The following is a 57,671-nucleotide window of genomic DNA, read 5'->3' as shown; positions in this document are numbered from 1 at the left end:
ATAAGCGGGGTGAGCAGGTTGTTCCACATGCCGACAAAAAGGAAGGTTGCCACGGTGGCGAGCGGCGCTTTAACCAGCGGCAGGATAATCTCCCACCAGATTTGGATGTGGTTTGCGCCGTCTACGAACGCGGATTCGTCCAATTCTTTGGGGATTTGCGCCATTGCCTGACGCAATAAGAAGACCATCGCCGCGCCGCCGGCGAAGTAGCCCGGAATAATAAGCGGGTTGAAGGTGCCGATCCAGTCCAGTTTATTGAAGAACACGTACTGCGGCACGATAAGCGCTTGCGGCGGAATCATCATGGTGGAGAGCATGAGGAAGAATACGATGTTTCGCCCGGGCCATTCCACGCGGCTGAAGGCATATGCCACGGCGGCGATCGAAATCAATGTGCCTGCCAATGCCAGCGTTACGTAGAACACGGAGTTGAAATAGGAGCGCACAAAATTTTCATTCTGAAAAATATCGATGTAGGCTTCGAGAGTTGGGCGGTCTGGAATCCAGACGATGCCCGGAGAGTTCGTTTCTTCCACGGTTTTAAGCGAGGATGAGATCATCCAAAACAAGGGGAAGCTCATTAGGATGGTTGCGCCGGTGAGCAAGGCGTACAGCAAAATGCCTTTGAGGATGGGGAAGTATCTTTTCATTTTGCCTGCCTAGTACACATCGTAGGTTACCCAGCGGTCTTGAAGCTTGAACTGGATAAGCGTAAAAATGAGGATGATGACAAGAATGACCCACGAAATGGCAGAGCCATACCCGATCTCAAAATGGCTGAAACTCGTTTCCCATAGATAGTAGACCATTGAGATCGTCGAAGAGACAATCGGCTCGTTATCACGGTAAAGGACAAAGATCGGCTCGAAGATCTGCAGGGAGCCGATCAACCCAACGACCAGGTTATAGAAAATATACGGGGTGAGCAGGGGGAAGGAAATTCTCCAGAATTTTTGCCAGGCGGTCGCGCCATCCACTTCGGCGGCTTCGTGCAATTCTTTGGGGATGTTGTTCAAACCGGCGAGGAAGATCAGCATCATTGTGCCGCATCCCCAGACCATGAGTAAAATTACGGACATTTTCGTCCACAATGGACTCTGGACCCAAAGCGGAACGCGGTTGTCGGCAGGGAAACCCGCTTCAAGCACTTTTGTCAGCAGGTTGTATTTCCCCGTATTCATCCCTAAAAAGAACGCGGTGACAACTTCCTGGACGAGGATCAGCGCGCGACTGAATACTCCAAAGGGCGGAACGGAAGTGGATATCGCGCGAATGATCTGGTTAACAATACCCGTGCCGGTATTCAACATCAAACGCCAGCACAGCAATACGGCGGTGTTAAAGCCGAGGATCACCGGCAAGTAAAACGCCATTCGGAAAACGCGCTCGCCTTTCATCTTTTGGTTCAACAGCACGGCAAGGAATAACGCCACTCCCATCTGTAATGGCAAGCCGATCAAGGTCAGATACAAGGTGTTGACAAGCGAGGCGCGGAAACCAGTATCATGGAGGAGGATGTCGCGGTAATTTTCGATCCCTTTCCAGGTTGCCGGCGCGCCGGAGGCGATGCGATAATCGGTGAAACTCCAGTATAAAGAAAAAGACAGGGGTACAACGACAAATATGATGAAGCCAACGATCCAGGGTGCGGCGAAAAAATAACCCGCAAAGGCGCTTTCTTGCTGTTTGGGCGTGGCGCCGCGCGCCCGGACGATCGAACGGGCAAGGAAACCCAAACCATAACTGGCAGATACAATGAGCGCAACGGTCAATACCGCCACGATCAACACATTGATATATGGGTTTTCCAGCATGGCATACTCCTCGAGGTACGAGAGTAGAGTTGGGCGGGGAGGACTCCCCGCCCAACTCACTTAGATCTTTTCTTATTCGGCGAGCGCCGCAGAGTATTGTTCCTGAATCGTCTGGTTGACTTCTTCAGGAGTGAGCTCTTCGGTCACCAATTTGCCCAGCGCGTCTTGCATGATGGTGGACAATTTTGCGGCTTCCTTGATTCCAGCGAAGCCCACGCCATATTCCGCCGCCAATTCCGCTTCGCGTTGCAGTTGCGGAGAGTCGGTCACGTAGCCGTATTGCGAGTCGTTGCGGGCAGGGATGAGACCCATGGTCTCGTTCCACTTGTTGTTGCCTTCCTTGCTGAAGGCAAGTTTCAACCAATCCGCCGCGAGTTCCTTGTTCGGGCTGTAATCCGCGACTGCAAGCCAGTCGTTGAACGCAAGCACCACCGGTTTGCTGTTGGGGAAGTTCGCCGGATCGCCGTAGAACGGTTCAATGGAAATATTTTCCCAGACGGGGCGATCAAACGCGGGAGCCGCCCAGCCGGAGTGGGCAAGGCAGATCACCCCGTTGTTCTTACCCGTGGCGTCGTCCACATCAATGACGGAGCCTTGGCCAGCAGGAAGCGCGCCAACCGCATCTGAAGCGGGACCGTAGGTAGCCTGTCGCAGATCGAGCAGGAATTGGGTGGTCGCCAGCGCTTCCGGGGAATCGAAGTTGGGCGAGCCATCGGCTTTATAAAGTTGGCCGCCGAGAGAGTAGAAGACCAACAACCACCACTGCCAGTCAGCCATGGTAGCCGCATCCACCGGGTGAAGCGCCTGTTGGGTCAACGAGTTGGTGGCGGGGTCGATCACTGTGTTGGCTTTCGTGAACGAAATCCAATCCGCAAAGCTCTTCGGCGGAAGCGTGCCGGTCGCAAGATCGGAACGGCAGAAAACGTAACGAGGAGCGGTGAAGATCGGCAGACCGCGCAGTTTGCCTTCGTACTTGGCATTTTCGAGCGCGGGACCGAAGTTACTGATCTCGCTCCAGGCGCCAGCGCCAAGGTACGGATCCATATCGGCAAGATTCTTGCCGTAGAGCGTGTTCATTTCAGAGCCGAGGTTAATGATGTCGGGACCTTCGCCCGCGGCGAAGAAACCGGCAAAGGTCGTATCCCAACCCGACCATGAGCCTTCGGTGATCTCGACCGTCACGCCCGGGTGAGCCTTTTCAAACGCCGGGTTGATATCGCTCTTCAACCACGCGATGGTGTCGGGGGTGTAATCGAGCAGGTAGATCTTCAAGGTTTTTGGCTGAGCCGCGCCACCGCAGGCGGTCAACATCATACTGACCAACACCAAAACTGAAAGCAACGTAAACAGTTTCTTGTTCATTTTTTTCTTCTCCTTGTAGTTTTTCAAACATCGGTTGAATACGCAAATTGAAATACTATGCTCTTCGATCGATCTCCTTTCTGCCGCATGAACAGGATAAATAAAGAAAAGTCAGTTCATCTGGCGAATACGAGTATCAACATCCTGCGCAAAACGATGAATAAACTCCCGCACAAAAACAGCCGGGTCAAGCGACTCTTCGGCGATCAAAGGAGTCATATCCATTGCATACGAAAGCCCGTGTGTCGCATCTACGCCGTGCGATTCAAAATATGTGGCGTTGGCGCGGCGGCGCCCCATCGAAGCGAGGTCGTACCGCTTCCCGCCGACGATCTGCGAATCAAAGACGCCCAACAAAGCGAACTGGAGATTTTCATGGGCGGAGGTATTCATCAACACCTTATCTGGATCGATCATCCAATCGAGCGAGCGCCAGACCTCACACCCCACGAGTCTCTCGGGACGTTCAGCCGGGTCCAGTCGGCGGATGGCTTCCACCACCCTCAGAACAACCGCGATATGCGTATCATGCTTGTCCGCAAGGTTATGGGTGTACACATAGTTCGGTTTTGTGGCGCGCAAGATCTCCACAAAATCTTCGATGGGTTCCTGTCGAGACGCGTCCTTAAGTGTGGCGCTGGGCAGGTCCAACATGATTTGCGCGGAGAACTCGCCCACATATGCCGCCTTGCGTTGTTCATGAAAACGCACAGCCCGCATCTCATCGTCTGTGTAATCCTTATAAAGGCTATCGCGCGGAGACCCTCGACCATCCGTGACAACAACGCCTGTGAACCATTTATCGCCTTGTTGAAAACACTCCAAGATCGGTTGCGCCGCCATGATCTCAATATCGTCCTGATGCGCGGCAAGGCATAAATGCGTTGTGCGTCCCAGCGCCTGCTCCTCAGCCACGCCGTCCGGGATAAAAACTTCAGCCGTATTCAGAGAAAATTTCATGCCTGCGCCTGTTCTATGACCGGCAAACTTGCCGCCGCAATGGATTGACCCACGCGGCGTAATTTCTCGCTGGGCAAATGAATTTCTATTTTCTTCAAAAGTTCGGGGAATTCGGTTTCGAACACGTTGATCACGCCTTCCAACAATAGATTTCCGCCTCGTCCCGAGGTGCACCGGCCTAAAATCAAAACATGCTTGAGGTCGTAAAACTCGGCATAGTGAGCAATGCCATAGCCTAAATAAATTCCCATCGTTTGCCAGATCTTCAACGCGCCTCCGTATCCCGAATCCAGCAGGTTCTGAACAAATTTCAACTTCTCGGCGTCGGTCAGGCTCGATGGGATATCGATCTCCGCTTTGGGCGCGAGCCTGAAAACGCATTGTTGTGAAAAATACGACGCGCCACAGCCTCGGTCGCCCGACCACTCTTCGATCGGCGCGTTTGGGTTGTAGTCGATGGGGGCGAACGCCAGCTCGTTTAGCCAGCCGGTGATCTGCCCAGTCATGTTCACATAACCCGCCGCCTCGCTCGAACCCAGGGCAATACCCAAAATGCCGTTATCTTCAATGGACATCGAGCCAGCCAACGCGGTGACGTCTCCGTCATTGATCACTTCCAGCGGCACTCCCATCTCGTCTCTGATTCGCAGGAACATGTTCCTGATTTCGCTAAAGCGCTCAACAGGAATCCCCCGGAACAGCGAAGCCACCATCGGTCGGTTATCCACATAAATGCCAGCGGAACTGCCGCCGATCGCGTCCACGCGCGGGAGTTTGCTCGCGGCAGTTTTCAGCGATTGCATGATCTCGTTGTAGTGATATTCGGGATCAGAGTGTTTGCGCGGCTCCCAGATGACTTCCTCGCTGAAAACCGGAACCCCGCCAACCACCGCGCTGACTTTTCTGTCGGATGCGCCCAAGTCGAAGCCGATGCGATGACCTTGCAGGTTGCGGCCGAGCAGTTTCCCCCTCTCGAAAGAAGCGGGCACTTCATCCGCAGCGCATAAGACCACTTCGAATGCGCGCTCGTAGACTTGATCTCCCATAAAATGGTAATCAAAGTTCCGAGCGCCGTTTGCCGCGTAATCATTTCGAATGTGCTCGCCGATCTTGCGCGAGCCGCCAACGTAGATCTTGTGTCCGCCGCGTTGCCAGAGGAGAAACTTGAGAGCGCGTTCAACATATTCAAGATTTGCGCCGAAGTTCGAGTGCGATTCGGGAAAAACTTTTAATTCGATTCGAGAAAACTCTCCGTTATTTCTTTCAAGCCCGATCACCAGCCTCTCGCTCTCAGATTCAACGGAATTCTGAAACGCGCGACGCGCCAAAACCGCCGGGCGAAATTCTTCATCCAATGGAGGCGCAACACGCGGAGGGATTAACGGTAAAGTCATTAATGCGCTCCGCCAAACAAAGGCGAGTAGCCATCCTGCAACAGGAAAGCAGACGCGCCGAGGATACAGGCGCGATAATCCAAGGTGCCTAATTCAAGCTGAGTGCCTTCAGACATGCGAGTTAACGCGGCGTTTTGCATCGCGCGATTAACAGCTTCCAGCCACGGCGTACCGAAGAGCGTCATATCGCCTGTCAAAACGATTTTCTGAATATTCAGTGTGCCGATCAAATTTGCAAGAGAGACGCCTAAATACCGCGCCGCCCGTTCAATGGACTCTTTCGTTTTGGCGTCGCCAGCCTCAAACGCGGATTGAACCGCATCGAGCGAATCCATTTTCAAGCGCTGCATCACCGCGCGCGCGCTGGAGATGGTTTCCAGACAGCCGCGTTTGCCGCACCGGCATAATTCGCCATTCTCTTGAATCACCACATGACCGATCTCGCCTGCGCCTCCCCCGTCGCCTTGAAACAATTGCCCGTTGACTAATATCCCCGCGCCGATACCATACTTCACATTGACAACGATCAGGTTCTCGTCCGGCTTGTGCTTATTTCCATACACATACTCCCCAATCGCGGTTGCTTGACTGTCATTGAGAACGAGAACGGGAATCTTATATTTCTTTTGAAGCAGAGTACCAAGCGGAAGATTTTCCCATTCCAGGTTCACCGCGTTCAAAATGATTCCCTCGCGCGTGTTGATTAGGCCGGGCGCGCCGACTCCAATTCCCACAAGCGGCTTGTATTTTTTTCGTTTCAATTGGTCAAGAATTTGGTAAACGAGTTCGAGCGCTTTTTCCCCGTTATCGTCGTGCACGCCCACTTCAACGGTCTCTTTGATTTCGCCCCTCAAATTGACTACCGCGCCGATAAATTTATCTTGCGCGAGGTTCAGTCCGATTAAATAGCGCGAATCTGCAAGGACGCTCAGTAAGATTGGAGATTTTCCTCCAATGGATTCCCCGCGCCCCACTTCATGCACCAAACCTTCGGCAAGCAAGCCAGACACAACATCTGAAACCGTGGTGCGGGTCAGGTGGGTGATACGCGCAATCTCGGCGCGGCTGATCGGGTCATTGGCAAAGATCGTTCTGAGAACCAAATCTCGATTGTGTTGCTTCGTTTGTTGATGCGTAGCCTTTTTCATCAAGTTTCCTGCAACAAGAATTTGGATTGCCACTACAAGAAGAACAATTTGTCTGACGACTTTGTAAATTCACTGGACTAACAAACGCATTGTACAGACTCCCCCACAAAAAGTCAACCCTGTATTTTGGCAAGATCGAAACCAGAATCTTTGGACGGGTATTTTCGCCAATTCCAAATCCGCCCTTGACAGATTATTCATCTCCTCCTAAAATTTAGGCATACCTAAATTTTTGTTTAGTTACCCAAATGGAGAATCGATGACTACTAAATTCACACGAAGGGATTTCCTCAAAACGGGCGGACTCACCCTGCTCGGCGCGGCGGGTGTCGGTGTGCTTGCAAACACGAACCACGATCACGCGAACAAAACAAAAGTCCTTGCCGCGCCAGCCATGCAACACGATGGACATGATGGCACACTGCCCAACACTGTCGGCGAAGTGGACCACGAAGCCAACGGCTTCAATCCTGACGACATTCTGACCGATTTCGATTACGGCGAAGTCTCCACCCTGCCCAGCGGACAAACCCTGCGCGAGTACAAGATCCTCGCGCACAACAAGGATATCGAAGTTGTTCCGGGCATCGTTTATCCCGCATGGACGTACAACGGACGCATCCCCGGTCCAACGCTTCGCGCCACCGAAGGCGACCGCATACGAATCAATTTTGCCAACGGAAGCAATCATCCGCACACGATGCACTTTCACGGGTTTCATCCAGGCTCGATGGACGGCGTACCAGGTTCAGGTCCGGGGGGAAACGTGTTGCCCGGCGAATCATTCGTCTACGAGTTCGATGCGGAACCGTTCGGACTCCACCTCTATCATTGTCACGCATTCCCTCTCGCGCGTCACATCGCAAAGGGACTCTACGGCACGTTCATCGTTGACCCCAAAGGCGGACGTCCGCGCGTGGATCGCGAGATGGTGATGGTGATGAGCGGCTTTGATGTGGACTTCGATGATGCGAATGATTTTTATGCGGTCAACGCGATTCCTTTTCATTATCAAAACCATCCGATCCAGATCAAGGTCGGCGAAACGATTCGCATCTATCTCGTGAACATCCTCGAGTTCGATCTCATCAACTCATTCCACTTGCACGCAAACTTTTTTCAATACTTTCCCACTGGCACAAGTCTCACGCCCGCCGAATTTACCGACACGATCATTCAAGGACAGGCGCAACGCGGCATTCTCGAATTCAGTTACAAATATCCGGGCATGTACATGTTCCACGCGCACGTGACGGAGTTTGCGGAACTCGGCTGGAATGGCATGTTCGAAGTGACGGAATAGAGGCTCATCATGACTCATTCGACTGAACCCACACGCTTCACCTTTCGGACCTTCGTCCTGCTTCTGCTCCCCATCATTCTCCTCGCTGGAGTGATCGCGCTCTTCCTCTCCACTGGCGGCGGCTTGGATTTGGAATCTGCCGCGCCCATCGAGACTCTCGACATCGAGCGTTACAACCTCCAACAAAACGTGATTGAGCTTCACGTCCGCAACATGGGACCTGACGCGCTCACAATTGCGCAAGTCGGCGTGAACGAAGCCATCATGCCATTCACGGTTTCACCAGATACAACGATACCGCGCTTGGGACGCGCCGTTATTCACATTCCCTATCCATGGAATTACGGCGAAGCATACGGTGTCAGCGTTTTCACAACGAATGCAATCGTCTTCGGCGTGGACATTCCCGTCGCATTCGAAACTCCACAACCCGACGCGGCAACATTCTGGGGCTTCACATTGATCGGCTTATACGTCGGCGTGATCCCCGTTTTCATCGGCATCTTCTGGTTCCCCGCACTGCGGACTCTCGGTCGCCGCACGATGACCTTCCTCATGGCGGCAACGGCGGGCTTGCTCATCTTCCTCGGCTTGGACACGCTCGCCGAAGCGCTGGAGTTTGCGGCAGAAGTTCCAGCCACATTCCAAGGGATTGGATTGATCGGCATCGGCGCGGTTGCAACTTTCCTTTTGTTGGATGCAATTTCAAAGAGTCAAACCAACACATCAGGCGATGAATCGCAGAGACGTTTATCGGTCGCGTTCATCATCGCGGTCGGAATAGGATTCCACAACCTCGGCGAGGGACTTGCCATCGGCGCGGCGTACAACGTCGGCGAGATCGCGCTGGGAACATTCCTCGTCGTGGGATTCATCATCCAAAACATCACCGAGGGACTTGGAATCATCGCTCCCGTACTACGCGACAAACCCACAATTAGACGACTCGCGGTCATGGGATTGATCGGCGGCGCACCCGCCATCCTCGGCGCATGGATCGGCGGATATGCTCCCTCGCCGTTTCTCGCTGTGCTGTTCCTCGCCATCGGCGCAGGCGCGATCTTCCAAGTCATTTACGAAATCGCCAAATTGATTCAAAAAGACACCCAACGCGAAGCCATACCGATGACCGTCTTCAGCGGCGTGTTGACAGGCATGATGCTGTTGTGGGTAACTGGATTATTGATTAAGTAAGTTGTAACTCCGAAGGAGTGAAATGATTATAGATTTGCACGTAATAGGCAAGCCAACCCCGAAGGGGTGTCATGGCTTTGCATGAGGATATGTCATCCCTGCGGGATTTGATCGTGCCTTGTTCCATTTTCTATAATTCTTCCATCCCTTCGGGATTGAAAGTTCTTCAGGCAAATAAATAAACATCGTTCTGCGAAGTCGAAGTATCGCCTCGCAACAACAGAAAACTATGGAAACCATTCTCCTCCCCCTCCGCATCTCTGGATTACTCGCCTTCCTCGGCGCGTTCCTCTATGCCATCGGTGATGTGCTTTTGCTCGCGAGCAAAGTGAATCTCGCTGAGTATCCCAAACTCAAGCCGTTCGCCAAACTGCTTTCAGACGCCGAAAAGATGATCGTGCTATCACCGAACCGAATGATCTGGGGCGCGTTGCTCGGCGTGTTCGGGACACCTTTATACGTCGCAGGATACTGGCACATCTATCAAGGCTTGGGCGGCGCGAACACCTCCGCTGTGCTGACAGTTGTCGGCTTGTTCGGAACCGCATCCATCCTGGGCGCGTTCGTCCACGGCACGTTTTATTACATGGGCGAATACGTCCACGCGTTGAACAATGTCAGCGAAGAGTCGCAGGCGGTGATCGTCAAAATGATCGAGCGGCATAAAAAAGTTTTGATCATCACATACGCTCCTGTGATGATCTTCATTGTGATCGCATCCATTTGGTTTTCGATTTTGGTTGCATCGGGTCAAACGTCATTCCCACTTTGGTTGACGTGGATCAACCCGCTCACACTGACCATCGCGTGGCTGGTCATCAACCGCATCCTGCCGCAATTTTTGCGCGACGCGACAGAAGGCGCAGGCTTCAACATTGCGTTCATGGTCTTCTTCGCCTGCACTACGATCACACTTTGGAACGGATAATGGAACAAACACTCACCATCTCGATTCAGGATTACCTGAAACACATTTACGAATTGACCGATCGCGGCGCGCCGGCCAGCACCAACGCGCTCGCGGAACGACTCAAGATCAAGCCTGCGTCAGTGACGGGCATGATTCAAAAACTTGCCGCGTCGAATCCGCCGCTGGTTGAATATCAAAAACACCAAGGCGTGACGCTCACGAAAGATGGGAAGAAAGCCGCGCTCGAAGTGATTCGGCATCACCGTCTGCTCGAAGCGTGGCTCGTGCAAACACTCGGCTATTCGTGGGATGAAGTGCACGAAGAGGCGGAGCGACTCGAACACGTCATCTCGGAAGATTTTGAGCGACGTATCGCCGCCGCGATGGGACATCCGCTTCGTGACCCCCATGGAGAGTTGATCCCCACCGCCGATCTTAAGATGCCGCTGGACGATTCGACTCCGCTCTCCGCGCTGAGACCGAATCAAACTGGCACGATCCAATGCGTCAAAGCCGCGGACGATGAGTTACTTCGTCATCTCGAATCCCTCGGCATCACGCCTGGCGCAAGTATCGAGGTGAAGGAATATTCATCATACGACCACAATCTAACGGTCAAAGTCGGGCGCAAAACCTCGGTGCTTGGGTTGAACATTACAAGCAAGATTTTTGTGGAAGAGAGTTAAATGCTTTGTAGGTCAGGCTTACAGCCTGACAATCTTTTGCATGGTGAGCGTATGCAATAAGTCTATTAGCCCTCTTACACAAGAAATTGTACGGCAGGTTTTCAACCCACTATTCATCAAAATTCGGAAAAGCGTCAGGCTAAAAGCCTGACCTACGATTGACCTTTGCAAGAAATCAATCAAAGAAAGTTAACGAACATGTTTGAACGCGCAGTTTTACTTCCATCTTTACCAGCAGTCAGCCTGACCGAAATCCTCATCGTCCTGACCATTGCCAGCCTTGCTTACTTCGTTGTCTTCAACAAATTTGAAAAGCATGTTCCAACAAACAGAAGGATCACTAAACTTGCTATCGTTGTCGGCGTCCTGACAATCGTTGGCATTTTGTTTAGCAGGTATGCATTTTGGGGCGTGATCGCCCTGATGACAATCGGACAGATTTATATACACGGCGTGTATTTCCCCAAACACGGAGTCAACGGCTGGACAGCCGAACCGTACGACAAATATCTTGAACTAACAGAACGAATGAAAGGTAAAAAATGAACGAAAATATTTTCCGCATGATCGCCGCGCTTGTCTTGTTCACAGGCATCGGCATCTCAGGTTACTTCCGCCGCAAAGCGGACAAAGAATCAGGCGAAACCGTTTCCCGCAAAGTGGACGGCGGCGTGATGATGAACTTCATCCGTATCGGAGGACTGATCCTCTGGTTGAGTCCGCTGATCTATCTCATTAATCCGCAATGGATGGCTTGGTCGAAGATCGGACTCCCCGAATCGATTCGCTGGCTCGGCGTTGGGATTGGAATCCTGTGTGTGTTCGGCATTTACTGGCTGTTCAGCAGTATCGGGAGCGGAATCACCCCCACCAGCGCGACGCGCAAAGAGCACAAACTCACCACGAATGGGATTTACAAATACATTCGTCATCCGTTGTACACGATCGGTTCGTCATTCATCTTGTCCTTTGGCATGATGGCGGACAACTGGTTTATCGGGATGTTCGGCATCCTGGCATTCGTCCTCATGGCGATCCGCACACCAAAAGAGGAAGCCAACCTCATCGAAAAATTCGGAGATGAGTATCGAGAATACATGAAGCGCACAGGTCGCTTTTTGCCGAAACTATTCTAAAGTCATCTCAAAATGTCACCCTGAGCGATAGCGAAGGGTCTCTACTGCCAACACAAGAGACTCTTCGGTCGCAAACCCCGCTCCCTCAGAGTGACATGGTATTGTCTCAAATCTTTTATCACGCAAACATCGAAGAACAAACATGAAAAAACATTCGCAAAATTCCCTTTCAGAAGTACATGAATCCGTTATTGTGCCAGCCAAAGCCTCCTCATGGAGGCGCTGGCTGGCGATCACTGGACCCGCCCTCATGGTATCCGTCGGCTACATGGACCCGGGCAACTGGGCAACAGACATCGCGGGCGGAAGCCGCTATAGCTACGCCTTGATCTGGGTCTTGTTGATGTCCAACCTTATGGCGATTCTCCTGCAAAGTTTAGCCGCGAGGCTCGGCATCGTCAGTCGCCGCGACCTGGCGCAAGTCTGTCATGAAGATTATCCGCCCATTGTGAATATCCCCCTCTACATTCTGGCAGAGATCGCCATCACAGCCTGCGACTTGGCGGAGGTGATCGGTTCTGCCATCGCGCTTCAATTACTTTTCGGTATCCCACTTCTGTATGGCGTGATACTTACCGCGTTGGATACATTCCTGCTTTTGTTGTTGTCGCATGCGGGGATTCGCAAACTGGAAAGCGTGGTCATCGCGTTGGTCGGAACGATCGGCGTCGCTTTCTTCATCGAGATCCTGTTGGGCAAACCTGATTGGGTTGGCATCGCTCATGGCTTTGTCCCATCCCTGCCCGACGCGACCGCGTTATATATTTCCATCGGCATTTTAGGCGCGACCGTCATGCCGCACAATTTATATTTGCATTCGTCACTCGTGCAAACTCGCAAGATCGGGCGCGACAGCGACGAAGTCAAAAAGACCCTGCGCTGGAACACGATCGACACATCGTTATCGCTCAACATTGCTTTCTTCATCAACGCTGCGATTTTGGTGATGGCGGCTTCGGTCTTTCACAGAAACGGATATTTTGCCGTCGCCGAGATTCAAGACGCGCATCATTTGCTGGAGCCTCTGCTTGGGGCGTCCATCGCGCCGATCGCGTTCGCCATCGCGCTTCTCGCCTCGGGACAGAGTTCCACCATCACCGGCACGCTCGCCGGGCAGATCGTGATGGAGGGCTACCTCAACCTGCGGATTCGACCGTGGCTGCGCCGCCTCATTACCCGACTTCTGGCTGTCATCCCCGCGATACTCGTCATCGCCCACTTCGGCGAAAACGCCACAGGCGCGATGCTCGTGCTGAGTCAAGTCGTCCTCTCGCTTCAACTGCCGTTTGCGATCATTCCGCTGATCAACGCAGTAGCAGACAAACGCCGCATGGGCGAATTCACCATCAGCCCGAAGATAAAAGCCCTGGCATGGATCGTGGCGGGAATCATTTTGTCGCTGAACATCAAATTGATCGTTGACCAAATCGGAGCGTGGATCGCCGACGCGGGAAGCGACGCGTGGATCATCGAAGCGACCGTGATCCCATTAACTGTATTACTCGGACTGCTATTGCTTTACGTGGTCGCGCATCCCTGGCTGGACAAAAACGGATTTCGCATTGGGAGTGTCCATCGTCAAGCCGCGCAAACGATCAACGCGATCCAACCACCTCCGCCCTACCAGCACATCGGCGTGGCATTGGACTTTTCAGGCAAGGACGAAAAATTGCTCACGGAAAGTCTGCGCTTCATCAACAAAAAGCAAACGAAACTCACCTTGTTGCACGTTGTCGAAAGTCCAGTGGCAAGAAGGCTGGGCGTCGAGGGTGAAGATTCCGAAACGCTCGCAGACCGCGACCGACTCGAAAAATTGACCGAGATGATGAAAGCGAACAAAGTCAACTCCGAATGGCAGATCGGAAGCGGCGAGCCAGGCAAAGAACTGGCGAAAATGATCAACGATTCGAATATAGAAATGATCGTCGTCGGTGGACATGGTCACACGGGCGTTTCAGATTTGATCCACGGAACGGTCATCAGCGACTTGCGCCACCACATCAAAGCCAGCGTGGTGATCGTGCCGATTGGTGATTAGCATACGTCAAGATAGGGGTTGTCTAAAAAGGGGAAGAACAAGTTGAGAAAACGGCGTAAACGGAGCAAGAGACAAAAAAACTGGCGGTCATTGGATCGCCAGTTTTCGTAAATTGTGCGCCATGCACACCAGACCCCACTCCACATCCACTTTTTTCAACCCTGGAGCATGAACCTTCGAAGCCCATGTTCTGTTTCACGTCCCCGAAGACCGTTTCGGGTTCAATGCTTCGTAATTTACGCAAGGCATACCCTGCTCGGAAAGCAGGTTGTCTTTGGCTTGCTGACGATAGCGGCGGAGTTCAAATCCGACTTGCATTTGGCGATTGCCTTTGGCTTTGGTGCATTTGGGTTTGAGAGGGCAGGCGGCACACTCCAAACATTCATAAACCCGCCGTTCAGATAAGAAGCCGTTGTGGAATTGGTAGGGGTTGGTTTCGATATAGACCATGCGATGGTGGGCGGGACACACGAACTGATCCTTGTCCTGATCGTAGCGAAAGCAGGTTGACTTGAAGCGCATCTTCTCAAGCAGTTCGGGTTTGCGCGGCGGGTGTTGCTCCTGGTGGAAGGTGTTGTATTTGAGGTAGTTCCCCATGCCGTGCTTTTCCAAATAGGCATAGTTTTCTTCGCTGCCGTAGCCTGCGTCGCCAGACACGTTTTTGAATTGTTTGCCCTGCGGAAACTGCTGTTGTTGCATATGGGGATGAAGCAACTGGTATCGTCGGCTTGTTGGTGAGGCTTAGCCCACCACAAACTGTCCTTCGGTTCCTATTTGCACGTTATAAGCGGCGCCCAGCGGCTTGCGCGCCGCCGTCTTCCTTCATGCCAGACTGCTGGCTGCGGGTCGGTTTCGAATAGCTGTTGCGTCCCGCCAGAATGCGTTCTTGCTCTTCGTACTTCTCCAAACGCGGCACATCCTCCTGCTCCAATTTCTTCATTGCCTTTTTCTGTTCCGCGTCAGCGGCTTTTCCTTCAACTGGGCGTTGATCTCCGCCGCTTTCCGCTTCACCTTCTCGGCGTCAACTCGCTTTGCTCGCCCAGTTCTCCCAGGTTTTCCTCCCCGTATACTGCATTCTCGCGTTCGTTCACCTGCTCGATTTCATCCAGCAACGCCTGAATTTGCTGTTGTAGTTTCTCCTTGTATTTCTGCGTCTTCTTCGCCCACACCACTTTGTGCGGGTTGGAGTTGGCGCCAGCTTGCTCCCATCCACAAAGTAATTCTCCATCTTCACGTAGCCCTCTTCCACCAGAAGCTCCATCATCGAAGCGAACACTTTCCGCACCGCTTCCTTCAACGTGTCGCTCCGAAAGTTGTTGATCGTGTGAAAGTCCGGCGGTTGCCCCCGCTGATCCACATGAAGCCAATATTCTCCCACAGCGCTTTTTCGATCTTCCGCGACGAATAGATCTTCTGGGTGTAGGCATACACAATCACCTTCAACATCATGCGCGGATGATAACTGCTCGTCCCGCCCCTTTGTATTTTGCTAAAAGCGGCTCGATGTCCAGCTCATCCACGACGCGATTGACCACCCGTACCAGATGTTTTTCAGGGATTAATTCTTCCAAACTCGGCGGCAGCAGACTCAACTGCTCCATTGCGTACGGCTTGAAGGTGAGGTTTCGGTTGTTCATCTCCCTATTGTATTAAACTTTTCCCCAACTGAGGAGGGGCTGTCCTCCCCTTTTTAGACAGCCCCTGAATTTTCGTGAAGCTCGTAGGTTAGGCTTTTAGCCTGCCATCTTCTTGAATTTCGATTAACGGCGTGTTGAAAACCTGCCCTACATACATCGGGACGTTTTTCGCAGACAAACAAACCCTGTCTCTTGACAGGGTTCATTTCCTGAAGTAATATATGAACACTTGCTCAACTATTCAGTATTATGAAACTCACCGAACTCAAAGCCATTCAACTCGCCGAACTATTCAGCGCCCTCAGCGATGCCAGCCGCGTGCGGATCATCTCCCTGCTCCTCGATGGCGAGATGGGCGTCGGCGCGCTTGCCGAAAAATTGAACATGACCGAGTCCGCCGTGTCGCATCAACTGCGCGGACTCCGTCAGATGCGCTTCGTCCGTGCGCGCAAGTCAGGCAGGCAGGTCTTCTATCGTCTCGACGACGATCACGTCGAAAAACTCTATCGCATGGGTCTTGAGCATGTACAGCATGGGTAATTGCGCTACAGACCAATGGAGGTTGAAAATCCGCTCTACACGGAATCGTAGGTCAGGCTTTTAGCCTGACACATTCTTGAAATTCAATCAACGGCGGGTTGAAAACCCGCCCTACAAGCCATTACCTAATCCATCAAGGAATCATTTCATGGAACAAACAATTGACATTGACATCCCGCTGTTACTCCCAGGCGTTGAAAACGAGAAGGACGAATGCCTCGTGCGGCTCGAAGCGGCGCTTCAAGGCAAAAAGGGAATCATCCGCGCACACGTCGAACGCGACAAAACGCCCGTTGACCTGTGCCTGCACTACGACCCCAACCTGTTGACTCTCTCCGATGTGAAGCGTCTCGCCGAACTTGCAGGCGCGCAAATCGTCAACCGCTATCATCACGAATCGATTCCCATCGAAAACATGGACTGTTCCGATTGCAGTCTCGTCATCGAACACAGCGTCGGGCGCATGGACGGCGTGCTGTCGGTCAACGTCAACTACCCCACCGAGAAAATGTGGATCGAGTATGACAATCACAAGATCACTCGCGCCGCCATCGAAAAACGAGTCCGTTCGTTGGGGTATCAAATTCCGCTTAATGAATTTCAAGCAAAGATACAAGAGAACAGAGAATTACTATTCAGCCTCTTGTCAGGATTATTTCTGCTGATCGGCTGGCTCGGCGATACGTTCTTCGGCTTCCCCACATTTCTCAGCATCGGACTCTTCGCAGTCGCCTATGTTTTAGGCGGCTGGGATGTCTCACGTCACGCATGGCACGCCTTGCGCGAACGCCGCCTCGACACAGACGGGCTCATGGTTGTCGCCGCAATTGGCGCGGCGTTCCTAGGCGAGTTTGCCGAAGGCGCATTGTTGCTTTTCCTTTTCAGCCTCGGTCACGCATTGGAAGAACGCGCATTAGATCGCGCGCGCCGCGCCGTCCGCGCGTTGGCTGACCTTGCACCGAAGACCGCGTTGGTCCGCCGCGATGGAAAAGAACAGGAGTCTCCCGTCGAGTCGTTGCAACTCGACGATGTGGTCATCGTCCGCCCTGGCGTGCGAATTCCCGTGGACGGAATCATCCTCGACGGAAGTTCTGGCATTGACCAATCCTCCGTCACAGGCGAATCGCTTCCCGTTGATAAAACGGTTGGCGATCAAGTTTTCGCAAGCACGGTCAATGGCGAAGGCGCGCTCGAAGTCAAAGTGACGCGCCTCGCAAAAGATTCAACTCTGGCGCGCGTGATGAAAATGGTCGAAGAAGCGCAAGCGCAAAAATCGCCGACTCAACAGACTGTCGAAAAATTTGAGCGTATCTTTGTCCCATCTGTTTTAATTCTCACCGCGCTCGTGATCGTCATCCCGCCTCTCTTTGGTTTTCCATTCCGCGAATCGTTTTTACGCGCGATGACTCTGCTCGTCGCCGCGTCGCCGTGCGCCCTCGCGCTTGGCACGCCCGCCGCAATTCTCGCAGGTGTTGCGCAAGCCGCGCGAAATGGCGTGCTCGTCAAAGGCGGCGCGCATCTTGAAAATCTCGGACTGCTCAAAGCCATCGCCTTCGATAAAACTGGAACCGTGACTCACGGTCAGCCCGAGGTGACAGATGTAGTTGTGTTACCAGCCTCAGGGTGGAAAGAAGTGGATTTACTATCCATCGCGGCAGGCGCGGAATCTCGATCCGCGCATCCGTTGGCGCAGGCGGTCGTGCGCTCGGCTCAGACGCAGGGTCTGCCTGCCTCGCCAGTGGACGACGTCGAGTCGCTGACGGGACGCGGCCTGCGCGCGGTGGCGAACGGCAAGACGATTTGGATCGGCAATCAAAAGTTGATGAACGAAGCGGGCGTGGCGCTTTCATCCGAATCAATTTCACGCGCCGAGGCATTGCAAGGACAAGGCAAAACGTTGATGTGGATCGCGGTGGATAAAACATTGGCGGGCTTGATCGCGCTGGCAGATACCTTGCGTCACGAAGCCGCGCCGACGATGAACGCGCTCAAAAAATCTGGCGTGACTCATACCATCATGTTGACAGGCGACAACGCGCGTTCTGCATCCGCGATTGCAAGTGAAATTGGTCTCACTGAATTTCGCGCCGACTTAATGCCCGAAGATAAACTCACCATCATCCGCGAACTTGTCAAAGACTATGGGCAGGTTGCCATGATCGGCGACGGAGTCAACGATGCGCCCGCGCTTGCCAATGCAACCGTTGGAATCGCAATGGGCGGCGCAGGAACTGACGTTGCACTCGAAACCGCCGACGTTGCGTTGATGGGCGATGATCTTTCTAAACTGCCATTCGCAGTCGGCTTGGGACGCGCCACGCGCGCGATCATCATTCAAAATCTGGCAATCGCATTGGGCGTGATCGGTTTGCTTATTGTCACGTCAATCACTGGTATCATCAGCATTGGCATCGCCGTCATTTTTCACGAGGGAAGCACGCTGGTCGTCGTGGCGAATGCGTTGAGGTTGTTGAGGTATAAATCCACGTAGCGTCAGGCTTTTAGCCTGACGCCTTCGCCACGCAAAAGCTGGTCGGGCTGTAAGCCCGACCTACACAGTTGAAGTCAGTTCGATTCTCGTAATGCGACATTTTGCAAATTAACCAATAAATCTAGCAATAAACACGATATGGATTATTACCATAAAGCCAATCCCGAAGGGATGATAGGATTCTAAAAGCGGCAAAATGGGTCTCTAAATCCCGAAGGGATGACATAAATTTGCCGCATCTGACACCCCTTCGGGGTTGAATGTGATACATCCTTCAATACTACAATCATTTGACCCCTTCGGGGTCTGTGAATAATTGCCGTATTGCTCGGTTTAATTGTTAACCTGCAATATGTCGCTCTTGGGCAAGTACAACTGAAAACGCGAGGCGCTTCGCAGACTCTCGTTACGACCTTCACGGCGTAAGGTGAGTTATTAACTCGCCGATCATCACCACGCAAAAATTTGTCGGGCTACAAGCCCGACCTACAAATTGGCTTATACAGGAGAATCCATGCCCGTTGCAAAATTTCACCCGCTGAGTTTCACTGAACAACCATCGCAAGAAATGATCCAACGCGCCACAGACTTCCGCGCGCACATGCAACGTCGCCGCACGGTGCGGCACTTTTCCGATAAACCCGTTCCGCGCGAAATCATTGAAGAGTGTCTCATCGCCGCAGGGACTGCGCCAAGCGGAGCGAATTTGCAACCCTGGCATTTTGTCGTGGTCAGCGACCCAAAGGTGAAACAAGAAATTCGCGCCGCGGCGGAAGAAGAGGAAAAAGATTTTTATCAGCGCCGCGCGCCGAAAGAATGGCTCGAAGCCCTCGCCCCGCTCGGCACGGACGCACACAAACCGTTTCTTGTGACCGCCCCATACTTGATCGCCATCTTCGGAAAGAATCACAGCGAATTACCCGATGGACGCCGCGTGAAGAATTATTACGTCCACGAATCGGTGGGAATCGCCACAGGCTTCTTGATCGCCGCGATTCACAACGCGGGCTTGGTCTCGCTAACCCACACACCCAGTCCAATGGGATTCCTCAACGGGATTCTGAACAGACCGTCAGATGAAAAACCATTTCTACTGTTAGTAACAGGCTTCCCTGCGAAAGAAGCGGAAGTCCCGGTCATCACCAAAAAGCCGCTGGGTGAGATCGCGACATTTATCTAATCAATTCATCCACTAGGAAAAGAGGGCGTCACTACCAAAGTGACGCCCTCTTTATTCAATCAATTTCAGAGAGCGCGGGATCGCAAAAATCTGGCGCTTCGGTCAAGAATGGCGCAAAGACGACCTTGTTCTTGCCGACGCTATCGCCCGAGCCGGGACCTCTGCCCGAAGGTCCGCTGGGGTCGCCCCAATAATTTCCATCGGCGGTTGCCGCGCTGGCATGGATGCCGCTCGTCCAATTTGGCTCGATGCCCACCGTTCTGTTATTGGCAAAACAATTGTTGTGGATCTGTATATCCTCGTTGAAATTCGAGTAAATACCGCTGGGGTGCGCTTCAAGAGTCGCTTGAAAGCCAGGGATGCTGGTCAGCATATCGGAAACCATTGGGGCGGTTTGAATTTGCTGGAGCATATTATCCTCTTCAGGATCTATGCCCGCGAGGATGGGATTGATCACGCCCACCGCGCCGCCATAAGCGGCGGACTCGTTTTGATAAAACTGGCTTCCCGTAATAGTGATGTTTACATGATTGGTAAACATGCCGCCGCCCCAATTCCCGTTGGCGTTGCCCGTGACGCGGTTCTTCATGAAAAAACTATCGGCGATCACCAGCGTGGCAAAATAGGCATACAAACCGCCGCCATTGCCATCCGATTCGTTGCCTTCAAAACGAGCGGATTGGATTGAAGACCGCGACGAATCGATGAACAACGCGCCGCCATTGTTTGTGCTTGTGTTATTGATGAACTCGCTATTTGAAATGTCAAGCCTGCCGAGGGTGAAATAGATCGCGCCGCCGTTATCGGAACTGTTGTTGACAAAGCGGACGCGATCCAAAAAAATAGAGGAACTCATCGAATAGATGGCGCCGCCCCAATCTTTCGCCACGTCGCCGTTTTGGATGGTGAGGTTATCCATGGTTAACGTCGAATTGACCATCAATTCAAAAAAGCGGAATGGCTCGGCATTTTCAGCGCGGGTCAAGGTTGCGCCATTGCCGTGAATGGTCATTGGATACGCAATTGGCGGGAGAGCAGTGCCAACATCGGTGACGCTGATCAACCATTCATACACGGGAGGCGATTGGTCATCTTGGGTAAAAACGTATTCGCCAGGCATTAATTCGATCACGCTCTCGCCCAAGACTCCTGTTTTACACGAATCAAATTGCTTTGCCGTATTTGCCGCCATAATGGCTTCAGCCAATGAGCATTTTCCATTTTGCGCGAACGGATACACTTCCTGCTCGAGCGTATCCACGAAGATCACATTTTCAGGCGAGGGAGTTGACGTGGGAGGAACAGGTTCGTCGGTCGGGCTGGAAGACACGAAGGCGGTAGACGAGGGCACATTCACATCGGTTGAAACGACAGGCGCGGGCGTAGACACGGTTCCGCTTCCGCAAGCAATGGACATTAAAGCCAAAATCAAAAACAATGTTACAAAGGGACGCATGGATTCTCCTAATTTTTTTCCAATCAATACTTCACGAGAGTTCAAGCGACAGCTCGATTTGCTCGGTAGCTCGTGCCGCCTGCCTTGACGCAGTACAACTGCGTCAAAAACTATAAATTTTTCCCAATTATATAGCGATGGGCATAACCGCGTAGGAAACCCCCATCATCACGAAAAGGTAACTCAAAGACGTTAGATGCTCGTCCGAGTCTTTTGCAAGGAGACATTGACAGGGAACTAATCTCTAGTCTCCAATCTCTAAATTATTCCTCCCCCGTCAACAACTTTATCCGTTCCCACGGTTTCAAGTTTTCATCTTCCGCCAGCAAACTCTTCAACTGATACAACTCGTCGCGCAGCGCGGCGGCGCGTTCGAATTCGAGATTCTTCGCGGCTTCTTTCATTTGGATTTCCATGTCGCGCACCACTTGGCGCAGTTCATTACGCGGCAGGTCTTGCTTCACTTTGTATTCGCCGCGCATCTCGCCAACCGCCTTCGCGCTCAACTCTTCGGTGAGATCGTGGATCGCTTTGTGAATGCTGATCGGCACGATGCCATGTTCGGTGTTGTATTTCACCTGCTTGGCGCGGCGGCGATTCGTTTCGTCAATCGCGCGCTTCATCGAGTCGGTCATCTTGTCGGCATACATGATCACGCGCCCATTGACATGACGCGCCGCGCGACCAATGGTCTGGATCAACGCGGTCTCGGAACGCAGAAAACCTTCTTTGTCCGCGTCCAAAATTCCAACCAGCGACACTTCGGGCAAGTCGAGTCCTTCGCGCAGTAAATTGATTCCCACCAGCACATCGAACACGCCCATACGCAGGTCGCGCAAAATGCCCACACGTTCAAGCGTCTCCACATCCGAATGTAGGTATTGGACTTTCATCTCCAACTCTTTCAAGTATTCGGAGAGGTCTTCCGACATCCTCTTCGTCAGCGTGGTGACAAGGACACGCTCGCCTCTTTCGACCCTCTGCCTGATCTCGCCGATCAGGTCGTCCACCTGCCCCCTCGTCGGACGCACTTCCACTTCGGGGTCAACGAGTCCCGTCGGGCGGATGATCTGCTCGACGACTTGTTCCGCGTGTCCCATCTCATACGGTCCAGGTGTGGCGGAGGTGTAGATCGTGCTTCCCATCACCTCTTCGAACTCCTCGAACTTGAGCGGACGATTATCCACCGCGCTAGGCAAGCGGAATCCATATTCGACAAGCGTTTCTTTCCTCGCTTTGTCGCCGTTATACATGCCGCGAATCTGCGGGACGGTCATGTGACTCTCGTCGATCACCAGCAGATAATCTGTCGGCAGAAAATCAATCATTGTCCACGGATGCGTTCCCGCCGCGCGGCGATCCAGATGACGCGAGTAATTCTCGACGCCCGAACAATAGCCGACCTCTTTCAACATTTCCAGATCGTAGCGCGCGCGTTGCTCGAGTCTCTGCGCTTCGAGGTGCTTGCCAGTCTCTTTGAAGAATTTCAGCCGATCTTCCAACTCGGCTTCGATATCGGCAATCGCATCCTTCATCTTATCGGCGGCGGTGAGATATTGCTTGGCGGGGTAAATTGAAATTTCATTTGGCTCCTCGAACACTTCGCCAGTGACGGGACTGAACTGCATGATGCGTTCCACTTCATCGCCGAAGAAGGTGATGCGGAATCCGCGTTTGTCTTCGTACGCAGGGATGATCTCCAACGTGTCGCCGCGCACGCGGAATGTGCCTGTCTTCAAATCCATGTCGTTGCGTTGATATTGAGATTCGATCAACTGACGGAGCAGCGCATTGCGCCGATACATCTCACCCACTTTGAGAGTGACTGTCCCTTTGCCGAATTCTTCGGGGTTGCCCAAACCGTAAATGCACGAGACCGACGCAACGATGATCACATCACGCCGCGAGATCAAAGCGGCAGTCGCGGCGAGCCTTAGCCGTTCGATCTCTTCGTTGATCTGAGTCTCTTTTTCGATGTACAAGTCGTGGCGCGGAACATACGCCTCAGGCTGGTAGTAATCGTAATACGAAACAAAATACGACACCGCATTCTCGGGGAAGAATTCTTTGAACTCGGCATACAACTGCGCGGCGAGGGTCTTGTTGTGAGCCATGATGAGCGCGGGCTTTTGCAACTCCTGGATCACAGACGCGATGGTAAATGTCTTGCCGGTGCCTGTCGCGCCGAGCAACACCTGATGTTTCTTGCCGCCATGCACGCCATCCACGAGTCCGCGGATGGCTTCGGGCTGGTCGCCCATAGGGATGAAGGGTGCTTGAAGTTTGAAGTCCATGTGATGTGTAAAATGCGCTTCGACTGCGCGGCGAAGAAATCACTCGCCGCTCCGCTCAGCGCGAAAAGATAATCTGAACGTACGTTCTATATTGTACCGCGAAATGTCGAGGCGTCGAGTCCGCTTGAGGAAACTGAAACAGGCATCCCGTCGAAAAGAGGCGAGAGTATAATCCAAGAATGAAATCCACATTGACCATTATCGGCATCCTGCTATTTCTTATCGGCTTGGTATTTTTCTTGCAGGGAATCAACATCCTGCCCGGCAGTTACATGACGGGCGATCCGCAGTGGGCGATCAACGGCGGCGTGATGATGCTCGTCGGCGCGGGGCTGTATTTTTTCGCAAGACGAAATGGCTGACGAGATCAAAGTCAACGACCGGGTGGAAGTCTTCTTGAAGCATCTCGAGGACTGGCGCGCTGGCGTGGTCGTCCGCATTGATCCATATTCCGCGCATCGCAGTTTCATTTGGGTTCAACTCGACTCCGAAGTAGACAGGCGGGAATTAATCTCGGTATTGAACCCAAAAAATATTAGGAAAATATAAGGCGGAAGCCTGCCAACAAGATAAGACGAGTACAATGGTGTGAATTATGTACCGGCGCGTTTTTGAGGTTGTCCCATGAAAACCAACAAGTCCATCCTTGCAGTTCTTTTGATCTTCTCGTTTGCGCTCTCTGCCTGCGCGGGATTCGCCCCAGAAGACGAGCCGATCACCGGGGATTTCGGAGCGCAGTACACGCCGCAGGAACATCAAACGCGCGTCTTCGATGCCATCCAAAAACATCTTGTAGATAATTACATCTACTATGAATCCGCCGAGCTAGATTGGGACGCGCTTTTCGACGAATACCATGCGCGGATTTCTGACGGTTTGACAAACGACGAGTTCAACGCGCTGATGCTGGAGTTTACAGGCAAACTACCCGAAGGCGCGCTCCTGTTTCAATCGCGTGACGAGCGTATCGCCGCCGAAACCGAGTCCACTTCCACGTACGAGGGCATCGGTGCCTTCATCGGGTTTGACGCGGAGGCTGTGCCGCACATCATCGTGCTGGGCGTGATCGAAGGATCGCCTGCCGAACAGGCAGGCATTCGCGCGCATGACAGCATCTATGCGATCGACGGGAATCCTATTTTGCTGGAGGAGGGGATTGATGTGGTCAAGCGCGTGCGCGGACCGGCTGGGAGTGTGGTCACTTTGAACGTGCAGACGCCTGGCAAACCAGAACGAACCGTCGAAGTGACGCGGGCGCAACTCGTCAGCGCCAGCCAGATCGAAGCGCGGCAAATCGATGTGCAGGGGGCGCCGTATGGGTATATCCTGTTTCCGGTGATCAATAATGACAGCCTATTCAAAGACCTGCTCGCCAACCTGCAAAAACTTACCACCAACCAGAAACTTGAAGGATTGGTTTTAGATTTGCGCGTGGCTGGTTCTAGCAGAGGCTGGCCCCTCGAGGAATTACTCAAACTCTTCCACGATGGAAAGGTGGGAACGTTTTATAACAGCCAGGAAATCGAACAAAGCGTTTCCGTGACCGGCGCCGATCTGTTCGGTTCGCAATCTGTGCCGCTGATCATCCTCGTGGGACAACACACGAGCGGCTCGCCTGAGATCCTCGCGGCGGCGTTGCAGGCAAACAAACGGGCGATCGTGATCGGCGAGACCACCCCCGGCGCTATCGAAGCCACAACTTTGTTTTATCTGCCAGACGGTTCGCGCATCTTCATCGAGACCAGTTCCTTCAAATTGCCAAACGGTGAAGATCTTGGGCGCAACGGAGTCCAACCGCAAATTACCATCGATGCGGGATGGGACGATATCCTCCCCGCTCATGATCCCGTCCTGGAAAAAGCGCTCGAATTGCTGAGCGCGGGACCCGCACAATGAAAAAACTTTTTCTACTCACACTCACCGCGCTCATCGCCACAGCCTGCCTGCCGCAAGATATGCAACTTCCTCAAAGCCCTTTACTGCCTCTGCTCGAACGCAAATCGGGGCTGATCGCGTATATAGGCATCGACGGGAACGTGTACGTCACCGACCAAAGCGGAAAAAGCCCCACTCCGGTGACCGACGATGCGTTGTTACCCGAAACCCAAACCAGCGCGTACCGGTATTACCAATTCCCAACCTGGTCGAAAGATGGAAATCAGATCGCCTACGTTGGCATCGAGGGCACAGGCGCCACGCAATCAAAAGCAGACCTATCTGTGTACAACGTGGACGATGAAACCTCCGCAGAAATCTTTTCCAGCGAAACGGAGTTTCCATTCTATCTGTATTGGTCGCCGGACAACGAAAACGTCAGCATGATAAGCGGCAACGCAAACCGGCAATCGATTCTTTTGCAAAACGTGCCGACGTCCGGGGAAGAGCCTGTTATCCTTGACACCGGGGCGCCATACTACTGGTCTTGGGCTCCCAACGGCAAAACCATGATCGTCCACACCGGCAGTGACACAACCTCCACCCCGGAGCACCTCGCCTTCTTGCAAGTGGACTCAGTCGTGATCGAGGACGGTCTGGACGCAAACCCCGCTTCTTTCCAAGCCCCGGCCTGGTCGCCCAATGGGGAACGGATTCTCTACCCCCGCGTCAACGACGAGGGCAAGAAGGAACTCGTGGTAGCCGATTCGAAAGGCGAATTTCAACAAACCATCGGAGAGTTCGAACTCAATGCGGCATTCGCATGGTCGCCGGATAGCGAATTGGTCGCCTATATCGAAGGGACTGAAAATCTCAACACTGCTGGCATTGTCGGAAAATTACACGTGGTCGACCTCGCCACCTCGGAGGATTTCTTCCAGACCGATGATGTCCTTGCCTTTTTCTGGTCGCCGAACAGCAGACAACTCGCTTATTTCAAACCTCTGCAAGTCACCGATTCGTCGGGACAAGAACTATCCGCCCTGCAACTCAACATGGTAGACGCGGTCTCCGGCGAGAGCAAAGAACTCTTCCCTTTCGCGCCCACCAATATTTTTTCGAATACCTTGCAATACTTCGATCAATATCATCAGTCTGCTACGATCTGGTCGCCGGATAGTAATAATCTGCTCCTGCCCTTCGTATCCCCGAACGGCACCCCCGGCATCGCTGTCGTGGCGGCATCCGGTCAATTGGAGCCCAGACTGCTCGCCGAAGGGTTTATCGGGTTTTGGTCGTGGAAATAGGGAATTCTTTTTTTCAAACACAAAGGGCACGACGGTCACAAAGGAAGAACACAAGGAATCCAGGCTCTTTTTCCCCTTTTGTGGCGAGGCTCTTTCTCGCTAATCTCTCTACCGTACACTTGCACCGCCATGCGACACCCGCAAAGAACGCAAAGAAAACCTTTTTAACTTGGCGACCTTAGCGTGCTTTGCGGTAAAAATCTTTCATGTACGGTAGAGAATCGTTAATTACGGAAGGTCCTAAAAATATTTACGGGCTGGAGAAATTCTCCAGCCCGTTTGCTTTACTTCCTTCTCGATTTCAATTTAGGATTCGCGGCGGCTTTTCTAGGCGACTTACCGCTCTTCCCATGTTTTGCGTCTTTGCCATTGCCCGTCACAATGGTCTCCTCGACCAACGCTTTGAGCAAGGGACCGCTATCGTCCGCTTCCGCGCCGTTTGCCGCAGAGCGAATGACTTCAATGCACGCTTTTCCTGTCAGATCGTTTTTCTCTAACAAAGCTTTCGCAACCGCGTGCACCTCGGCAGAGTGCTTCGAGAGAATCTTCTCCGTCTGCTCCTCGAGTTTCCGCCAGAATTTCTCGACCACATCCGTTTTATCCTTGCCGATCCCCGCGCTGACTTGCACCTCCAGCGGCGGACCGAAATAGCCGTAGTGAGCCAATTGCCACAGCCGCGCGCGCACATTTTGGAAGTCACCCGTGGCGCCTGTCCAGTATTCGCCGAGGAATAACTTCACCGCCACATGCCCCGCCATCGATACAAGGATATCCGCCACAAAGGTTCGTAATGGCAGTGAGTAAATATCGTAGTTCGGAACGGGCAATACATATCCCAACGCCTCCGAACGACGGATGATGCTCACCCGCACAATACGCTCGTCGGGGCGTAAGTGATACTGCACCACCGCATGACCCGCTTCGTGATACGCGATCTGCCGGCGCTGATCTTCCTGCATTTCCTCCACCGGGTTTTCCAAACCCATCGCCTGTTCTTGAAACGCCAGTTCGATGTCATGTTGCGAAACTTTATCGCGGTTGTCGAACAACGCGAGGCGAACTGCGTCTTTTGTGATCGCCGACATGATCCTCGCCGGCGTCGCCCAAGCCGTATCGCTGACAATCGCCTCGATATCAACCGAGTCGTCGATTTGAAGTTTGCTCAGATAATATTTTACGATCTCGCGGCGACCGGTGCGGTCTGGTTTGTTCACAACAACAGTTCGGTCAAAACGCCCGGGACGAGTCAACGCGGGATCGAGCACATCGGGACGGTTCGTTGACCCCATGAATAAAATGTGCCAGTCGCGCGGCGGCACCGGCTTCTTGCGCCATTGATACCAACGAGCGCGTAATTTCTCCCAACGCGATAGTTCGCTCACGCCATCCATTTCATACAGCAAGCGGGTGAGCGCGCCTGTTCCCCCGCCCATCATGCCGCCCATACCGCCCATCATACCGCCCCCCATCACGCCGCCACGCGACATTCCCACCGCGTCAATTTCATCGATATAAGCGATACAAGCGCCGTACTCCTTAGCCAATTTCCGCGCCTGCGATATAAAGCGAATCATCTTTAGCACATCCACGCCCCAAAACATGGCGCGGAAACCTGAACCTTCCATGGAAATAAAGGCAATACCCGCCTCGCCCGCCATGGCTTTTGCGAGCAGAGTTTTCCCTGTGCCTGGTTCGCCGGCGAGCAACAAACCGTTGATAAATTGACCGCCCATCTTTTGGAATTGCGTGCGGTCCGAAAGGAGTGAAATCCACTGGCGCACCATCTTCAACAGGTTGGGCTGTCCTTTGTAATCGTCGAACGTGATCGTCTTCGGGTCACCGGGACGGATGATCTCCACGCGGGAGCGCGCCATAAACCAGAAGATGGCAACGAATTGAATAATGGCGAACCCAATCGCAAACAGGATCTGAAACGCAAACCCCAAGACAATCAGAATGGCATTCAATACCACGGGATTGATGATCGCCCAGTAGATGAGTCCGTTAAAGGCGGCCCAGCCCAAAATACCGAAGAAGAAACGTCCCGCTTTTCCCGCCGCCGCCCACAGGAAAACGCGTAGTTGAATGTAGAGGACGAAAAGCCCAAACAGGATGTACCCGGTCAGCAACAGGCCGTTGACGATCAATATCCGCGCCGTCTCGTTAACGATCGCCGCTGACACCAGCACATTCACGCCTGCCCAAACAAGTAGCGCAAAAACCGTCCAGAACCGCCAGGCGCGAATGTTGCTGGCAATATATCCCAAAGCGCCGAGAGAGAGCGGGTTGAACCACCATGCAACCGAAATACCGATCTGCAAACGATCATTAAATGTGGAGCGTGTGGCGGTTTGTAATAGGAGCCAGATCGCCGGCGTGGCGATGAAGAGTGTAATGAACAGCCCGACCATCCAGCCGGGCGCCGCCATAGAAATCACTGGATGCCTTGGCATGATACGCGGCGCGATTACGCTTTGCCTTATCCTCGCCTGCCTTCGCCATATCGTTTTTGGGGTCCATCAGGGACATAAAATCACCTCAACCAAACAGATGCTTGCACTTGAAAAAAGTGTACCCTAAAAGGAAACCCGACACAACACGAAACTTCATCTCTTATCGAACTCTAAGCGGCTTGAAGCGACGTATAATGGGACTCACCATGTCGACCGATTCATTTCAACCTCTGCTGGACAAAGCCCTCGCCTCCCGCGCCCATCAAGTTGATTCAAACCATGGGGCTGCATTCTGCCTCTTCAACGGATTCACCGAAGGCGACCCAAGCCTTTCGTTGGACATCTACGCGCGGACACTAGTCATTCACAACTACGCGGATGACCCGACGCAAAATCAACAAGTTATAGAAAACCTAGTCAACGCCTTACGCAACTCCCTAGTCTGGCTACGCGCTGGGATTTTGAAACAGCGAAACGGACTCACGCAAGAGGATAAGCGCGGGGTACTTCTCTTCGGCGACTCGCCTGATACAAAGATCACCGAGCATGGAGTGTCGTACGCGCTTGACCTGACGATGAACCGCGACGCAAGTTTTTATCTCGATACAAGCCTGCTACGAAAATGGCTCATCGAAAATATGAAAGGCAAGTCCGTGCTGAACACGTTTGCCTACACGGGCAGTTTCGGCGTCGCCGCGCTGGCTGGAGGCGCGAGCCGCGTGGTGCAAGTGGATCGCAACCGCCGCTTTCTTGACCTGGCAAGAAAATCATACGCGCTCAACGAGTTTTCAGTCAATCGAAATGATTTCCTCGCGCTCGATTTTTTCCCCGCAGTCAGCAGGTTCAAAACAGGGAAACAAACTTTCGATTGCGTGATCCTCGACCCGCCATTCTTTTCGTCCACGCCCAAAGGCAAAGTGGATCAGGAAAAAGAGAGCGCGCGGCTCATCAATAAAGTTCGTCCGCTCGTCAACGATGGTGGGTATTTAATTGCGATCAATAACGCATTGTACGTCAGTGGGCAGGAGTACATGCAGACGCTTGAAGAGCTATGCAAGGATGGGTATTTGAAGATCGAAGAATTGATCCCCGCGCCTGAGCATTTCGTTGGGTATAACCGAGTGAACAAACCTATCACCGATCCCACGCCATTCAACCATTCGACGAAGATCGCGGTGTTGAGGGTGCGGCGGAAGGCATAGATTCCACATTCCCTCATGCTATACTTGAATTAATATGAAACAGAAAAAACTCACCCACGCTGGTTGTGTCGTTTTCCAAGTCAAAGGCAAGCGCAAGACTTATTTGGTGGTTTCATCTTCAACGGGTAAACATTGGATACTGCCTAAGGGACACATTGAACAAGGAGAATCTCCGCGCAAAGCGGCGTTGAGGGAATTACGAGAGGAGGCGGGGGTCGTTGGGAAAATTATTCAAGTTGGGCCCGTGCAATCGTATGCAATGAAAAATGAGGATGTCACCGTTCAATATTTCGTTGTGCGCTTAACAAAGATTGTCACACCTGACGAGAACCGCACGCTTCGATGGGAAACACAAAAGAAGGCGTTGGAACTGCTCTCCTTTGATGAAGCAAAACAAGCATTGCGGGAATCTCTGAAATCCATTAGGCAGGTCACATGAATACAGCCCAGGTCAGTATCGAGCTCATTTTGGCGGGCATCCTTGCCCTGTGCGCGTTCGTCCTCCCTTTTTGGAAAGGACAAAGTATCAACCCCGAACTTTTGCAAAGCGAGGCATTGATCGGTTTTTTGGGTCTGGCGTATTTGCTGGGAGTCGTCTTCGATAAACTTGCGGATACGATGCTGACTCCCGCCGAGCATTATTTACGCATCAGACAGGGAGCAAAATTTCTCGACGATCACAAAAACTTCAAAGGGAAAGACCCCTTCCCGCAGAACGATCTGGAGTTTAGCCTGAAAAAAGCAAAGGACGGTCGGCTGGATTGGATGAATTCACTCAAAAGCCGAATCCGCACGAGCCGCGAACTGGCAGTGCTGGGCTTGCCCGCCGTGATGGGGTTGACGATCTATGAAGGCGTCACAAGACCCTGCGGAGCGAATCAACCCGCCTGCGCCGCATGGTGGATGTATCTTCCCGTCGTGTTGAACCTGACTCTTTTCATCGCAATGATCTGGCTGGAATCAAGGACATCGGACGAAGATTCGTTGGGCGGTAAAAATCAGGCGAAATTAAAAACTCACCAGCTTTCGTTAGACCGCGACACTCGTGACGCGCAAGTTAAGCAAGCCGAAAGACAGGCGCACACCGCATTCCTCCCTTATTATTTGCTGCTTGCCAATTCTGTGATTACCACAGGACTCATCGCGCTCTTCAATCTCAATAACCAAATTATCATTTTGCTTGCCGTTGGGGGGACAATCATTTCTCTGCTGGCGCTTTGGTCGTGCTTGCGGATCACGCGCACGTATTTGAAGTTTGTTGCCAGAGAGATGGCGCCTACGTTGAAAAAGTAATAACAGCGTAAAAATTTTTTCTTGCATAAAGGCGACATGAATGTCGCGTTACGGTTAATCTCTTTCCTTCTTGCGCGGAAAGGCGATGATGATTCCCAGCACGAGGGCGGCGAGGGCAATTGCCGCGACGCTGAGAGTCATCTCTTGCGGGCTCTTTGTTGTGATCGCATTAGGCGGGGTTGCGGATGAAGTGGCGAGGATCGTCGCGGTAGCGGTCGGCTGAAGTGTGGGAAACGCCGAGGCGACTGAAGCAGGCGTCACCTGCGGAGGAGGCGTGGCTCCCTTCATCACAAGGAGTTGCTGACCGACGTACACATCATCCGAATCCCAATTGTTGAGTCGCTGAATCTCTTTGATCGTTGTGCCGTACGTGATGGCGATGCTCCATAAAGTTTGCCCGTATTGCACTTCGTGGATCACGTCGCCGCCGAGGTTCGCGGTTGCGAGGACGATGGGAAGCGAATATTGCGGGAGCGTGCCGTTTTCGGCGGCGAGGGTTGCGCCCGCGTTGTATGCCTGTTGCGTGAGCGGAATGCCTGTGAGGACGGCATTGGCATTCGATTGCATTTGGCCGCTGGTTGTTTGGAGCGCGGTCTCGATGACCAAAATATAACCGTCTTCGGTGGCGGCGATGCCCGCGCCGATGTCGCTGCGATAAGGCGAGAGCATTGTGTTCGTGTGCGGCTCGTCGCCGAGCCAGCCTTGCACCGCGTCTTTCGAGCTTTGTGAGAGTATCCAATTTTCCGAACGGTAGCCATCTTGGTAAAGATCGCCAGACAGCGGATATCCCAATGTCATCATCCATTGACCGAGAGTCAGGTTGTTCGGTCGCCAGTGACCTGGCATGCCCGACGCGATCCCGCTCGCCTCATCCTGCGCGATCTGCATCAAGGCGGGATGCACCGCCAGCGCGTTCAATCCGTTGGCGAGGCGCAAGGCGTTGACTTCGTTGATGAGTTCGGCGGGCGTCGGCGTGGACTCTTGCGCATGAGCGACTTGCACGCGGACAAATCCAAACGAGAGGAGCGCGAGGGATAGAATCGAAGCCAGCAGGATTTTCTTCAGCATCAATTTATTTTCCTTTTTCGACTTCATCACCTGCGTTAGCCTAGTCCGCGCTTGCCCACGCTTCTATCTCGACTTTGTACACTGGACTCGCCAACGCGGCGACATACAACAACGTGCTACATGGTTTATGTCCGCCCAGTTTGGATGCGACCAGTTCGCGCCGCTTCGCCGTATCAACTTCGCCCACGAGATAATATGTGAGTTTGATAATGTCCCTCACGCCCATATTCGCGGCTTGAAGATTGCGGAAGATATTCTCGAGGGCAACATCCATTTGCTCGAGCGGGTCGTCTGGCACTGTCCCGTCTTCTCTCATCCCTATCTGACCAGAGAGGACCAGAATGCGTTCGTTTCCTGAAATTTCAACGTGGTGGGAATATCCGGCAAGCGGCTGATGGACATTCTGCGGGTTTCGAAATTCTTTCATGGGGCAACTCCTTAATAGACTTGAGGCGGTTTAGCCACGGAGACGCGGAGTCACAGAGAAAAAATACTGGGGTTTCTCGGCGTCTCTGTGACTCTGCGGCAGAGATGCAAAAGACGAACATTGACAATCTGGATTACGATTGCAAATATTATATAATGAATTCAGGAACAGATAACGAACATGGACATATCCCAAACGCTTCACGTCACCAACCGCAAAGACTGGCGAAACTGGTTGAAGAAGAATTACAAGACCGAAAAAGACATCTGGCTGGTCTATTACAAAAAAGCGACAGGCAAGCCGCGCATCGAATACAACGACGCGGTGGAGGAAGCCCTGTGCTTCGGCTGGATAGATAGCACCTTCAAGACATTAGATGAGGAACGCACGGCGCAACGCTTCTCACCTCGAAAGCCGAAATCCAGTTACTCGCAAGCCAACATCGAACGATTGCGGTATTTGGTGGCGAAGAAGAAAGTTATGAAAGAAGTCGTTGATTCGCTGGGAGATATTCTGAACGAGAAATTCGTCGTCCCGCCTGATATATTGAAAGCGATCAAAGCGAACATGGAAGCGTGGAAGAATTTTCAGAAATTCTCAGACTCGTACAAACGAATTCGCATCGCGTTCATCCACGGGGCGCGTCACCGCCCTGAGGAGTTCAAGAAGCGACTGCGACACTTCGTCGAGATGACGGAGAAGAATAAGATGTTCGGATTCGGCGGGATTGAGAAGCATTACTAAACTTCCACACTCACACTATCCACAATCCCCACAATGACCGAGATCACGCACCCGTCAGGGATGCCCAACACTTGGCGCGCGCCATTCCCTTCGCGGTTGACCAGCACCGTGTCGCCGATTCCTGCCTGTGAGTTATCGAGCGCGATGAAATCATCGTCAGGCTTTTCGCCGTCTAGCAATAAAGGTTGGACGACGAGCAGTCTGCGATTCTTGTAGTGCGCGTGGCTGATGGTGGTGACGATAGTGCCGACGACTTTACCGATAACCATTTCCTTGCTTTTTCCTTTGTGTTCTTCGTGTCCTTTGTGGTGAAAATCTTACGTGAACTTGCTTTGACCAACCTTCAGTGTGTATTCAAACTCACCATCGGGCTTCACTTCCAATTCATCCACGATGCCAACCAACGCCAAGTCAATCGGCACGAACTTTTCATCTCTCATGGCGAGTGCGGCTTCACGCGAACGGACCATCACACACAGATCGCCCACGCCCGCGTGGACAACGTCCGCGGCAACTTGCAAGACGCCGATGGGTTCGAGTCGCTTGTTCAACGGCTGGACAACGAGCAACTTCACGCCCTCGATGTTGGGATATTTGATCGTGCAAACCGCGTTGCCTTTGACTCGTCCGAATAACATGATTACTTCATCCCCGTCGCTTTGAGTGTGCGTTTGATGATGGCGTCGAGCAACCCCGCGTCCACTTGATTCCCAAGTTTTGCAAAAACTTTTTCGCGGATGCGTTTTTCCAACTCAACTTTCCTCTCCCTTGAGGGAGAGGGGTTAGGGGTGAGGGCGCCCTCACCCCTGCCCTCTCCCGAGGGGAGAGGGTGAAATGCCGAAGAAACTGAATCAGATTTCCCCGTCGAAGGACGCGGCTTCACATCCGATAAATAAGGTCGCACAGGCGCGGCGGGCGGAGAATCATCCACGAGCAATCCCAATGCCCGCGCTTTCTCAAAGGCGAGATCGGTCAACACAACGTCGTCATTGATTTGCAAAGACTTGACGCCGTTGTGAAAAAGTTCTTCGATATCTTTATCGGTATAAAATTTTTTCATGATTTTCGAAACGTAATTTTTCCATCGGCTTCGAGCGTATCAATGATCGCCATGATGACCGCGTCCACTGGCGTGTCTTTTGTGATGTTCGTTTGCCGCGCCGACGAGCCCGACGCGGTGAGCACCAGATCGCCGACGCCCGCGTCCACCGTGTCGACAGCCACATACGGCTTGCCCGACACCGCGCCCGTTTCGTCGGACTGCCGCAGGATGAGCAATTTGCGCCCGTGCAATTTTTCGTCTTTGATGGTGGATACCGTTGTGCCGATCACTTTTGCGATGAGCATGATTTACCTCATTCAAACGTCCCGCAGGATTCATCGAGCGATCATGCGACTCGTGCAAACCTGCGGGACGGTTATTAATATTTTGCGGATGAAGAGCTCGCTTCTTTCTTCCCTTCAACTTGGTCGCTCGGACCTTGAATGATCTTCACCCCCGCCGACGCGCCGATGCGTGTTGCGCCCGCTTGGATCATACTCTGCGCGTCTTCAAACGTGCGGACTCCGCCCGACGCCTTCACGCCCATCTGCGGACCGACCGCCTTGCGCATCAACTCCACATCGTGGACAGTCGCGCCGCCGCCCGCGAATCCCGTAGACGTTTTGACAAAGTCCGCGCCCGCTTCTTTCGACGTGAGGCTCGCGATGGTTTTTTCTTCATCGGTCAACAATACCGTTTCGATGATCACTTTGACGATCACGCCATGCGAGTGCGCCGCTTTGACCACGCCGCGAATATCTCGCGCAACCGTTTCAATATCACGCGCCTTCAATGCGCCGACGTTGATCACCATGTCAATCTCCGTCGCGCCCTGCTTGATGGCTGTCTCGGTTTCAAACGCTTTTGATTCAGACGATGTCGCGCCGAGCGGAAAACCGATCACGGTGCAGACTTTGACATCCGAACCCTTGAGGAGTTCCGCGCACAGACTCACCCATGTCGGGTTCACGCACACGGATGCGAATCCGTACTTCCGCGCCTCATAACAAAGTTGAGCGATTTCTTGTTGCGTGGCATCAGGCTTGAGCAGTGTGTGGTCAATCATCCCTGCGATAGCCTGTTCCTGCGGAATCGCTCCCAGCGTAGACGAGACTCTCTCAGCCCCCGCTTTGACGACGTTGCCCACATGATCGAAACACAGGCGCACGCAAAGTCCATCCGCGCAATCGAATTTGCAGTGATAGGCTTCAGAGTTGCTGGCGCGCGTTTCATCTTCCATCATCGCGGCAAGCACTTCATGCGTGATGATTTCTACGAGTTGTTCAACAAGTTTTGGGTCGGGTTTTGTCATGGTTGGTCTTGTAGGGGCGAGGTCATCTCGCCCCATTTGTTTGATTCAAAATATTTGGGCGGGGAAACCCCGCTACGCAAACATCACTTCAGATACATCTTCTCCACCGATTTTATCTTATCCACGCGCTTTGTGTGACGGTCGCCGCCGAAATCGGTAGTGAGCCAGACTTTGACGATCTGCTTCGCCAGATTGACCCCGATCAAGCCCGCGCCGAGGGTCAGCACGTTCGTGTCGTTGTGCTCACGGCTGTTGGATGCGGACGAAACATCATACGCCATCCCTGCGCGGACGTTGGGTACTTTGTTCGCCACGATGCAACTGCCGATGCCCGCGCCGTCAATCATAATCCCGCGCCACGCGCGACCCGTCCCTACCATCTGCGCGACGGAATGGGCGAAGTCGGGATAGTCCACTGGCTCTTTGCTGTTCGTGCCAACATCCATGACAACGAAGCCAAGCGACTCGATTTCGGTTTTGAGGATTCCCTTCAACTCGAATCCGCCGTGATCGGCGCCGAGGGCGACGATCCGCTTTCCTACGGGCGAGGCAGGCTGAGGGTCGGTTTGAGGCGTGTCAGTCATCTTCCTGACCACGTTCTGCACGATCTGTCGGATTTCGTTGTCGTCCATGAGGTTGATTATCTTCTTGTTGAGGGGATGCGTCAAGTGGAAGGCTTGAACAAGTAAACCTTCTCGTTCTTTTCAAGCATTTCAACGAACTTTCGAATGAGTTTCGCGCGCGTCTCTGCTTTCTTTGCTGTGTGAATTCTGAATAGAAACGAATATCTTTCAGAACTTTTCAAGGTATCAAAGAAAGCCTTGGCTTTTTTATTCTTATTCAACGCAGATTCAAAATCTTTAGGGACTGAAATATTTTTCTGCGAGTCATAAGCTTGCGCCCAACGCCCATCTTTTTTAGCGGCTTCAATTGCTTTGAGTCCCGCAGGTTTCATTTCACCACTTTTGATCAGACGTTCCACTTTCTCCGTGTTGATCTTCGACCAGATACTTTTCGGTCCGCGTGGTGTGAATTTCTGAAGCCAATACTTGTCGTCAAAACCTTTCTTTTGTCCGTCAATCCAGCCATAGCACAACGCGGACTCCACCGCTTCGTCATACGTCACGGTGGCGATACCAGAATCCTTTTTCGCCAGTTTCAGCCATACGCCCACAGACTTGCCGTGCTGTTTGGCGAGCCAGTCTGCCCATTTCTTTTTGTTTGCGAAAGGTAAAGTTGGATAATCGACTTTCATTCAAACTCCGTTATTTCTTTATACTTTTTTACTTCACCAATGAACCATGCCACTTTGTTTGGATCTTTTCCCTTTGTGCCGCCATCGAGGACAAGAAACATCAAGAATAAATCCCAATCCTTGATCGTTTCCAACAGAGACTGAAACCGCTCCATATCATAGGAACCTGTTGCGGAAAATTGCTTCCATAATGAAAAATTCACATCATGGAATTGAATCATATTTAGCAAATCAGCATCTTCGGTGAATTCGGAGGCGAATTTTCGAGCGAGGGAGGCATGACTGTTCGGGCTGGAGATCGGCGAGTCGGGCATGGCTTCTGCTTTGAAAGTGTCGTGAACATGGATGAGGAATTTCAGTTTCCAATATTGCTCATCCGAAATTCGCGGCGCGAGTTTTTCAAGGTTCGCTTCCAACTCGGCTATATGAAATTTGACCTTGCCTTCGGGATGACCCGAACGCGGTTCGCCAAATTCGATGTTCTTCTGATAGCGGGGATCAGCGATTATTTGTGCAATGACGTCTTTCATGCCACGATTATAAAACCAATGGACTATAATCCAACAAAGGACTTCACATGAACAAACTCCCATCCCCCAACTCAGACGAATACGCCGAATTCTATGCGGGTTATGTACAACGCGCCGCATCAAAAGGCGATGTGCTCACCGCGCTTTCACAACAAATTGACGAGATCAACTCCGCGCTTGGGAATCTTTCGGATGAACAAGCCCTCTTCCGCGACGCGCCAAACGAATGGGCCATCAAAGAAGTGATGGGACATCTCAACGATGTGGAGCGCGTCTTTTCGTACCGACTCTTGCGCGTCTCACGAAATGATGCAACTCCGCTCCCAGGCTTCGAGCAAAATGATTATGTCCGCGAGGCGGGGTTTGATTCGCACCCGATCAAAGATTTAATTCAAGAGTTCGAACATCTGCGCCGCGCCAACATTCTGGCGATCCAAAACATGAGCGACGAAGCCGCGCTGCGAGTCGGCGCCGCCAGCGGATACCCCGTCAGCGCGCGGGCGTTGATCTATATGCTGGTCGGTCACGTGGACCATCATATGGAAAGTTTGCGCGAGAAGTATCTGCCGCCTGTGAACTCATAATTAAATTGACATCTTCTCCCCTTGACGAACAAACGAGCGCGGGAGTATAACCCAGCAAGTTATGACGAACCTATTTCACAGCGTACAAAGAAAGGAAGAGACCGCCTTGGATGCCGATGTTCCTTTACGGCGCCCAACTCTCTTGCGCTTAAAACTCTCCGAACCGCGATTTTTACCGATTCCGCCGGGCTGTATCGACGCGCCGTGTCTTTTCTTATGCCGCGCTTGATCGAACTGCCCGCCATCGCGTGAACCTTCGCCACCTTCGGAGAATTTCCAAGGTGGTTTTTATTTTAACCATGGAGGTGTATGTATGAATGCAGAAATGAAAAGCGTAAACCTTGAAGCCTTGATCGAGGCGCGCGATTTCGCGTCCCTGCGCAAGCAGACGATGAACTGGAGAGCTCGAGACATCGCCAGTCTGATGGAGCCGTTGTCGGCTCAGAAAGAGGCGGTTCTCTTCCGCGTTCTGCCGCGCGAACAAGCGGCGAAGGTCTTCGCGTATCTGCCCGGCGAACGCCAAGCGGAATTGCTGAAGGCGATGGCGCACGACGATGCCGCCAGCATTTTGAACGACATGTCGGACGATGACCGCACATCCCTGCTCGAAGAACTTCCCGCCCCCGCAACCCAGCAACTGCTCAGTCTGCTTGCGCCGGAAGAACGAGCGCGAGCGTCGCATTTCCTCGGCTACAAAGAAAACACAGTAGGACGCCTGATGTCGCCGCACTTCGTTCGCGTCCGCCCCCAATGGACCGTCTCATACGCGCTCGACCACATCCGCCGTTACGGAATGGACAGCGAAACGATGAGCGTGGTCTACGTGATCGATCGGAAAGGCAAACTGGTAGACGACCTGCGCATCCGGCAGATCCTGCTTGCCAAGCCGAAGACGCGCATCTCAGACCTCATGGATTCGCGTTTCATCTCACTGAAAGCGACAGACGACCGCGAGATGGCAGTGGAGACGTTCAAAGACGCCGACCTCAACGCTTTGCCCGTGACCGATCAAGACGGGGTCTTGATCGGGGTCGTCACAGTAGACGACATCCTCGATGTAGCCGAAGAAGAGGCAACAGAAGACATCCACAAGATCGGCGGTTCCGAAGCGCTCGATGAACCGTACCTTGAGATCGGCATCCCAACAATGGTGCGGAAACGGGCAACATGGCTGGTCATTCTATTCTTGAGCGAAATGCTCACCGCCACCGCCATGGGCAGGTATGAAAACGAAATTGCGAAGGCGGTCGTCCTTTCCATCTTTGTTCCGCTCGTCATTTCAAGCGGCGGCAATTCAGGCTCGCAAGCCTCCACGCTGATCATCCGCGCCATGGCGCTGGGCGAAGTCAAACTAAAAGATTGGTGGCGCGTCATGCGCCGCGAGATTCTTTCGGGCTTATCGCTTGGAGCGATTCTTGGAACGATCGGCTTCATCCGCATCACGCTTTGGGCAAAATTATTTGGCTCATACGGCGAGCATTGGTTCCTCGTCGCTCTGACCGTCGGCATTGCGCTGATCGGGATCGTCTTGTGGGGCAGTCTCGCTGGCTCCATGCTTCCGTTCCTCCTGCGCCGCATCGGGCTCGACCCCGCCGCATCGTCCGCGCCATTCGTTGCCACACTCGTGGACGTCTCCGGGCTGATCATCTATTTTTCAGTCGCCTCGATCGTTTTACGCGGCACGTTGCTGTAAAGGGACACTTGAGTGTTGGAATATGGTCTTAGCGTCAAAAGCGCAAAATCCATTGTCCAAGAGACGCAGAGTTACGGAGAAGAAGCAAATGGATCGACTTCATAACTCTGCGTCGGTAACTGCGCCGGATGGCGTTTTCCCTTGTTGCGGTCACACCGACTCGATCAGGGTTTTCTCAAAGTCGCTTGACAAAACCAAACCCACGGAACGCGAATGCCGCGAATGGGCGAATTTCGCCAATTTTTAAAGAAGTATTCGCGTTATTCGCCAATTGGCGCAATTCGCGTTGAAAAAGTTTGGATTTTGAGAAGCCATGCCGACTCGATTACTCACCGTTGCGCCGGGTCTCTCCTTCGCGTATACTCAAACCAGCGAGGAGTGTAGCATGGAAGCAATCGAAACAAGCCTAGATATCGGCTTTCAATATCCTTTCGGCGAGGAATCGTGCGAACACGAACTTGAGGTTCTGCGAGAGAAGTACCCCGATTATTTCTATGAAGAAAGCCGCTTTAATCAAGAAGCGCTCGACGCGGACACCTATCTGATCGTGGGTCGGCGAGGATCGGGAAAAACATCGCTGACCCAATATTTCAATTTTCAAAAACGCTATAAAAACGCTCGCAGCGTAGACGTGGACGAGCCTGAAATTTACCAGAGTATTTTACAGAAGATCGCAAACAGCGCGTATCTGTCGCCCGACCTGGCGGTCAACGACGTTCGGAAAATCTGGGAATATTTGATCTGGTCCATCATCTTCAATCAATACGCCGAGCAAGATACCGCCATCCGGAACGCGGCGGTCGTTTCGGGCAAAAAGATAAAATCGACTCGCATCATCTCCGAGATCGTGAATGGACTTCTTTCAAAATACGTGGGTGATGACGGGAGGGTCATGGGGGCGTTATCAGAAACGCTAGCCGACCCAGTGTTCAACAAAGCGAAAGAAAGGGCTTTGGAATACACCCGCAGAGAACCGATCATCATCGCCATTGACACCTTTGAGCGCTACGACCGCGGCAACGCGGCAATGATGATCGTCACGGCGTCGTTGGTTCAGTGCGCCAATAGCTTCAACATCGCGTACGCGAACAAAGGCATCCATGTGAAAGCTTTTGTGTCAGCGGAAATCTTCCCCTATATCAAAGAAAGCGCCATCACAAACACCACCAAGTTCATCAGGCGTCCATTGTATTTGAGGTGGCGTCCAAAAGATTTGATACGCTTGATCTCATGGCGGTTTTATCGCTATATGACGGAGCGCAAGTTCAAACTGCCGAGCAAAAAAGTAGACTGGGATGATTTCGACGATATCCTGAACAAGATGTGGTATCCGTTCTTCGGGAAGAAGGTCGTCAACCTGCGAGGGATCGAAGAGGCAAGTTTTCCTTATATTTTGCGCCACACGCAAATGCGCCCTCGCCAACTGGTCATTCTATGCAACAACATCGCGCGCGAGACCATTCGCAACGGAAAATTTCCCGATTTTACAAGCGTTCCGATCAATAAGGCGATCGGCGAATGCGAATACGACCTCGCGGACGAGGTGTTAAATTCCTACGACCTGATCTACCCGCGAGTGTCTGAGATCGTGATGGCGCTCACCGACGCCCCCATGATCTTCGACGGGAAATATCTCGATCAAGTCGCAAAGAAGACGTCCGACGTGTGGGCGGAAGGCTACTCACTATCGAGTTTCCGCCGCTTGCTGGCAGAATTGGGAATTGTGGGAAAGGTGAGGAACAGGAACCGAGGATCGAAAATTATCGAGGCGGATTTCGAATACGCCATGCAAGACAGGCTGGTGATTTCGAACGACGACGAATGCGTCATTCACCCAATGTTTTACTCGAAATTAAGGGTCGTCAAGAACGGGCTTGTCGTCTATCCCTTCCCCGACCACGAAGATTACACCAGTATGCTTGGCGGAAAACAGATCTAAAAAAAGACATGACACGGTCTGGCTTGATGGCGGGGATCACGCAAGGTAAACCTAAAATCCACTCAACTTTGAACAGGCTACCAATGGAAAAAGAATTCTGGAATCAACTTGCGAAGAATGAATACAAAATCCCTGACGGGAATACGCTTCACGACCTGACGAAAACCATCTTCGGCTATCTCGGAAATGTCGACCCCGATTTGCGAGATGAAATTGCTTATATCGTTTATGCCAATTGGTTGAAGCGCGACATGTATTCGCCTGACGAAATACGCCTGCATATTGCCGAGCTACTTGCGAATCTTGAAAAAGGAATTGGCGAAATCGAATCGGATTCGGTGTTTCTGCGAGCTTTCTCTGTGTTGTTTTTGGCGGAGATCGTTCATAACGACAATAAGAAATCTGTTTTGGAGCAAGCGGATATCTCTTCGATCTTCGATAAAGGATTGCAGTATCTCGACGCCGAAAAAGACCCACGCGGGTTTGTGCCTGTGAAAGGCTGGGCGCACGCGCTTGCTCACACTGCCGACTTGATGATGGTACTTGGCAAGAATCGCTATATTGGAAAAGACGAACTGGAAAAATTTTTGCAGGGGATTGCCGCCAAACTCATCCATTCCGCTAACTGGATTTATATTCACGGAGAAGACGAGCGGCTTGCCAATGCTGTAATTGCGATTTTCGAGCGCAATCTGCTTTCGCTGGATTTCATCGAACTCTGGCTCGCGTCGTTGACTTCTCCCGAACGCTCATGGATTGGCGCATACATGGACGAAGATGTAGCGAAAGCATTTCACAACACGCGAAATTTCCTGCGGAGCCTTTCCGAAGCCGTTCAAAAAGCGGAAGGTTTGCCAAACAAGGAAGCCCTCATGCAAATTACTCAACAAGCTTCGACAAACCTCAAATCCTACTAATCTCCAGTCTCTAATCTCTTTTATGCCCTCCATCGAAGTCGCCAACCTCCAAAAAACATTCCAGACCAAACGCAAAGCCGCAGGGATGCGCGGTTCTCTACGCGCGCTTGTCAAACCTGAATACAACACCGTCGATGCCGTGCGCGGGCTTTCCTTTCAAATGGAAGCGGGCGAACTGCTCGGCTTCATTGGTCCCAACGGCGCGGGAAAATCCACAACGATAAAAATTCTCACAGGCATTTTGCATCCCACCAGCGGCGACGCGAAAGTGCTTGGCTTCGTCCCGTGGAAGGAACGGCAGAAACTCGCCTACCACATCGGCACGGTGTTCGGTCAACGCCCGCAGTTGTGGTACCACCTCCCCGCCATTGACACGTTCATGCTGTTCGGAAAAATTTACGAACTCGACGACCGCGAAACGAAAAAACGGATCGCCTTTCTTTCGGAAGCGTTCGAGATTCAGGATCTGCTGGAGACTCCCGTCCGCAAACTTTCGCTGGGACAACGGATGCGCTGTGAAGTCGCCGCGTCGCTTCTTCACCGCCCCAAACTGCTTCTGCTCGATGAGCCGTCGATTGGACTTGACGTAGTCGCCAAACAACACATCCGCGACGCGATCCGCACCATGTCACAGGAGGAGAAAGTCGGCGTTCTGCTCACCTCCCACGACGCGGGCGATCTCGAAGCGCTCTGTCGCCGCGTGATCATCATCAACCACGGACAGATCGTCTACGAAGACAAAGTCTCGAATCTCAAACGAAAGTTTCTGACTCGAAAGATGGTGGAAGTCCGTTATGCGGAAGAAGTCTCGCCAAATTTCACAATTGACGGAGTCGAGATTCTGAAAGTGGGCAGTTATGGCGTGAAGTTACGATTCGACACCACCAAAACTCACGTAGACGCGGTCATGGCGCATCTCTCCCAAGCGGGCGAATTGGTAGACATCACCGTCTCCGATCCGCCGTTGGAGGAAGTGATCGCGAAGATTTATCAAGACAACAAACCCGGAATGCGGACTTAAGTCCGCACAACGCGCCTACACAAAAAGCGGACTCAAGTCCGCGCTCCGTTTTTCTTATCGAAAGTCCGCGCTCCGTTTTTTCAAACATGAAAAAATACTTCTCCATCCTCAACATGCAAATCATCCACAACCTCGCCTACCCAGGAGATTTCCTCGGCAGGTCTATCAGCATTGCCACGTTCATCTTCATCTTCGCGGGGTTATGGGGAACGACATTTACGATCGCAAACACGGATGTGATCAACGGATTAACGTTTCCCAACATGGTCTGGTATTTTATGATGGCGGAAACGCTCGAGCTTGGCAGACCGCGCATCAACCGAACGATCTCGGAGCAGGTCAAGAACGGAGAGGTCGCGTACATCCTGAACAAGCCGTATAACTTCCTGCTATATCACTTCTCCGCTGGGTTGGGCGATGGCGCGGTGAGAATGACTCTCAACCTGATCGTCGGCTCCATCGTCGCGTGGATTCTCGCAGGCGCGCCTCCCTCGCCGTTGGGCTGGCTCATGGCATTCGTCACATTGATCGGCGCGTGGATTCTACACTTCTGCTTCATGGCGTTGATCGGTCTCGCCGCATTCGTCGTGGAGGAAACAAACTCGTTCGAATTGATCTACCAGAAACTTGTTTTCATTCTCGGCGGATTTCTTTTTCCAATTGATATGTTCCCCACATGGTTACAGAATATTGCCTACGCGCTCCCCTTCCCATACATGATGTATGCACCCGCGCGGTTGTTCGTCAAACCCGACGTTGATTTGTTCTGGCGAATGCTCGGCGGGCAGTTGATCTGGGTTACTGTCTTTGTATTCCTACTGGCTTTTGTCTATCAACGCAGTGAAAAATATCTCACGGTGAACGGCGGATAACATGAGACAGGTCAAATTCATCCTCGCTTTGTGGAAGGCAAACATCCAAGCCGCGATGGAATTCCGCGCGGCGTTCTTCACGCAGGTCATCTTTATGATGATCAACAACGGCGTTTATTTTATCTTCTGGGTGTTGTACTTCGACAAATTCAACGCGGTGCGCGGCTGGGATATCAACACGATGATGCTCCTCTTCGGCATCGCCGCCAGCGCATGGGGAATCGGCGCGTTCTTCTTCGGCAACTTCATCTCTCTCGCCGAAGTCATCGTCGGCGGACGACTCGATTATTACCTCTCGCTTCCTCGTCCAGTTCTTCTGCATGTGCTTGCATCCAAAAGTATCGGAAGCGGCATGGGCGATCTCATTTACGGGGTCGGCAGTTTCATGCTCTCGGGATATTTCACACCTGATGGAACGCTTCGATTTCTGCTCGGCGTATTTGCAGGGGTGTGCATCTTCATTGGTTTTCTCGTCATCGTGCAAAGCCTGTCGTTTTGGCTGGGCAACACCATCGCGTTGAGCCAGTTCGCGTTGAGCGCAATTTTGACTTTTTCGCTTTACCCCAGCGTGCTTTTCGACGCCACGACAAAATTCATATTGCTAACATTAATCCCCGCCGCGTTGATCGGCACAATCCCCGCTGAGTTCGTGCGCGAGTTCTCGTGGCAAAGCGCGATACAAATGACGGCAGGCGCGCTGGTCTTTTTGTTTCTGTCAATTTTTATTTTCAAGTTGGGGTTGAAAAGATACGAATCGGGAAGCGCGATTCAAGTTGAGGTGTAGAGCAAGATGGCATCTTGCTCTACAAATTTACGCCGACGCGCCCGAATAACTTCTCAAACCGAACAACCAGACGACACGCGCCAACACCAAGAACAACACGGTGAGTCCCAGCGCGAATAACATCGTTTCGTTTGTGAGTCGATTCGTCATCGCTTCGGCTGGCACAGTGACGGCGAACGCGACTGGCACAAGAAATGTAAGCCCCGTGCGGAGCCAATCGGGGTACACGCCGACGGGCCACCTCCCCGCCGCGTACAAGCCTTCGAACAGGTTGACGATCTCATTGACGCGGATCACCCAAAACGCAATGGACGTGACCATCAGCCAGACGCAATACAGCATGACCGCGCCCATGATCAACGCGGCGATGAACGCGACGACTTGCAACGCTTCCATCCCACTTTGAAGCTGGGTCACCGCCACCCCGATCACCACCAAGCCGACGAGGACATCCGTGAGTTGCCAGAAGCGGAATTCGCGCACGCTGACCAACGCCTGCGCGTCGGCGGGCTTGGTGAGCGCGAAGTCCAATGTGCCGTTGAGCACATCGTTCATTAACCGCTCCATGTTGGGCTGGATCGCCGAACGGATAACCCCGCCCATGAGGATGTGCACGCCCATCACCGCGAGCAGTTCGGGGCGCGTCCAGCCTGCGAGGTTGTCCACTTGATCGAAGACGAGCGCGAGTCCGATCAAGCCTGTCGCCAGCGCGACACCTGTTTGCAGAAGTTGAATAAAGAAGTTAACGCGGTATTGCAGTTCGTTCATCATACCGATGCGGAAGTAGTTCCATGCAAGTTTGAAAGGGTTCATACTATTTTCCTGTTCTGTCAGCAGTTGCACTGCTGACAGTGATGTTCCGCTCGCAGTTCAACTGCGAGCGATCACAACTCATCCGCCCACAGCGGAGAATTGCTTGATGGCGGCGCGCCAGACCAAACTGAGGAAAGAAGCGCCGATCGTGATCCACAAGATTTGCATCCCAATGCCCATCCACAACTCCTGTGTGGACATCGTCCCGACGAGAGCCTCGATGGGGAAGAAAAATGTCCACTTGAAAGGCAGGTAGTTCGAGAGGGACTGCACCCATTGCGGCATGAGAGACATCGGCACGAGTCGCCCAGAGAGGATCAACTCGAGACCGAAGTACAACTCGAAGATCGCGCTGACGCGTGTCGTCCAGAATGTGATCATGCCGAGCAGGGACAACAACATCGTGCGGATGAGGTATGCGCCCCAGATGGCGAGAAAGAAGACGATGCCTTCCATCCATGTGATGTCGAAGGTGGGTTTGAATATCCATGTGAGAAAGGCGGCGAGCGGAAGCCAAAGCGCGATCACCACAACTTTCCAGCCCGCGAAAAATGCGATGTCGGAGTGGATGGGATGCATCGGGCGCATCAATGCCATCGAGAGGTTGCCTTCGCGAATGCGCCACTCCCAGCCATACGGCGTGAAGACGATGTTCATGTTGCGGACGAGAGTCCACACGATGTAATATGCCGCGAACGCGCCCGGGGTGTAGCCGCCGATAATACCGCCTTGTTGATTCGCTATCGTTGACCACACCACGAGATAAATGACAGGCTCGGTGATCATGCCGATCATGTAAAAGTAGTTGGCGACTCGATATTGAAACTGTTCGAGGATCGAAACGCGCATCGAGGCGAGGTAGTATTCAACGTACCGTCTCATTGTTATTCGTCCTTTTGCGAGAAGACCTGGTCGATCACATCGTCTACGGGCGCGTCTTCGACGGTGAGATCATCGACTTGCAAGTCAGATAAAAGTTTTGCAGTCACTTGCGATGTCTGCGCTTTCGGCACGCGCAACGTGACACGCCCGTCTTCCTTGCTAACGACCTCTCCATAATTCGACAACTCCGCATTGGGATCGTGAAGCGAGAGACTCAAAGTCTTGTACGATGAGAATTGATTGACCAGTTTGCTCAGATCGCCGTCGAAGAGGATCCGTCCATGGTGGATAACGATGACGCGCTTGCACAAGGCTTCCACATCTGCCATGTAATGACTCGTGAGCAGGACGGTCGCGTTGTAGCGTTTGTTGTACTCCGCAATGAACGAACGGATACGCCTCTGCATCGTCACATCGAGACCGATGGTCGGCTCGTCGAGGAACAGCACTTTCGGCTGGTGAAGCAACGCGGCGACGATCTCCATTTTCATGCGTTCGCCCAAGGAAAGATTGCGGACAGGTTTGTTGACCAGATCTTTCAACTCCAGCAGTTCGATGAACTCATCGCGCGCGCGTTTGAACTGGTCAACGGGAATGCCATAGACCGCGCGCTGGAGATCGAACGAATCGAGGGCGGGCAGGTCCCAGGTCAGTTGGTTGCGGTTGCCCATCACGAGCGTGATCTGCCTGAGATAGTCGTGCGAACGGTGACGCGGTTCGTAACCCAACACGCTGACATTCCCAGAGGTGGGATGCAGAAGTCCGCTCAACATTTTGAGCGTGGTGGTCTTGCCCGCTCCATTCGGACCGAGGAAGCCGACCACCTCCCCCGCTTCGACGTTGAACGTGATCCCATCCACGGCTTTGACGTTTTTGTATTTGCGATTGAACAAACTGGCGATGGAGGCTTTGAGACCGCCTTCGCGCTCGGGCACTTGGTAATACTTGGCTAATTGTGAAATTGAAACTACAGAGGACACGGTATTCTCCTATTGATGATGGTTGAGTAATCCCGCGCGTGCTGAGCGGAGCAGTAGCGAAGTCGAAGCATCGCGGGACGTATCGAGACCACTAAGTTTTATTCAAACAAAATGTTTCAAATCAACTGGTGGTCTCGATACGGGCGGAACAATCACCCGCCCTACTCGACCACCGAATATACTCCGCCCAGTTAAACACAAAACCGCAGGGCGGGTTGTGCGCGCCTGCGGTTCAAGGAAGCCAAAGGGACGGTCAGGAAACCGAACCGAAAGAAGGCACGCGGAAGTTTGGGTTGGATTGTGAGTACACTAGCAGGACCTCCTTTCGATTGAGATATACCGAGTCTAGCACACCCATCCGCAAGCCGCAAGCGGAATTCTGGTATAATCTCGGCTCGTGACTGGTCCTGCAAGCGGTTCGCTGTCAGCGGACTTCTTGTATGGAGACCTGCATAGATTAGAGAAAGGAAGCAAACGTCATGTCATTACAGAAGGAAGCGAAGACCAAACTGATCACGGATTACCACCGTCATGATACCGATACCGGCTCCCCCGAGGTGCAGATCGCGATCATGACCGGGCGCATCCAACAGTTGACCGATCACCTGCGAGCCAACAAGAGCGATCAATCCTGTCGGCGAGGTCTGCTCAAACTTGTGGGACAACGCCGCCGCATGTTGTCGTACTTGCGGCAGGCTGATTACCAGCGCTATTTGGGAATCACCGAGAGTTTGAACCTGCGACACAAGTAGTTAGCATAGACCTCACAGGTCTGCGAGATCCTTCGACGGGTCTCAGGACAAGCCTGTGAGGTCTTATTAATAACCGCCGTCAGGAATTGAATAGCGCGAATAACTACCAGCAGACTGAAGTCTGCATTCCGGTTGTTCACACTCTTCAGTCCCTGACTTGAGGCGGAAAATTGTAGGACAAGGTTAACCTTGTCCCACACAGGAGACAATTAACAATGAAACCCGAATCAAAGAAATATTCAACCACGCTTGGGAAGCATACCGTCACTTTCGAGACCGGTAAACTCGCCGGGCAGGCTGGCGGCGCGGTGACCTTCGGCACGCCGGAGTCCATCGTGTTCGCGGCGGCAACCATGGGCGACGTGCGCGAAGGCATAGATTTCTTTCCTCTTTCTGTGGAATATGAGGAACGACTCTATGCCGGTGGACGGATCCCCGGTTCGTTCTTCCGACGGGAGGGCAGACCCGGCACGGAGGCGATTCTCGTCGCCCGTCTAACCGATCGTCCTCTCCGCCCGCTGTTTCAGGATGGGATGAGGAACGAAGTGCAAGTCGCCATGTTCTCGCTGTCGTCCGATGGCGTGAACCCGCTCGACGTGCTGGCGATCAACGCCGCGTCTGCCGCCATCATGATCTCAGACATCCCGTGGGGTGGACCCGTTGGTGCGGTGCGCGTGGGACGCGTCAACGGCGAGTTCGTCATCAATCCGACGTACGCCGAAATGGAAACATCCGATCTCGACTTGCGAATCGCCGGCACAAAAGACGCCATCCTCATGGTCGAATGCAGCGCGATCGAAATTCCCGAAGATGTGATGGTCGCCGCGCTCGAACTTGGACATAAGTCCATTCAGCCGCTGATCGAACTGCAATTGAAAATGCAAGCGGAGTTGGGCAAACCAAAACGCGAGGTTGAATTATTCGTGCCGAGCGCCGAGGTCAAGAAAAAAGTGTTCGACCGCGTGAGCGGAGCGATGAACGCCCTGCTGGACAAGCCGTTGAGCAAGAACGAATTTTATTCCGGCATGAAAGCCATCAAGACCGAAGCCGAAACTGAATTGTGCATCGTGCCTGAGGGCGGCGACCCGGCGAATTACATGCCGGTCAACATGTTCCGCGAGTCGTTTGAACAGGCGGAGATGGACGTGGTGCGCGAACGCATCCTAGCGCAGGGCAAACGTCCCGATGGGCGAACGCCGACCGACATCCGCCCCATTTGGTGCGAGGTGGGAATCTCTCCGCGCGCGCACGGGTCAGGCTTGTTCACACGCGGCGAGACTCAAATTTTATCTGTTGCGACTCTCGCAACACTCGGCGAGGCGCAGGAACTCGATAACCTCAGCCCGATCAAAGACAAACGCTACATCCATCACTACAACTTCCCGCCGTATTCCACCGGCGAAGTGAAACGCATGGGCGGGCAAAGCCGACGGGAGGTCGGTCACGGGGCGTTGGCAGAACGCGCGCTTGAACCAGTTATCCCTGCGGAAGAATCGTTCCCGTACACGTTGCGAGTCGTATCGGAGGCGTTGTCCTCCAACGGCTCGACCTCGATGGGTTCCGTCTGCGGCTCGACACTTGCGTTGATGGATGCGGGCGTGCCGATCAAAGCCCCGGTCTCCGGCGTGGCGATGGGACTCATCACCGATTTGAACGGCTCGGGCCGCTACAAAATTCTCACCGACATTCAAGGCACCGAAGATCATCTCGGCGACATGGATTTCAAAGTGGCGGGAACACCGGCTGGCATCACCGCCCTGCAAATGGACATCAAGATCAGCGGCTTGAGCGCGCAGATGATGAAAGAAGCGCTCGAACAGGCGAAGGTGGCGCGCGCCTCCATTTTGGAAAAGATGCTGGCAGTGTTGCCCGAATCGCGCCCCGACATCAAAGAACACGCGCCGCGCATCATCACCGTAAAAATCCCCGTTGATAAGATCGGCGCGTTGATCGGACCGGGCGGAAAGAACATCCGCGCATTGCAAGAAGAGACCGGCGCAAAGATCGACATCGAAGAAAACGGCACGGTGTACATCGCGTCCACCGATGGCGTCGGCGCGAAGATCGCGCAGGAACGCATCGCTGGACTTGGCGAAGAGGCTGTCGTTGGGAACATCTACACCGGCAAAGTCGTTCGCATCGCGGACTTCGGCGCGTTCGTCGAAATCCTGCCTGGCATGGACGGGCTCGTCCACATTTCGCAACTCGCTTCTGAGCGCGTGAACAAAGTGGAAGATGTGGTCGGCATGGGCGAAGAGATCACCGTGATGGTGACCGACATTGACGGACAAGGAAAGATTCGACTCTCGCGTCAGGCTGTGCTTGAAGGTTGGACGGCAGAAGAGGCGCGCGAGAAAGACGGTCCGCGCCGAAGCGGCGGAGGCGGAAGACCCGGCGGAGATCGCGGGCGCGGAGGGGATCGGCGTGGCGGTGATCGCGGCGGCAGAAGGTAGAACGTGGATGATTAGAAGATTAGAGGATTAGAGGAGTAGAGGATTGAGGGTAGAAAGTGGAAAGCGGATGATGAGGGAGGCATCGTCCGCTTTTTTTGTTGGGGAGGTGTTAGGTGGATTGGAGGAGTAGAGGATTGGAGGATTAGAGAATTAGAGAATTGGAGAATTAGAGAATTGGAGAATTAGAGGATTAGAGAATTGGAGGATTGGAGATTAGGTGTCGAGGGGGGATTTGACGGCGAGGCCGCCGCGTTGGATGACGTGGGTGTAGATCATGGTGGTTTTGACGTCTTTGTGACCGAGGAGTTCCTGAATGGTGCGAATATCGTAGTTATTTTGCAGGAGGTGGGTTGCGAAGGAGTGACGGAAGGTGTGAGGGGTGACATGTTTATCAACCCTTGCCAAGCGCGCCGCTTCTTTCACGGCTTTTTGGACTGCCGTTTCATGTAAATGATGGCGGCGGGTTATACCCGTCCCTGGCTCTTTGAAGAGGCTGGCGGCAGGGAAGACGTATTGCCATACCCATTCTTTGCTGGCGTTTGGATATTTCCGCTCCAGAGCAAAGGGCAGATAGACAGAGCCGTATCCTTTTGCCAGGTCTTTTTGATGTATTCGTCTGACTTGCTCCAAATGGTGTTTTAGCGGCTCGACGACACTATCAGGCAGAATGGTAGAACGATCATCGTCGCCTTTGCCATCGCGGACGATCACTTGATGGTTGGCAAAGTCAATATCTTTGACGCGCAGGCGCATGGTTTCCATCACGCGCAAGCCTCCGCCGTACATGACCTGCGCGATAATCTTGTTGACGCCGCTCAAATTGGCGATCACGGATTTGATTTCTTCTTTCGAAAGCACGACGGGGACGGTCTTTGCTTTTTGGGGGCGAAATTCGACAAGGGCGTTTTCATCCAGCGCGATGCGCAGAACATGACGATAGAGAAAGAGGATCGAACTTAACGCCTGTGTTTGGGTAGAGCCTGAAATTTTCTTGTCTGAAACGAGATGGGTAATGAATTCCCGAATTTCAGGAATACCCATGTCTTTGGGGTGGCGTTTGTTATGAAAGAGGATGTATGACCTGGCCCAATTGATATATGTCTTTTCGGTGCGCTGGGAATACTGTTTAACGCGTAGGGCGTCACGATACTGGTCGAGTAATTTTTTGTCTTTTGGAGGGGTTTCGGGCTGGGCTGGCTGGTTCATTGGAATATTTGCCTTTTGAATATGTGGGCGTATAATGCTGTACATAGGCAATTATACAGCCTACAGGCTGTATAACCACCCAAACGGTGTCTTATACAGCCTACAGGCTGGTTAAGACATAGTTGGGCTGTTCCTTTGAAAATTTTGGTAGGAATAAATAATGTCAAATCCAAGTGGATATAGGGATACTTTACTTAGTTTCCTACACCAACCCAATTTGTTTGTCATTGAGGACACAAAAACAAGCATGAAGTGTCCATTTGAAATAAGCCCTAATCATTTTCTAAGTTTTGCAGAAAATGACCTTGCCTCAAAATTACCGCACAAGTATGTAAACGCCTTAGCAAACATCAAGCGTGCGTTAGATTGTCAAGTGTTATCTATTTTTCTTTCGCTTGGAATGCCCACAAAGAAAATCAAAAAATTGGGGCTGGAAAGAAAATTGCAAATAATACAAAAATTAGGTTTGGTTTCGCCACGAATATTGAACAAGGTTACTGCCGTCAGAATTTAATGGAGCATGAATTTACCAATCCTGACAAAGAAACAGTAATAGACATGAAAGATGTTATTTCTTTGTTTATTGCTTATACTGACACAATAATGATGAATTTTTCTGATGAAGTTGTTGTTGCGTTGAAAATGAAAATGACGAGCCTGATTCTGAAGAGGTGAAGATATATCTAAAGCCAGATAAGCATTCTTTAGAAATTTCGTCAAATTTTTCGCCTGAAAAAATTGTTTTATCGCCCAGTGATGATGATTTTTTTGTTTTCACAGAACGATTGTTATTCATAAGATGGGGTATTGGAACTAATCCGCTAGCAGAGCCTTGATAATGAATAATGCGATTTCTGTTGAACATATATTAAACCCTTTTTTAATTACCAAGATAGCATTTTGGGAAGCAGCATTAAAGGGCTTGCAAGACCTTTGGATATTTCTCCCAATGCCTTTCTAAAGTTCGCAGAATCGGATTTACAATCCGAATTGTCTCCAAGGCTGTGAATGCTTTATCAAACACAAAAGAGCGATAGATTGTCGATTGAATGTATACTTGCAACAACTGGCATTAATTTACCTGACATTGATTTTCCAGAAAAGTTGAATATTTTGAATGAAATAGGGTTATTGTCACCAATACTCTTGCAAAAGATAAATCGTGAACGTAATTTGCTTGAACATGAATTCGTAAATCCACCATCAGAAAAAGTAGCAGATGCCTCGATATTGCGACATTATTCATATCGTACACTAATGCAAAAATGCAAAATTTCGAGATGAAAATTCTTTTTTTGACACGGGAATTATAGGGATAAATGTATTTTGATGGATATATTCAAATCAGAGTAATAGTAATGAAAATTCTGTTATTTTAGAACATCCCAATCAACATTATTATTCTGCTATGAAGTGGTTGATTCAAGTTGTAACGAATGGTGGTAAATTCTTTAGCCATCGTTTTTTTGGAGGCAAAACAGCCCAACAAAGCGTGCAGTGGATTGGCGAGAGTCTGCGCGACTTACAGGCATTTTCTGACTTCAGGTTTTTTTCCGCTCTTGGAACTTTCCTAGCCCGCCCGCCAACCCTAACGCAAGCCGTTGGGCATCAGGTCATATGAAATTCAAAATCTGAATCTGGCTGGCTGGCAGTTTTCTTCGCTCGTTGTTTCAGTCTTTGGGTTTCTCATTTCTTCCAGTCCATCTCGCTTTGCCTGCAAGTTGTTTTGCTTTTCAGTTTTCTGCTCCTTTTATCTTTTGGCTTTTTATGTTTGCTCGTAAGTTGTTTTTTGGGTTTCCTTCATCCTCTGCATTTACTTTTTAGCCAAGTCAGTTTGCATTTTCTTTTGGTTGGTTGGTTTTGTGGTGCTTGGGCAGGTTTGGTTTGCTCGCCGTTGTTTTCGCAAGTTCCGTTGGCTGGCAAGGTAAGGCAAAGTTTTCGTTTATGGTTCTCGTTCTGAGCCCAAATTGTTTCGGTTTTGGTTGGGTTTCATCGTTCATGTGTTTTCGTGATGGTTCTGTGTTTTATGTTCTGAGTGTCCCTTGCCTGCGTTTTTATAAAAAGGTTTGTTGTGGGTTTGTTGGTTTACGTCCACAGTTGGCAAGCCGTCAAGTCCCATGCCCAACAAAGCGTGCAGTGGATTGGCAAGGAGTCGCCGCGTTCTGAAGTAAATTGCACAAATATCACGGTTTCGTTGGTTTTGGTCGCTCCCCGCCAACCTCTACCAATCCGTTGGGCGTTTTCTTGCAAAACAATAAGGAAAATTTATGTATAGTCACGCACCATCAAAGTACACTTGTCCATATTGTTTATTTGTTCAAAGTAGAAAAAACGACCCGATTCAATGGCGCAAACCGATATAGTGGTTCAAACACCGATTCTAACAGCGTTCATTACGGCAACAAGAAGAAAATGGATTAATAATCGAGTTACGTAACTTATCGTCCCAACCAACATTTTAAAATATCTTTGATTTGCCTTCAACACTTGCAGAGCAATTTCATACTTTGACTAAAATATTGCATTGGCGATGAAATCAGAATATCGGTGTGATGGTATACAATTCGGCAACATAATGAACCCGCAGGAGACCAACACATTTGGCATTATCACCTGCACGTTATTCACGCTATAACGATGATGATTTTCAGAATTCCAAGAGTTTCGTTTGGAAGCCAACGAGGGCAGAGCCGAATACGCTCAAAAAGTTGAAAAAGTGGTTTTGAAACTTCTCGAAGTTCCATAGATTGCAAATGTCGAGTTGATTAAGTAACGTTTGGTGGGCTTTATTTTTGGTCGTTCTGAAAAACACGTTGTGTGTAAAATCTGGAGTCAAGTTGGCGGTGTCGTCATTTTTGGGCGGCGGGTCTTGCACAACACAAAACGCCCAACAAAGCGTGCCACCTGACGTGGCCAAGGTCTGCGTGATCGGGCATTTTTCTCGCGTGTTTCCTGCTCCCAAACGTAGTCCACGCCCGCCCCACACGCGGGTAACGCACACCGTTGGCACGCCCCTTGCTGTAAAAGGTGAAAACCGTTCAAGTAAACAATTCGCCTTTTTAACTTGTCTTATCATTAAAACCAATCAAGGGAGATTTTATGAGCGATAATTGTTGTTCTCAAACGTCGTAGGAAGTATGGTTTGCGAATTGCCTAAGTAACAGTTCAGCATAAGCCATCCGCAGAAGTAACTTTGTCCTGAATGTAACCAAAAAGGAAAGGTTGTTTCGAGGTCAAACTGTCAAGGCACTTTTGTCAGTTTCGTTGCGTTCAATTCAAGATACAGAGTATTATTTTTTGCCGCACGCGATCTTGCCCTGTTGTTTATTATTCGGCTGATGGCAAGTCCGTTTTACAACATCGCAATTGCGTGAGCGTGTTTTATCAAAGAGCCAAGCGCGATTGTATTTGTAATGCTATTGCTTCAAGCATACGGTATCAGAAAATTCGTAATGCTTCACCTGAAGCCCGTGTTTCGATGTTAAATGAAAATATCTCTGGCATCCAAGCCAATCAATGCGCCTGTGATTTACGAAACCCGCAAGGTTCCTGTTATTTAGGAAATGTGCGTAGTTTGATAAAGAACATAGAGCAGGTATCTGTCCCATCATAAAAGCACTTTCTGTTATAAGTTGTAGGTCTTGCAAAACAAAAGCGTGCCAACAAAGCGTGCACTTGACGGGTGGGATTGCGCCATTTTCGGGCATTTTCTACGCCCCGACAGAATCCTCGCCCAAAGTTTTATCTACGCCCGCCCACCCGCAAGTAACGCAAACCGTTAGCCGCCTGTCCTGCAAATGTATATAGGGTAAGTATGAAAAAAACGACCTTTGCAGTCGCCAAATGGACTGTGCATCTGAAGAACAATTATTACGTTTGAAACTTCAAGGAGTCGGCAATATATCTTCTTTGCAGTTTGTCCTTCCCAATCGCCAGTTGGATGTTTTCCATTGAGGCGATTATCAGTGTTTTGAAGCGTTTAACAGTTTGCAACTCGACACAACTCTGATTGAAAGTGGCGCAACAGATGAGTTTGTACCAACTGGCAAGGATAATTTAGGCAAATTGCTTTGCTTGGTTCACTTCTATTCTTTTTCTTTTTGCCCTTGAAATATTAAATCGGTTTCATCTCGAATTCAATGGGGCTTGTTGCCGATAGTTTAAATATGCTGGCGAACAGCCTTGTTTATGGGCTTGCACTTTTGCGATTGGCGGAACAATTGCCAAGAAAGAATATCCTCAAAGCAAGTGGGTATTTCCAAATAGTTTTGGCTATTTTAGTACCAAAGTAATCAGACGTTTTCTTGGGTTTGGTGATGTTTACATTCAAATGATGATTGTTATTTCATTGCTTGCTTTGATTGGAAACGCAACCAGTTTGTTTTTGCTTCAAAAAGTAAAACACAGAAGCTCTCATTCCAGCATAATTTTCACATCAATGATGTGATAATCAGCATCAGGAGTTATTCTCGCTGGTATACTGGTTTTTATAACAAACTCCAAAATTCCTGATTTGGTTGTCGGAGCAATCGTATTTTTATTGTGGCACGTGGCGCATATCGTATATTGCCAAATTACAGTAGTCTAATATAAAAACGGCGGCTAACAAAGCGTGCAGTGGACAAGTGGGATCGTCGCCGTTTTCAGACATTTCTGGCTTCGGATTTTCCTGCTCCCAAACATTATCTCAGCCCGCCCACTTGCCACTAAGCGAGCCGTTAGGC

The 57,671-nt window shown here is 51.8% G+C and carries 56 protein-coding genes (1 of these 56 running past the window's edge); 28 read left to right on the top strand and 28 right to left on the bottom strand.

Annotation, left to right across the window (positions count from 1 at the left end; all coding sequences use genetic code 11):
* From IPM31_17250 to IPM31_17225, 6 genes are all read right to left on the bottom strand, one after another.
* On the bottom strand, positions 1-650 hold the 5' portion of the coding sequence (locus IPM31_17250) for a carbohydrate ABC transporter permease (GenBank protein MBK9008720.1). 193 nt of this gene lie to the left of the window's left edge; only the first 650 of its 843 coding nucleotides appear in the window; the start codon lies at positions 648-650; its stop codon lies off the left edge, out of view.
* A 9-nt stretch (positions 651-659) separates the two neighbouring features.
* Positions 660-1,814: a sugar ABC transporter permease gene (locus IPM31_17245; GenBank protein ID MBK9008719.1), complete on the bottom strand. Its 1,155-nt coding sequence runs from the start codon at positions 1,812-1,814 to the stop codon at positions 660-662.
* Between the two features lie 72 nt (positions 1,815-1,886).
* Entirely contained in the window at positions 1,887-3,176 is a 1,290-nt protein-coding gene (locus tag IPM31_17240; protein ID MBK9008718.1) for an extracellular solute-binding protein, read from the bottom strand.
* Between the two features lie 111 nt (positions 3,177-3,287).
* A complete protein-coding gene (locus IPM31_17235) occupies positions 3,288-4,136 on the bottom strand; it encodes a PIG-L family deacetylase (protein ID MBK9008717.1) in 849 nt (282 codons plus the stop codon).
* The gene (locus IPM31_17230; GenBank protein ID MBK9008716.1) at positions 4,133-5,530 is read right to left on the bottom strand and encodes an ROK family protein; all 1,398 of its coding nucleotides are present in this window, start codon (positions 5,528-5,530) and stop codon (positions 4,133-4,135) included. The genes IPM31_17235 and IPM31_17230 overlap by 4 nt, the downstream gene beginning before the upstream one ends.
* Positions 5,530-6,678, bottom strand: a complete 1,149-nt coding sequence (locus IPM31_17225) for an ROK family transcriptional regulator (protein MBK9008715.1) — start codon at positions 6,676-6,678, stop codon at positions 5,530-5,532. Before IPM31_17225 ends, IPM31_17230 begins: the two co-directional genes overlap by 1 nt.
* 259 nt (positions 6,679-6,937) lie before the next feature.
* Between IPM31_17225 and IPM31_17220 the strand changes: the two genes are divergently transcribed.
* From IPM31_17220 to IPM31_17190, 7 genes are all read left to right on the top strand, one after another.
* The gene (locus IPM31_17220) at positions 6,938-7,981 is read left to right on the top strand and encodes a multicopper oxidase domain-containing protein (GenBank protein MBK9008714.1); all 1,044 of its coding nucleotides are present in this window, start codon (positions 6,938-6,940) and stop codon (positions 7,979-7,981) included.
* Positions 7,982-7,990: 9 nt separating this feature from the next.
* On the top strand, positions 7,991-9,175 hold the full coding sequence (locus IPM31_17215; GenBank protein ID MBK9008713.1) for a ZIP family metal transporter: 1,185 nt from the start codon (positions 7,991-7,993) through the stop codon (positions 9,173-9,175).
* Positions 9,176-9,404: 229 nt separating this feature from the next.
* Positions 9,405-10,103: a hypothetical protein gene (locus tag IPM31_17210; protein MBK9008712.1), complete on the top strand. Its 699-nt coding sequence runs from the start codon at positions 9,405-9,407 to the stop codon at positions 10,101-10,103.
* Positions 10,103-10,771 (top strand): metal-dependent transcriptional regulator, encoded by a 669-nt coding sequence (locus IPM31_17205; GenBank protein MBK9008711.1) that lies wholly within the window; start codon positions 10,103-10,105, stop codon positions 10,769-10,771. Before IPM31_17210 ends, IPM31_17205 begins: the two co-directional genes overlap by 1 nt.
* Before the next feature lie 198 nt (positions 10,772-10,969).
* Positions 10,970-11,317 (top strand): hypothetical protein, encoded by a 348-nt coding sequence (locus IPM31_17200; protein MBK9008710.1) that lies wholly within the window; start codon positions 10,970-10,972, stop codon positions 11,315-11,317.
* Positions 11,314-11,907, top strand: coding sequence for an isoprenylcysteine carboxylmethyltransferase family protein (locus tag IPM31_17195; GenBank protein ID MBK9008709.1), 594 nt, complete (start codon positions 11,314-11,316; stop codon positions 11,905-11,907). The genes IPM31_17200 and IPM31_17195 overlap by 4 nt, the downstream gene beginning before the upstream one ends.
* Positions 11,908-12,049: 142 nt before the next feature.
* Positions 12,050-13,945 (top strand): Nramp family divalent metal transporter, encoded by a 1,896-nt coding sequence (locus tag IPM31_17190; GenBank protein ID MBK9008708.1) that lies wholly within the window; start codon positions 12,050-12,052, stop codon positions 13,943-13,945.
* A gap of 195 nt (positions 13,946-14,140) precedes the next feature.
* Here the strand turns inward: IPM31_17190 and IPM31_17185 are convergent, their stop codons facing one another.
* From IPM31_17185 to IPM31_17170, 4 genes are all read right to left on the bottom strand, one after another.
* Positions 14,141-14,644 (bottom strand): transposase, encoded by a 504-nt coding sequence (locus IPM31_17185; protein ID MBK9008707.1) that lies wholly within the window; start codon positions 14,642-14,644, stop codon positions 14,141-14,143.
* 82 nt (positions 14,645-14,726) lie between these two features.
* Positions 14,727-14,885 carry a hypothetical protein gene (locus IPM31_17180; protein MBK9008706.1) on the bottom strand — a complete coding sequence of 53 codons (159 nt, stop codon included), beginning with the start codon at positions 14,883-14,885 and terminating at the stop codon, positions 14,727-14,729.
* Between the two features lie 353 nt (positions 14,886-15,238).
* A complete protein-coding gene (locus IPM31_17175; GenBank protein MBK9008705.1) occupies positions 15,239-15,391 on the bottom strand; it encodes a transposase in 153 nt (50 codons plus the stop codon).
* Positions 15,391-15,582: a transposase gene (locus IPM31_17170; protein MBK9008704.1), complete on the bottom strand. Its 192-nt coding sequence runs from the start codon at positions 15,580-15,582 to the stop codon at positions 15,391-15,393. The genes IPM31_17175 and IPM31_17170 overlap by 1 nt, the downstream gene beginning before the upstream one ends.
* Positions 15,583-15,831: 249 nt before the next feature.
* Here IPM31_17170 and IPM31_17165 point away from each other — a divergent pair, with 249 nt between their 5' ends.
* The 3 genes from IPM31_17165 to IPM31_17155 all read left to right on the top strand — a co-directional run bounded on the left by IPM31_17165 (position 15,832) and on the right by IPM31_17155 (position 19,793).
* Entirely contained in the window at positions 15,832-16,122 is a 291-nt protein-coding gene (locus IPM31_17165; protein MBK9008703.1) for a helix-turn-helix transcriptional regulator, read from the top strand.
* A gap of 148 nt (positions 16,123-16,270) precedes the next feature.
* On the top strand, positions 16,271-18,613 hold the full coding sequence (gene cadA / locus IPM31_17160) for a cadmium-translocating P-type ATPase (GenBank protein MBK9008702.1): 2,343 nt from the start codon (positions 16,271-16,273) through the stop codon (positions 18,611-18,613).
* Positions 18,614-19,127: 514 nt separating this feature from the next.
* Complete coding sequence (locus tag IPM31_17155) at positions 19,128-19,793, top strand: nitroreductase family protein (protein MBK9008701.1); 666 nt, start codon at positions 19,128-19,130, stop codon at positions 19,791-19,793.
* A 55-nt stretch (positions 19,794-19,848) separates the two neighbouring features.
* Here the strand turns inward: IPM31_17155 and IPM31_17150 are convergent, their stop codons facing one another.
* Together IPM31_17150 and uvrB are read right to left on the bottom strand one after the other, a co-directional pair.
* Complete coding sequence (locus tag IPM31_17150; protein MBK9008700.1) at positions 19,849-21,249, bottom strand: hypothetical protein; 1,401 nt, start codon at positions 21,247-21,249, stop codon at positions 19,849-19,851.
* 263 nt (positions 21,250-21,512) lie between these two features.
* The gene (uvrB, locus tag IPM31_17145) at positions 21,513-23,543 is read right to left on the bottom strand and encodes an excinuclease ABC subunit UvrB (protein ID MBK9008699.1); all 2,031 of its coding nucleotides are present in this window, start codon (positions 23,541-23,543) and stop codon (positions 21,513-21,515) included.
* Between the two features lie 179 nt (positions 23,544-23,722).
* On the opposite strand from uvrB, the gene IPM31_17140 reads away from it, so the two are divergent.
* The 4 genes from IPM31_17140 (at position 23,723) to IPM31_17125 (ending at position 26,725) form a co-directional block, all read left to right on the top strand.
* Positions 23,723-23,905, top strand: a complete 183-nt coding sequence (locus IPM31_17140) for a hypothetical protein (protein ID MBK9008698.1) — start codon at positions 23,723-23,725, stop codon at positions 23,903-23,905.
* Positions 23,898-24,092, top strand: a complete 195-nt coding sequence (locus IPM31_17135) for a hypothetical protein (protein MBK9008697.1) — start codon at positions 23,898-23,900, stop codon at positions 24,090-24,092. The genes IPM31_17140 and IPM31_17135 overlap by 8 nt, the downstream gene beginning before the upstream one ends.
* A 75-nt stretch (positions 24,093-24,167) precedes the next feature.
* Positions 24,168-25,439, top strand: coding sequence for a PDZ domain-containing protein (locus tag IPM31_17130; protein MBK9008696.1), 1,272 nt, complete (start codon positions 24,168-24,170; stop codon positions 25,437-25,439).
* Entirely contained in the window at positions 25,436-26,725 is a 1,290-nt protein-coding gene (locus tag IPM31_17125; protein MBK9008695.1) for a PD40 domain-containing protein, read from the top strand. Before IPM31_17130 ends, IPM31_17125 begins: the two co-directional genes overlap by 4 nt.
* A 284-nt stretch (positions 26,726-27,009) precedes the next feature.
* Here the strand turns inward: IPM31_17125 and IPM31_17120 are convergent, their stop codons facing one another.
* Complete coding sequence (locus IPM31_17120; protein MBK9008694.1) at positions 27,010-29,178, bottom strand: AAA family ATPase; 2,169 nt, start codon at positions 29,176-29,178, stop codon at positions 27,010-27,012.
* A gap of 206 nt (positions 29,179-29,384) precedes the next feature.
* On the opposite strand from IPM31_17120, the gene IPM31_17115 reads away from it, so the two are divergent.
* From IPM31_17115 to IPM31_17105, 3 genes are read left to right on the top strand one after another with little or no spacing between them, the layout of a single operon-like run.
* Positions 29,385-30,380, top strand: coding sequence for a class I SAM-dependent methyltransferase (locus IPM31_17115; GenBank protein ID MBK9008693.1), 996 nt, complete (start codon positions 29,385-29,387; stop codon positions 30,378-30,380).
* Between the two features lie 34 nt (positions 30,381-30,414).
* Entirely contained in the window at positions 30,415-30,819 is a 405-nt protein-coding gene (locus IPM31_17110; protein MBK9008692.1) for an NUDIX domain-containing protein, read from the top strand.
* A complete protein-coding gene (locus IPM31_17105; protein MBK9008691.1) occupies positions 30,816-31,673 on the top strand; it encodes a hypothetical protein in 858 nt (285 codons plus the stop codon). The genes IPM31_17110 and IPM31_17105 overlap by 4 nt, the downstream gene beginning before the upstream one ends.
* Before the next feature lie 54 nt (positions 31,674-31,727).
* Here IPM31_17105 and IPM31_17100 read toward each other — a convergent pair whose 3' ends face one another.
* Both IPM31_17100 and IPM31_17095 read right to left on the bottom strand, forming a co-directional pair.
* Positions 31,728-32,741 (bottom strand): LysM peptidoglycan-binding domain-containing protein, encoded by a 1,014-nt coding sequence (locus IPM31_17100; GenBank protein ID MBK9008690.1) that lies wholly within the window; start codon positions 32,739-32,741, stop codon positions 31,728-31,730.
* Between the two features lie 40 nt (positions 32,742-32,781).
* Positions 32,782-33,168, bottom strand: coding sequence for a RidA family protein (locus IPM31_17095; protein ID MBK9008689.1), 387 nt, complete (start codon positions 33,166-33,168; stop codon positions 32,782-32,784).
* A 180-nt stretch (positions 33,169-33,348) separates the two neighbouring features.
* Here IPM31_17095 and IPM31_17090 point away from each other — a divergent pair, with 180 nt between their 5' ends.
* Positions 33,349-33,912, top strand: a complete 564-nt coding sequence (locus IPM31_17090) for a YdeI/OmpD-associated family protein (GenBank protein MBK9008688.1) — start codon at positions 33,349-33,351, stop codon at positions 33,910-33,912.
* Here IPM31_17090 and IPM31_17085 read toward each other — a convergent pair.
* The 8 genes from IPM31_17085 to IPM31_17050 all read right to left on the bottom strand — a co-directional run bounded on the left by IPM31_17085 (position 33,909) and on the right by IPM31_17050 (position 38,051).
* Positions 33,909-34,181 (bottom strand): EutN/CcmL family microcompartment protein, encoded by a 273-nt coding sequence (locus tag IPM31_17085; GenBank protein ID MBK9008687.1) that lies wholly within the window; start codon positions 34,179-34,181, stop codon positions 33,909-33,911. The genes IPM31_17090 and IPM31_17085 overlap by 4 nt on opposite strands.
* A 48-nt stretch (positions 34,182-34,229) precedes the next feature.
* Positions 34,230-34,550, bottom strand: a complete 321-nt coding sequence (locus IPM31_17080; protein ID MBK9008686.1) for a EutN/CcmL family microcompartment protein — start codon at positions 34,548-34,550, stop codon at positions 34,230-34,232.
* Between the two features lie 2 nt (positions 34,551-34,552).
* Positions 34,553-34,972 carry a hypothetical protein gene (locus IPM31_17075; protein ID MBK9008685.1) on the bottom strand — a complete coding sequence of 140 codons (420 nt, stop codon included), beginning with the start codon at positions 34,970-34,972 and terminating at the stop codon, positions 34,553-34,555.
* Positions 34,969-35,259 (bottom strand): EutN/CcmL family microcompartment protein, encoded by a 291-nt coding sequence (locus tag IPM31_17070; protein MBK9008684.1) that lies wholly within the window; start codon positions 35,257-35,259, stop codon positions 34,969-34,971. The genes IPM31_17075 and IPM31_17070 overlap by 4 nt, the downstream gene beginning before the upstream one ends.
* A 74-nt stretch (positions 35,260-35,333) precedes the next feature.
* Positions 35,334-36,194 (bottom strand): deoxyribose-phosphate aldolase, encoded by an 861-nt coding sequence (gene deoC, locus IPM31_17065; protein ID MBK9008683.1) that lies wholly within the window; start codon positions 36,192-36,194, stop codon positions 35,334-35,336.
* Positions 36,195-36,349: 155 nt separating this feature from the next.
* Positions 36,350-36,898 (bottom strand): ribose 5-phosphate isomerase B, encoded by a 549-nt coding sequence (rpiB, locus tag IPM31_17060; GenBank protein ID MBK9008682.1) that lies wholly within the window; start codon positions 36,896-36,898, stop codon positions 36,350-36,352.
* Between the two features lie 32 nt (positions 36,899-36,930).
* Entirely contained in the window at positions 36,931-37,521 is a 591-nt protein-coding gene (locus IPM31_17055) for a YdeI/OmpD-associated family protein (protein ID MBK9008681.1), read from the bottom strand.
* Entirely contained in the window at positions 37,518-38,051 is a 534-nt protein-coding gene (locus IPM31_17050; protein MBK9008680.1) for a hypothetical protein, read from the bottom strand. Before IPM31_17050 ends, IPM31_17055 begins: the two co-directional genes overlap by 4 nt.
* A 47-nt stretch (positions 38,052-38,098) precedes the next feature.
* Here IPM31_17050 and IPM31_17045 point away from each other — a divergent pair, with 47 nt between their 5' ends.
* From IPM31_17045 to IPM31_17015, 7 genes are all read left to right on the top strand, one after another.
* A complete protein-coding gene (locus IPM31_17045) occupies positions 38,099-38,635 on the top strand; it encodes a DinB family protein (protein MBK9008679.1) in 537 nt (178 codons plus the stop codon).
* A 313-nt stretch (positions 38,636-38,948) separates the two neighbouring features.
* A complete protein-coding gene (mgtE, locus tag IPM31_17040) occupies positions 38,949-40,328 on the top strand; it encodes a magnesium transporter (protein ID MBK9008678.1) in 1,380 nt (459 codons plus the stop codon).
* A gap of 385 nt (positions 40,329-40,713) precedes the next feature.
* On the top strand, positions 40,714-42,267 hold the full coding sequence (locus tag IPM31_17035) for a hypothetical protein (protein ID MBK9008677.1): 1,554 nt from the start codon (positions 40,714-40,716) through the stop codon (positions 42,265-42,267).
* A gap of 83 nt (positions 42,268-42,350) precedes the next feature.
* Complete coding sequence (locus IPM31_17030) at positions 42,351-43,184, top strand: DUF2785 domain-containing protein (protein ID MBK9008676.1); 834 nt, start codon at positions 42,351-42,353, stop codon at positions 43,182-43,184.
* Between the two features lie 22 nt (positions 43,185-43,206).
* A complete protein-coding gene (locus tag IPM31_17025) occupies positions 43,207-44,205 on the top strand; it encodes an ATP-binding cassette domain-containing protein (GenBank protein ID MBK9008675.1) in 999 nt (332 codons plus the stop codon).
* 86 nt (positions 44,206-44,291) lie between these two features.
* Positions 44,292-45,077, top strand: a complete 786-nt coding sequence (locus IPM31_17020) for an ABC-2 family transporter protein (protein MBK9008674.1) — start codon at positions 44,292-44,294, stop codon at positions 45,075-45,077.
* A 1-nt stretch (position 45,078) separates the two neighbouring features.
* Positions 45,079-45,861, top strand: coding sequence for an ABC-2 family transporter protein (locus IPM31_17015; protein ID MBK9008673.1), 783 nt, complete (start codon positions 45,079-45,081; stop codon positions 45,859-45,861).
* 27 nt (positions 45,862-45,888) lie between these two features.
* On the opposite strand, the gene IPM31_17010 is transcribed toward IPM31_17015, so the two are convergent.
* From IPM31_17010 to IPM31_17000, 3 genes are all read right to left on the bottom strand, one after another.
* Complete coding sequence (locus tag IPM31_17010; GenBank protein ID MBK9008672.1) at positions 45,889-46,674, bottom strand: ABC-2 family transporter protein; 786 nt, start codon at positions 46,672-46,674, stop codon at positions 45,889-45,891.
* A gap of 78 nt (positions 46,675-46,752) precedes the next feature.
* Positions 46,753-47,556, bottom strand: coding sequence for an ABC-2 family transporter protein (locus tag IPM31_17005; protein MBK9008671.1), 804 nt, complete (start codon positions 47,554-47,556; stop codon positions 46,753-46,755).
* Between the two features lie 2 nt (positions 47,557-47,558).
* Positions 47,559-48,536, bottom strand: a complete 978-nt coding sequence (locus tag IPM31_17000; GenBank protein MBK9008670.1) for an ATP-binding cassette domain-containing protein — start codon at positions 48,534-48,536, stop codon at positions 47,559-47,561.
* A gap of 479 nt (positions 48,537-49,015) precedes the next feature.
* On the opposite strand from IPM31_17000, the gene rpsO reads away from it, so the two are divergent.
* Both rpsO and IPM31_16990 read left to right on the top strand, forming a co-directional pair.
* On the top strand, positions 49,016-49,288 hold the full coding sequence (gene rpsO / locus IPM31_16995; GenBank protein ID MBK9008669.1) for a 30S ribosomal protein S15: 273 nt from the start codon (positions 49,016-49,018) through the stop codon (positions 49,286-49,288).
* A 215-nt stretch (positions 49,289-49,503) separates the two neighbouring features.
* Positions 49,504-51,741 carry a polyribonucleotide nucleotidyltransferase gene (locus IPM31_16990; protein ID MBK9008668.1) on the top strand — a complete coding sequence of 746 codons (2,238 nt, stop codon included), beginning with the start codon at positions 49,504-49,506 and terminating at the stop codon, positions 51,739-51,741.
* A 213-nt stretch (positions 51,742-51,954) separates the two neighbouring features.
* On the opposite strand, the gene IPM31_16985 is transcribed toward IPM31_16990, so the two are convergent.
* Positions 51,955-52,947 (bottom strand): integron integrase, encoded by a 993-nt coding sequence (locus tag IPM31_16985; protein ID MBK9008667.1) that lies wholly within the window; start codon positions 52,945-52,947, stop codon positions 51,955-51,957.
* Positions 52,948-53,313: 366 nt separating this feature from the next.
* Between IPM31_16985 and IPM31_16980 the strand changes: the two genes are divergently transcribed.
* Positions 53,314-53,622 (top strand): hypothetical protein, encoded by a 309-nt coding sequence (locus tag IPM31_16980; protein MBK9008666.1) that lies wholly within the window; start codon positions 53,314-53,316, stop codon positions 53,620-53,622.
* 1,154 nt (positions 53,623-54,776) lie between these two features.
* Here IPM31_16980 and IPM31_16975 read toward each other — a convergent pair.
* Complete coding sequence (locus IPM31_16975; GenBank protein MBK9008665.1) at positions 54,777-54,947, bottom strand: hypothetical protein; 171 nt, start codon at positions 54,945-54,947, stop codon at positions 54,777-54,779.
* Positions 54,948-57,671 lie beyond the last annotated feature (2,724 nt).

Source organism: Candidatus Defluviilinea gracilis (assembly GCA_016716235.1).
Lineage (GTDB): Bacteria > Chloroflexota > Anaerolineae > Anaerolineales > Villigracilaceae > Defluviilinea > Defluviilinea gracilis.
Note: the sequence above shows the minus strand (reverse complement) of the source record. Positions and strands in the feature narration are given on the sequence as shown.

What these genes read in the sequence shown, in the direction of transcription:
- IPM31_17245 (MBK9008719.1), bottom strand. Translation starts at nt 1,814, where the DNA reads ATGCTGGAAAACCCATATATCAATGTGTTGATCGTGGCGGTATTGACC.
- IPM31_17240 (MBK9008718.1), bottom strand. Translation starts at nt 3,176, where the DNA reads ATGAACAAGAAACTGTTTACGTTGCTTTCAGTTTTGGTGTTGGTCAGT.
- IPM31_17235 (MBK9008717.1), bottom strand. Translation starts at nt 4,136, where the DNA reads ATGAAATTTTCTCTGAATACGGCTGAAGTTTTTATCCCGGACGGCGTG.
- IPM31_17230 (MBK9008716.1), bottom strand. Translation starts at nt 5,530, where the DNA reads ATGACTTTACCGTTAATCCCTCCGCGTGTTGCGCCTCCATTGGATGAA.
- IPM31_17225 (MBK9008715.1), bottom strand. Translation starts at nt 6,678, where the DNA reads ATGAAAAAGGCTACGCATCAACAAACGAAGCAACACAATCGAGATTTG.
- IPM31_17220 (MBK9008714.1), top strand. Translation starts at nt 6,938, where the DNA reads ATGACTACTAAATTCACACGAAGGGATTTCCTCAAAACGGGCGGACTC.
- IPM31_17215 (MBK9008713.1), top strand. Translation starts at nt 7,991, where the DNA reads ATGACTCATTCGACTGAACCCACACGCTTCACCTTTCGGACCTTCGTC.
- IPM31_17210 (MBK9008712.1), top strand. Translation starts at nt 9,405, where the DNA reads ATGGAAACCATTCTCCTCCCCCTCCGCATCTCTGGATTACTCGCCTTC.
- IPM31_17205 (MBK9008711.1), top strand. Translation starts at nt 10,103, where the DNA reads ATGGAACAAACACTCACCATCTCGATTCAGGATTACCTGAAACACATT.
- IPM31_17200 (MBK9008710.1), top strand. Translation starts at nt 10,970, where the DNA reads ATGTTTGAACGCGCAGTTTTACTTCCATCTTTACCAGCAGTCAGCCTG.
- IPM31_17195 (MBK9008709.1), top strand. Translation starts at nt 11,314, where the DNA reads ATGAACGAAAATATTTTCCGCATGATCGCCGCGCTTGTCTTGTTCACA.
- IPM31_17190 (MBK9008708.1), top strand. Translation starts at nt 12,050, where the DNA reads ATGAAAAAACATTCGCAAAATTCCCTTTCAGAAGTACATGAATCCGTT.
- IPM31_17185 (MBK9008707.1), bottom strand. Translation starts at nt 14,644, where the DNA reads ATGCAACAACAGCAGTTTCCGCAGGGCAAACAATTCAAAAACGTGTCT.
- IPM31_17180 (MBK9008706.1), bottom strand. Translation starts at nt 14,885, where the DNA reads ATGAAGAAATTGGAGCAGGAGGATGTGCCGCGTTTGGAGAAGTACGAA.
- IPM31_17175 (MBK9008705.1), bottom strand. Translation starts at nt 15,391, where the DNA reads ATGTTGAAGGTGATTGTGTATGCCTACACCCAGAAGATCTATTCGTCG.
- IPM31_17170 (MBK9008704.1), bottom strand. Translation starts at nt 15,582, where the DNA reads ATGAACAACCGAAACCTCACCTTCAAGCCGTACGCAATGGAGCAGTTG.
- IPM31_17165 (MBK9008703.1), top strand. Translation starts at nt 15,832, where the DNA reads ATGAAACTCACCGAACTCAAAGCCATTCAACTCGCCGAACTATTCAGC.
- cadA (MBK9008702.1), top strand. Translation starts at nt 16,271, where the DNA reads ATGGAACAAACAATTGACATTGACATCCCGCTGTTACTCCCAGGCGTT.
- IPM31_17155 (MBK9008701.1), top strand. Translation starts at nt 19,128, where the DNA reads ATGCCCGTTGCAAAATTTCACCCGCTGAGTTTCACTGAACAACCATCG.
- IPM31_17150 (MBK9008700.1), bottom strand. Translation starts at nt 21,249, where the DNA reads ATGCGTCCCTTTGTAACATTGTTTTTGATTTTGGCTTTAATGTCCATT.
- uvrB (MBK9008699.1), bottom strand. Translation starts at nt 23,543, where the DNA reads ATGGACTTCAAACTTCAAGCACCCTTCATCCCTATGGGCGACCAGCCC.
- IPM31_17140 (MBK9008698.1), top strand. Translation starts at nt 23,723, where the DNA reads ATGAAATCCACATTGACCATTATCGGCATCCTGCTATTTCTTATCGGC.
- IPM31_17135 (MBK9008697.1), top strand. Translation starts at nt 23,898, where the DNA reads ATGGCTGACGAGATCAAAGTCAACGACCGGGTGGAAGTCTTCTTGAAG.
- IPM31_17130 (MBK9008696.1), top strand. Translation starts at nt 24,168, where the DNA reads ATGAAAACCAACAAGTCCATCCTTGCAGTTCTTTTGATCTTCTCGTTT.
- IPM31_17125 (MBK9008695.1), top strand. Translation starts at nt 25,436, where the DNA reads ATGAAAAAACTTTTTCTACTCACACTCACCGCGCTCATCGCCACAGCC.
- IPM31_17120 (MBK9008694.1), bottom strand. Translation starts at nt 29,178, where the DNA reads ATGCCAAGGCATCCAGTGATTTCTATGGCGGCGCCCGGCTGGATGGTC.
- IPM31_17115 (MBK9008693.1), top strand. Translation starts at nt 29,385, where the DNA reads ATGTCGACCGATTCATTTCAACCTCTGCTGGACAAAGCCCTCGCCTCC.
- IPM31_17110 (MBK9008692.1), top strand. Translation starts at nt 30,415, where the DNA reads ATGAAACAGAAAAAACTCACCCACGCTGGTTGTGTCGTTTTCCAAGTC.
- IPM31_17105 (MBK9008691.1), top strand. Translation starts at nt 30,816, where the DNA reads ATGAATACAGCCCAGGTCAGTATCGAGCTCATTTTGGCGGGCATCCTT.
- IPM31_17100 (MBK9008690.1), bottom strand. Translation starts at nt 32,741, where the DNA reads ATGCTGAAGAAAATCCTGCTGGCTTCGATTCTATCCCTCGCGCTCCTC.
- IPM31_17095 (MBK9008689.1), bottom strand. Translation starts at nt 33,168, where the DNA reads ATGAAAGAATTTCGAAACCCGCAGAATGTCCATCAGCCGCTTGCCGGA.
- IPM31_17090 (MBK9008688.1), top strand. Translation starts at nt 33,349, where the DNA reads ATGGACATATCCCAAACGCTTCACGTCACCAACCGCAAAGACTGGCGA.
- IPM31_17085 (MBK9008687.1), bottom strand. Translation starts at nt 34,181, where the DNA reads ATGGTTATCGGTAAAGTCGTCGGCACTATCGTCACCACCATCAGCCAC.
- IPM31_17080 (MBK9008686.1), bottom strand. Translation starts at nt 34,550, where the DNA reads ATGTTATTCGGACGAGTCAAAGGCAACGCGGTTTGCACGATCAAATAT.
- IPM31_17075 (MBK9008685.1), bottom strand. Translation starts at nt 34,972, where the DNA reads ATGAAAAAATTTTATACCGATAAAGATATCGAAGAACTTTTTCACAAC.
- IPM31_17070 (MBK9008684.1), bottom strand. Translation starts at nt 35,259, where the DNA reads ATGCTCATCGCAAAAGTGATCGGCACAACGGTATCCACCATCAAAGAC.
- deoC (MBK9008683.1), bottom strand. Translation starts at nt 36,194, where the DNA reads ATGGAAGATGAAACGCGCGCCAGCAACTCTGAAGCCTATCACTGCAAA.
- rpiB (MBK9008682.1), bottom strand. Translation starts at nt 36,898, where the DNA reads ATGGACGACAACGAAATCCGACAGATCGTGCAGAACGTGGTCAGGAAG.
- IPM31_17055 (MBK9008681.1), bottom strand. Translation starts at nt 37,521, where the DNA reads ATGAAAGTCGATTATCCAACTTTACCTTTCGCAAACAAAAAGAAATGG.
- IPM31_17050 (MBK9008680.1), bottom strand. Translation starts at nt 38,051, where the DNA reads ATGAAAGACGTCATTGCACAAATAATCGCTGATCCCCGCTATCAGAAG.
- IPM31_17045 (MBK9008679.1), top strand. Translation starts at nt 38,099, where the DNA reads ATGAACAAACTCCCATCCCCCAACTCAGACGAATACGCCGAATTCTAT.
- mgtE (MBK9008678.1), top strand. Translation starts at nt 38,949, where the DNA reads ATGAATGCAGAAATGAAAAGCGTAAACCTTGAAGCCTTGATCGAGGCG.
- IPM31_17035 (MBK9008677.1), top strand. Translation starts at nt 40,714, where the DNA reads ATGGAAGCAATCGAAACAAGCCTAGATATCGGCTTTCAATATCCTTTC.
- IPM31_17030 (MBK9008676.1), top strand. Translation starts at nt 42,351, where the DNA reads ATGGAAAAAGAATTCTGGAATCAACTTGCGAAGAATGAATACAAAATC.
- IPM31_17025 (MBK9008675.1), top strand. Translation starts at nt 43,207, where the DNA reads ATGCCCTCCATCGAAGTCGCCAACCTCCAAAAAACATTCCAGACCAAA.
- IPM31_17020 (MBK9008674.1), top strand. Translation starts at nt 44,292, where the DNA reads ATGAAAAAATACTTCTCCATCCTCAACATGCAAATCATCCACAACCTC.
- IPM31_17015 (MBK9008673.1), top strand. Translation starts at nt 45,079, where the DNA reads ATGAGACAGGTCAAATTCATCCTCGCTTTGTGGAAGGCAAACATCCAA.
- IPM31_17010 (MBK9008672.1), bottom strand. Translation starts at nt 46,674, where the DNA reads ATGAACCCTTTCAAACTTGCATGGAACTACTTCCGCATCGGTATGATG.
- IPM31_17005 (MBK9008671.1), bottom strand. Translation starts at nt 47,556, where the DNA reads ATGAGACGGTACGTTGAATACTACCTCGCCTCGATGCGCGTTTCGATC.
- rpsO (MBK9008669.1), top strand. Translation starts at nt 49,016, where the DNA reads ATGTCATTACAGAAGGAAGCGAAGACCAAACTGATCACGGATTACCAC.
- IPM31_16990 (MBK9008668.1), top strand. Translation starts at nt 49,504, where the DNA reads ATGAAACCCGAATCAAAGAAATATTCAACCACGCTTGGGAAGCATACC.
- IPM31_16985 (MBK9008667.1), bottom strand. Translation starts at nt 52,947, where the DNA reads ATGAACCAGCCAGCCCAGCCCGAAACCCCTCCAAAAGACAAAAAATTA.
- IPM31_16975 (MBK9008665.1), bottom strand. Translation starts at nt 54,947, where the DNA reads ATGAACGATGAAACCCAACCAAAACCGAAACAATTTGGGCTCAGAACG.